This is a genomic window from Rhodothermales bacterium (assembly GCA_039944855.1).
GTDB lineage: Bacteria > Bacteroidota > Rhodothermia > Rhodothermales > JANQRZ01 > JBBSMX01.
On the sequence record JBDUXZ010000033.1, the window covers coordinates 54,896 to 109,990 of the forward strand.

Below are 55,095 nucleotides of genomic sequence, written 5' to 3' on the forward strand. Positions count from 1 at the left end.
CGCCGAAGACCGCATCGACTGCTCGATCGTGACGTGGGCGCCGCCGTCCTCGGGCGTGACGCTCACGCGGACCGGCATCCGGTTCTCCTCCGTCGTCGTCGCCCACTCGCGCACGCGCCCGACGCGGCCCGCAACGCCCGGCTGCTTGAACGTCTTCCGCAGGTCCGTCACCATCTGCTCCCACGCCTCATCGGTGACGGGCGCCGCCACCGCGCGCGCCCGTCGCACCTCGACCGGCATGCCCAGCATCTTCCCCGCCGGGCGCGTCGGCCCAGCGGCGGCGAGTTCCACCGCGGCCTCGGCGATGTGCTCCGGCGCGATCCCCGTCTCCCGGCCGATGCGCTGCAACTCGTCGAGCGTCAGCCCGCCTTCGCTCGCGGCCTCGGCGCGGCGGGCCTGCTCCTGTCGCTCGGCCGCGCGCTCGAAGAGGGCGTGGATCTCGTGCTCGGTGTAGCGACGGCCGGTGCTCATAGCGGGGATGACGGGAGGAGCGAGGAAGGTACGGCGGCGGACGGCCCGTGCCTCACGACCGCGTGCGGCTCCGCTCCGTCGCCCCGGCATCGCCCTCCTCTTCCGACAGCGCGTCCAGGTCGATGCGCGGCGTGGCGGCCGGCGCGGATTCGCTCGGCGCGGACGCTTCGGCCTGCGGCGTGGCCTCGGCGGCGCGCGGAGCGACGGCCTCGAACGTCTGCTCGATGTCGGCGGCGAGCTCCGTCAGGCCGCGCTGCTTCTTCTCGCGCCAGCGCCGGTCGAGCCGGGTGATGATGGGCCCGGCGACGAGCGTCGTCACGAGTGCGATCGCCACGAGTGCGACGAGATAGACCCAGAAGCTGTCGAATGCATCGGCGATGGGGATCGCCCCGATCACACCCGCGATGAGTCCGAGGAAGGCGCCGTACATCATCCCCTCGGCCTTCGGCGCGGCGTGGCCGACGCGCTGCGAGAGGATCACCCGCGTCCGCCCCTCCCGCTCGCTCGCCGAGATGCGCGTCTCGACGCCGAGTTGGCTCATGTGCACCCACTCGTGCGCCCGCCCGACGCGCTCGACGCGGCCCTCGCCGCCGCGCCCGTACCACATCCCCATGTCCACGCCGAACCGGCTGCGGAGCAGGGCCACCGTGTCCTCCCATGCCTCGTCCGAGAACGGCCGGTCGACCCAGTGCTCGACGATGACGTGCGTGGCCGTCTGGGTCTCGGCCTGCACCGCCGCCCGCCGTCCTGTCTGCACCTCGTCGGCGGCGGCGCGGAGGTGCTTCGGGTCGAGCCCGACTTCGGCGCCGAGGGCTTCGAGGTCGGCGAGCGTGAGGCCGTGGTCGCGCGCCTCCTGCCGCTCGGCCTCCTCCTCCTGCCGCGCCGAGGCCCGGCGGATGATGGCCTTGACTTCTTCCTCTGAAAAGACGCGGTCGAGCATAGGGCGAGCGGTTCGTTGCGCGGAGCGTTACGAGCGGGTGCGCGTGCGATCGGGCGCGGCCTGCTCTTCTTCGATGTCCGGCAGCGCGTCGAGATCGAGGCGCCGCTCCGTGTCGGGCTGCGCCGTCGCGGGAGCCTCCTTCTCGGCCGGACGGGCCGCGCGGGCAGGCTCCGGCGTCTGGTCCCGAGCGAGGAGTTCGAGCCGGTCGAGCACGGCGTCGAACTTCTCCTCCTGCTTCGGCCGCCAGTGCTTCAGCCAGCCCCACGTGCCGCCGGAGAAGCCGAGCGCCATCGTGCCCATCATCACGGCCGCGATCAGCACGTCGGGCTCGGCCTCGATGAGGGCGAGGGCGACGAACAAGACGGTCATCACCGCGCCGATCGCCGCCGCAATCGTGAACCCGCGTGTCGTCTCGCGGACGGACTGCCGGAGCGTCGCCCGCGTCCGCCCGTCGCCGAGCGGTTCGAGCGCGAGGCGCATCGCAGAGCCGCTGTTGTTCGTGACGCGCTTGACGGCGGTCCACTCGCGCATCTGCCCGATCTGCCCGACGCTTCCGTCCTCGTCGAACGTCCGGCGGACCTCGGCGACCATCCGCGCCCATACCTCGTCGGAGACCGCGCCGGGAAACACCCGCGTCCGCTCGACCTCGGTGGGCGCGCCGAGGAACGTGTGCGCCGGCTTGGCAGGCGCGGCGACGGCCAGCTCCGCCGCCGCGGCGGCGATGTGCGCCGGGTCGATACCCGACGCGCCGCCGATCTCCTGCAGCTCGCGGAGGGTGAGGTGCCCGTGGCTCGCAGCCTCGGCGCGGCTCGCCTCCTCCTGCCGCTTCGCGGCACGCTCGAAGATGGCGCGGAGTTCGGCTTCGGAGTAGCGGCGCTCGTCGTTCATGGGTCGTCGGAGATGGAGAGGAGAATATAGCCGCCGGACCGAACGGGGCGCCATCCCGTAGAGACGCAGCATGCTGCGTCTCTACCGTCGGATCGGGCGTCGCGCCTGCCCGAAGGAAACGCGGTGCGCCGTCCCGTCGGCACCCGAGCCGCCGCCGCCCGTATCACCCCACATCGCCCCCGACTTTCCCACCCCGCGCTCCATGCTCCCGCCCGACTCCGCCGACGACTTCGAAGGCCTGCTCCGCGTCCGCCCGCTCACCGAGGACGACTACGACGCCGTCGTCCGGCTCCAGCAAGCCGGCTTCCCCGGCATGCCGCCGTGGACGCCGCGCGAGTTCGCCAGCCACCTCGCCGTGTTTCCCGAGGGCCAGCTCGGCGTCGAGTACCAAGGCCAGATCGTCGGCTCGTCGAGCAGCCTCGTCGTGGACTTCGACGAGTACGGCGAGCGGCACGACTGGGACGCGATCACGGCGAACGGCCTCATCACGAACCACGACGGCGCGGGCGACACGCTCTACGGCATCGAGGTCGTCGTGGACCCCACCTACCGCGGGCTCCGCATCGGGCGGCGGCTCTACGAGGCGCGGAAGGCGCTCGCGCGGCAGATGAACCTCCGCCGGATCATCGTCGGCGGCCGGCTGCCGGGCTACGCCGCGCACGCCGGCGCGATGCGCGTGCCCGAGTACGTCGAGGCCGTGATCCGGGCCGACCTCCGCGACCCCGTCCTCACGTTCCAGCTCGCCAACGGCTTCGTCGTCAAACGGATCGTGCGGGACTACCTCCCGGAAGACGACGCCTCGTACGGTCACGCCGTGATCCTCGAGTGGGTGAACCTCCACTACTCCCCCCACCCGAAGCGGCGCAACCGCGCCACCTTCCCCGTCCGCGTCTGCACGGTCCAGTATCAGATGCGCGCCGTCGCCGACTTCGACGACTTCGCGCGGCAGGTCGAGTTCTTCGTCGACGTCGCGGCCGGGTACGAGGCCGACTTCGTGCTCTTCCCGGAGATGTTCACGCTCCAGCTCCTCTCGTTCCTCCCGCCGCAGTCGCCGGGCGCGGGCGTGCGGCAGCTCACGCAGTTCACGCCGGAGCTGGTCGAGATGGGGCAGCGCCTCGCGCTGAAGTACAACGTCAACATCGTCGCGGGCAGCCACTACACCGAGCGCGAGGACGGGCTCTACAACGTCGCCACCCTCTTCCACCGCGACGGGCGGACGGACGAGCAGGCGAAGCTCCACATCACCCCGAGCGAGCAGCGGTTCTGGGGCACGCGCGCGGGCCGCGCCATCCACGTCTTCGACACCGACCGGGGCAAAGTCGCCATCTCGATCTGCTACGATACCGAGTTCCCCGAGGTCGCCCGGATCGCGACGCAGAAGGGGGCGCAGATCCTGTTCGTCCCGTTCTGCACGGACAACCGGCAGGGCCACCTCCGCGTGATGCGCTGCGCCCAGGCCCGCGCGATCGAGAACCAGCTCTACGTCGTGACGAGCGGCTGCGTGGGCAACATCCCGTCGGTGGAGAACATGGACGTGCACTACGCGCAGTCCGGCATCTTCACCCCGAGCGACTTCCCGTTCCCGCCCGACGGCGTGGCCGGGCTCTGCGAGCCGAACGTCGAGACCGTCGTCGTGGCGGACCTCGACCTCGAAACGCTCCGCCGCAACCGCGTCGACGGAACGGTGCGCCCGTGGCGAGACCGCCGGCTCGACCTCTACGAAGTCGTCGAGAAAGAGCCGCCGCCCACGCCCGCCCCGCCGCGCGTCGTCGATGCGGTCTCCTTGGGCTTCGAGACCACGCCGCCGAGGGAACCCACGCACGGGTGAGCGGAGCGGACCCCCCGCCCGTTTCGCGGTCGCTCCGACTCTGCGAGTCTGCGCTCCCAGCTTTAACGGGCTGTCCCCCTTGAAGGGGGACAGCTTTTTCGTTCCTGAGCGGGAGCGGTGAACGGGAAAGCGGGGGGTCCGCTCACGCCTCCGCCGCCTCGCCCCGCTCCAGCGCCGCCTGCCGCTTGCCGAGCTGCGACGACGCGAACGTCAACATCTCCGTCGCCGTGAGCCCGAACGGGTTCTGCTCGCCGCCGTACGGCGCGAAGTAATCCTGCAGCGTGCCGACGACGAGCGGGAAGAGCGTCTCAGCCTCGTCCTCCATCACATCGCGAAGCCCAGCGTCGCGCTCGAACGCCTCGCGGAGTAGGTCGATGCCGAAGGCGACGTGGCGGGCCTCGTCGCGCTGCACGAGCCGGATGCCTTCGACGAGGCCGGGCATGATCCCGCGGCTCTCGAAAATCGAGTAGAACCCGTGGTAGCCCGTCTCGGCGAGCGTCCCCTCGATGAAGAGGTGGTACGTCGTCACGGCGCGGACGAGCGCCTCATCGGAATCGTCGGTGAGGAGGGTGTCGAGCGCGCGCGGGAGGTGGTCGTCGAAAAGAGCCGTGCTCGACGGGCCGTCGTAGGCCCCGGCATCCACATCGCCGGCGACGGTGCCGAGCCAGCGGCGGAAGAACTCGGCGTGCTTCGTCTCCTCCCAGATCTGCGAGGCGAGGAACGCGCACGCGGCCTCCTGCCCCGGCCGCTTCCGCAGCGCGATCAGCATGGGCGCGAGGTCGGAGGCGACGGCCTCTTCGCCGCCGAGGAACATGGCGCAGGCGCGGATCGTGGCGTCGCGGTGCTCGTCGTCGAGCGCGTCCCAGTCGCGGAGGTCTTGGTCGAGGTCGATGTTCTGCGGGTCCCACGCGAGCTTCTTCGCTTTGTGGTACCGCGTCCAGTGCGGGCTTCGGGCTTCCATCGGCAGAGCGGTTGGTGAGCGCCCAACATACTCACGCGGGCTCCTCCGTCAATGCACGTAGCTGCCCGCGTTGAGGTCGATAGTCGCGCCGGTCGCGTGGTCCATCTGCCCGCTCGCGAGGAAGACGATGGTCGGCGCGATGTCGGCCGGCTCGGTCATCCGGTCGAGGGCGAGATCGCTCGTGGCGTAGTCCACGCCGTAGGTGTCGATGAACGGCTGAGCCATGTCGGTCCGGGTGAAGCCGGGGGCGAGGGTAAACGCGACAATGCCCTGCTTGCCAAGCCCGCGGGCGAGCGACCGCGTGAGCGCCACGACGCCGCCTTTGCTCGCGGCGTAGGCCACGTACTCCGGCGTGTCGCCCCGGAAGGCGGCCCGGCTCGCAACGTTGATGATCCGCCCGCCGCCGTGCTCCGCGAAGTGCGTCGTCGCCGCCCGGCAGAGCACGCCGACGGCCGTGAGGTTGACGGCCATCGTCCGCTCCCACACCGCCAGCCAGTCGCCGTCCGGTGCGTCGAGCGCGACGCCCTCGGCCACGCCCGCGTTGTTGACGAGCACGTCCACCCGCCCGAACGCTTCGACCGCCTCGGCGAACAGTCCCGCCGCCGCGTCGGCGTCGGCGAGGTCGGCGCCGAACGCCTGCGCGCCGTTCCCGAGCGACTCAGCCAGTTCACGCGCGGCAGTTGCGTTCCGGTGGTAGTGCACGCCGACGGTCGCCCCGGCGGCGGCGAGGGCTTCGGCGGCGGCGCGGCCGATCCCCCGGCTCGCGCCCGTGACGAGGACGTGCAAACCCGAAAGGTCGAGGACGTGCGCCATCTACTTCCTCGTCGGCAAGCCCGCGGGCCGGATGCCGACCGGCTTCGCCACGCCGACGGGCTTCGCCGCACCGGCCGGCGCGCTCGCGGCCTTCGGCTTGCGCCAGAGCGGGACGGACGAGCACGGCTCGCCGTACATCAGCTTCCGCGCCACGCCCTGCAATCGCTGCGTCGCGATGAGGTACGCATTCGCCGGGACGACTTTGCTACCACAGCCCTTGATGACGACCGGCGTATCCGCAAAGCGGCTCCAGTCCTCGGCGTCGAGAGCGCGCGTGAAGTGGTCGCGGATGAGGTCAGCGGCGCGGCCCGAGGCGACGGACGCCGCCCGGCCGACGAGCTTCGACGCGACGAGCATCGCGGCCCACGTCGGGATGATGGCATCGGTCGAGCAGAACACCGCGACGTGCTGGCCGGCGTACTGATCCCAGTCATGCGTCTTCATTGCCTCGCGGAACGGCTTCTCGCGCAGGACCAGCCCTTCGACAAGGTGCGGCGCGAGGTCGAACTCGACGACGGGCTTGCCGTCCCAGAGGTCTTCGAGGTTGTAGACGACGATGTCGCTCTCGGCGACGCGGTTGACGATCGGTTCCATCGGCTTGGGGTTACGCGGGAATAGGTTCAGCACGGAGGCGGGCGACGGCGGTCACGATCTCGTCGGCGGCGCGGCCGATCTCGTCTTCCGTCGTGAAGCGGCCGAGCGAGAGGCGGAGCGTGTCGAAGGCGTCGTCGTCGCTCAGTCCGAGCGCGGTGAGGACGTGGCTCGGGCGGGCGGACTTCGTGCGGCACGAACTGCCGACGGACGCGGCGACGCCCCGGATCGCAGGCAGCAGCTTGCCGTGCGTGCCGGGGAAAACGAGGTTGGCCGTGTTCGGCAGCCGGTGCTCCGTCGATCCGTTGACGCGGACGCCGTCGATGCGGTCGAGGAGGGCGGCTTCGAGCCGGTCGCGGAGCGCGGCGAGGCGGGCCGCGTCTTCGTCGAGCCGTGCGCCCGCGACCTCCGCCGCTTTCCCGAGCCCGACGATGCCGGGCACGTTGAGCGTGCCGCTCCGCAACCCGTCCTCCTGCCCGCCACCCGTGATCTCGGGTTCGAGCCGGACGCGCGGTTGCCGCCGGCTCCGATACAGCGCGCCGACGCCTTTCGGCCCGTAGACCTTGTGCCCCGAGCAGATCAGCAGGTCCGCGTGCGCCACGTCGACGGGGATTTTGCCGACGGCCTGCGTCGCGTCGGTCATAAACAGCGCGCCCCGTTCGCGCACGATTTCGGCGATTTCCGGGACGGGCTGGATCACGCCCGTCTCGTTGTTCGCCCACATCACGGCGACGAGGAGCGTCGTGTCGGTGAGTGCGTCGCGGAGCACGTCGAGGTCGATCCGCCCGTCCGGCTGCACGCCGAGTACGGTGACGCGGTAGCCCTCGGCTTCGAGCGACCTCACGGGGTCGAGCACCGCTTTGTGCTCGGTGGCGACGGTGACGACATGGTCTTTCTTCCCGCGATACGCAGCGGCGGTCCCACGAATCGCGAGGTTCGCTGCCTCCGTCGCGCCGCTCGTGAACGTCAGCGCATCGGGCCGCGCGCCGAGGAGCGCGCCGAGTTGCTCGCGCGCCTGTTTCACCGCCTCGTCGGCCGCCCAGCCGTAGGCGTGCGCGCTCGACGGGTTGCCGAACTGCTCCGTGAAATACGGCAGCATCGCGTCCAGCACCGCCGGGTCGACGGGCGTGGTGGCATTGTAATCGAGGTAAATCGGTCGGCTCATAGCCCCTGTGCTACGCGGCGAGCGGGCGGTCGATCCGTACAAACCTATTCGACCACCGGGCGGACACGCGGGTCCGCCCCTACGACCGATTCGACCGTAGGGGCAGACCCCTTGTGTCTGCTCTCGCCGAGGCCGCTGCTGCCTCAGAACGAGGTCCGCACGCCGAGGAGGAACGTGCGCGGGAGGCCGGGGCGGAGGCCCGCCGGGCGCTGCGCGACCACGTACACCTCGTCGGCGAGGTTGCGGACGCTGCCGAACACGGCCGTCCGGCTGTCCACCTTCACCTCTCCAGCGAGGTCGAGCACGAAGCGCGCATCGGTGTGACCCACGGTCTCTACCGGCGCCGAGCCCGCTGCCGTCCGCATCGCGCCGACGTAGTTGCCGCGGAGGTCGAAGCTGTAGCGGTCCCACTCCGTGCCGAGGCTCACCGCGAGCTGGTGGTGCGCGACGTACGGCAGCTCGTCGCCCGCCTCCACGTCGCCCCACCCCTCGAACTCACTCGCGAACGACGTCTGGAAGGCGGCGTCGGTGTAGGTGTACGCGAGGCGCACCGGGAGCGCGAACGACGGCCCGAGAGCGCGCAGCCCGAGGCCGCGCGCTAGGTCGGCGCTCGCGGCGACTTCGAGCCCGCCGACGTGGACGCTGCCGCCGTTGAAGAGGTCGGTCGTGCCGCCGCCGCCGGCCGCGGCGAGGTCGGCGCCGAGGAGGTTGCTGTAGTCGTTGAAGAAGCCGGCGACCTGGGCGCTCATCACGTCGCTCTCGTAGCGCGCGCCGAGTTCGTAGTTCACGCTCGCCTCGGGCTCGACGCCCTCCGTCGAGTTCGGTGGTGCGAAGCCGCGGTGGACGCCAGCGAACACGTTCAGCGCGGGCGTGAACTGATAGCCCGCCGCGATGCCCGGAATCCACACGTCGACGGTGTTCGCGCGCGTCTCGGGCGCGGCCGTGCGCTCGGGGTCGCTCTTGCCCCAGTCCTCGCGGCTGAGCGTGACGTGCTCGTAGCGGAGGCCCGGCGTGAGCGTCAGCCGCCCGATCGCGACCTCGGCCTGCGCGAACGTCGCCACGGCCTCGCCCGTCTCGATCCGGTTCGAGTCCGTGCCCGGCATGCCCGCGACGGTCCGGTTCATCAGCCCGTTCTCCATCGCGTACTCGTCCACCCACTGGAAGCGGTCCATCTCGTCGCGGTGGATCCGCAGGCCGACTTCGAGCTCCGTCGCGGCCGGGCCGAGGTCGAACCGCAGGCCCGCGATCGACTGCACGCCGGTCGAGAGGTAGTCGCGGTTGTTGTTCTTGACGTAGAGCACGCCGTCGGCGAGCCGGCCTTCGTCGGCGAAGGCGCCGCGCACGAGGGCGAGCTCGTCGGCGAAGGCGTCGGGGCTGTCGAGGATCGAGGCGATGCCGACTTTGGCGTCGGTCATCTCTCCGTCGTTCTCGTCGTCGGCGAGGCCGTCGCGGACGGCGTCGAGTTTGTACCAGTTGCGGCTGAACGCGTTGCGGTACGCCGTCGTCGTCACGTCGAACCGCTCGGAGAACACGGCGACGTGGCGGAGCTGGGCCTGCCGGTGCTCGGCGTTCATCTGGTCCTCCTGGCTGCCGGCGTAGCGCAAGTACGGCGTCGCGGCGAAGTCGGCGGCGGTGAGGCCGAGGTAGGTCTCGTTCGACACCTCGTCGGTGCGCGAGAGCTTGAGCGTGAGCGCCTGGTAGACGGGGGCGTCGGGATTCGTGTTGAGCCGGAGCTTGGCGAGGTAGTCCTGCTTGTCGAAGCCGGTGTCGGCGTCCTCGAACGGGAAGAGGTTCTTGAACCCGTGCACGTTCGCGACGTGCGTCTCGACGACGAAGCCCGCGTTCCGGTACGAATTCCCGACCCACGCGTGGACGTTTCGTGCCCGGTTCTCGCCGACGAAGCCCTCGGCATACCCGCTGAACTCGGCGGGTATCGGCGTCGAGATCAGGTTGAGCGCGCCGCCCGTGGTGTAGGGGCCGTACTTGATCTGGCTCGCCCCCTTCCGCACCTCGACGCCGCTCATCCGGCCCGTCGTCGGGAAGTAGTACGCCGACGACGCGGCGTAGGGCGCGGGCGCGATCAGCACGCCGTCCTCCATCACCGTGATCTTCGACGACCGCTCCGAACCGGAGCCGCGAAGCCCGATGTTCGGGCGGAGGCCGTAGCCGTCCTCCTCCTGCAGGTTCACGCCGGGGATCTCGCGGAGGACGCGGTGGATGTCGGTGTCGGCGAACTGCTCGAGCCGCTCGGCGCCGATGTAGTGGGCCGAGCCGGGGATGTCGCGGATGCCGTCGGGCCCGCCGGTCAGCGTCTCCCGCGCCGTCACCACCACCTCGCCGATGTCGATGGGCTGCTCGGCGAGGGCGAAGTCGGCTGTGGTCACGGCGTCGGCGCGGACGAACACGACGACCTCCGCCGCCTGGAATCCGAGCGACGAGGCGACGAGCGTATAGCGGCCGGCGGGAATGGCATCGAGGTCATAAGTCCCGTTTTTCCCCGTCGCTGCGCCGAGTGCCGTACCTTCGACCGCGACGTTGACGCCGGGGAGCGGCACGCCGGTCTCGGCGTCGACGACGATGCCGCGGACGCCGCCGGTCTGGGCGACGGCGGCGAACGGGACGAGGAATGCGACGAGGAATGCGGCGATGCGGTGGAACGGCATAGCAGAAAGCGAATCGGGTGGAAACGGTAGAAGGCCCGTGGGTGGGCGTGACCGAATATAGGACGCTATCTGGATCAGGTCTAAATAAAGATTGCGTTCACCCATGCCTCCCCACACATCAGAGGCGGCGTGCTACCTTCTCTGCCCCACCGACTATGTTGAGCCGATGAACCGCATACACTGCCGACGCGTCCACACGGACGCCGACTGGCTGGCGGCGAGATACATCCGGCAACGGGTCTTCGTGGAGGAACAGGAGTGCCCGCCGGAGGAGGAGTGGGACGCCTACGACAAGCCGGAGGCACGCGGCGTAACGTGCTACCACTTGCTCGGCTTCATCGCGGGCGCGCCCGTCGCCGTCGCGCGGTGGCGACCGGTCGAGGTCCGCGACGAGACGATGGCCAAGCTGGAGCGCTTCGCCGTGCTGCCCGGAGCACGCGGACATGGGCTGGGCCGCGCGATGGTCGCGGCGGCGCTCAGGGACGCGCGGGCGGCGGGCTTCGGGGTGTTCGTCCTCCACGCGCAAGCACACCTCGAAGGGTTCTATGCGTCGTTCGGATTCCGGCCCGTCAGCGAGCCGTTCGACGAGGCGGGGATCCCGCACGTCAAGATGGTGCGGCGGGACGCGGAGGGATGAAAAACAGGTGGAGCGCCCCGTACGCGGCGAATCCTTCTGTATCTTCGATGCTCGCACGTCCCCAATGCCGCGTTCGTCTAGGGGTCTAGGACGCCGCCCTCTCACGGCGGTAACACGGGTTCAAATCCCGTACGCGGTACGACAGCCGAGCCGGTCCCGATGGGGTCGGCTCGGCTTTTTTATGCCGGGCCGAGTCGCTCGCGGAGGAACGCCGCCGCCCGGTCGAGCGACGCGTCGGCGGCGGGGAGCCACGGCGTCCAGAGCTGCCACATGTGGAACGCGCCCGGCTCGACGTGCAGCGCGACCTCGGCCCTAGCGTCGCGGCCGACCTCCGCGAGGAGCCGGGCGTCGCCGAGCAACACCTCCCGGTCGCCGACTTCGACCCATGTTGGCGGGAGCAGGCTCAGGTCGTCGAGGAGCGGCGAGACCTCGGGGTGGTCGTCGGGGCGGTCGCCGAAGGTCATGTCCGCGAGTTCGCGGTCGTCTTCGTCGGCGTTCATCGGGTCGCGCGGGGTGTTCGCTTGCCGCGTGTCGCTCCGCCCCGTGCGATCGGTGTTCGGGGAGAAGAGGGCGAGCGCGGCGGCGGCGCGTCCCTCCTCCGCGAGCGCGAGCGCCACGGTGAGCGCGAGGTGCCCGCCCGCGCTGTCGCCGACGAGCGTGAGCGACTGCCCCGCGTCGAGTACCGCGCGGGCGACGGCGAGCCCGTCGTCGAGCTGCGCCGGCCAGACGTGCTCCGGCGCGAGGCGGTAGCGGGGGAGAAAGACCGGCTCGCCGAGGCGGGATGCGAGCGCCGTCGCCGCCCGCGCGTGTGTCTCCGGCGAGCCGAACACGTAGCCGCCGCCGTGAAACCAGACGACACGCGGTGGCTGCCCGTCCGCCTCTGCATCCGGCGGCGACACCGTCAGCCCTTCGATGCCGCCGATTTCCCCGGCCGTCGCGAGCGGCGGCGGCGTACCGGCAACGTCGCCCCGAATCAGCCGGGCGAACGCCGCACGCATCGCCTCCGGCGTATCGCCCAAGTCGATGGATTCGATGCGGGCTTCGACGTCGTCGAACGAGATGCGGCCGGAGAACGGCGCGGCGTAGACCTCCCGGAGATCGGGCATCGCCGCTAGAGGTCGATGGCGAAGACGGAGCCGCCGTCGACGCGGTAGTTCGAGCCGACGACGAAGCTCGCGCGCTCCGAGCAGAGGAACGCGATCACGGCGGCGACCTCCTCCGGCTTCCCGCGCCGGTCGAGCACGAGGTGCGGCCGCTCCTCCTCGAGGAACGAATCGACGGCCTCGTCGAAGCTGACGCCCCGTTCGTCGGCGCGCTTCTCCATCATCCCGTCCGTCATGTCGGTGGCGATGAACGCCGGGGCGACGGCGTTGACGAGCACGCCCTTCGGCGCATAGAGCTGCCCCATCCCCTTCACAAGCGTGAGGACGGCGGCCTTTGCCGCGTTATACACCATCTCGTCGGGGTACGGCTGCGCCACGTTCTCCGACGTTACGAAGACGACGCGGCCCCAGCCCCGCTCCAGCATCGGCGGAATGAGCGCTTTCGACATGCGGACGCCCGACATGAAATCGGTCTGCCACGCGTGCTCCCAGTCCTCCTCGGTGATGTCGCGGAGCGGGTCGCCTTTGGCGCCGGTGACGCCGGCCGTGTGCACGAGGATGTCGATGTTCCAATCCGTCGCGTCGCGGACGGTGTCGGCGCCCGCCTGACTCGTGAGGTCGGCGACGACGGAGCGGACACGGTCGCCCCCATCGAGCTTCTCAACGGATTGCTTGAGCTGGTCCTCGTCGATGTCGGTGAGGAGGAGGTCGACGCCTTCGTCGAGGAGGAGGCGGGCCGTGGCGAGGCCCATGCCGCCGGCAGCACCGGTGATGACGGCCGCGCGGCCTTTGATCTGGAGGTCCATGATGCGAGAGGAGAAGAGCGAAGGGAACAGGAGAGGCAGCCTATAAACGGCAGCGCCGGCCCCGAAGGTCCGGCGGTGCCGAGCGGCGTGGAGCGGATTCGTCCCACCCCACGTCAGGAAGAATCAGATCTCGCCGTCGTCGAAGCCGCCGCCGTCGCCGCGCTCGCCGTCGGGCCGGCCGCGGCGCTGGCGGTCCTGCTGGCCGAAGGTGTACTGGAACGTCACGCCGATCTGCTGCGCGCCCCAGTTCCGCTCGAACTCCTGGTAGAGCGTCGGCCGGTCGATCGTGAAGTTGAACCCGGCGAGGTCGAAGGGGTCGCGGAGGCTGAGTGTGAGGCTGGCGCGGTCGCCGAGGAGCTCCTTCCGCGCGGCGAAGTTGATGAAGGTGAACGCGCCGCGCCGGCCCTGCGCCGTCTCGATCGGCGCGCGGTACGACACGTTCGCCTGGAGGTCGAGCCCACCGATGCCGAGGCGGTCGCCGAGGGCGTAGCTCGCGTTCGCCCGGCCGCCCCACCCGAAGGCGTCGTTCGAGAGGTCGCCCGCCGAGGACGAGCCATCGCTGACGAAGCGGTAGCCCTCAACACTGACGTAGCCGCGGAACCCGTCGAGCGCGCCGCGCCCGTTGACCGAGTTAATCATCTCGACGCCGTAGGACGTGTTCGTCGCCACGTTCTCGACCGTGCGGACGGTGACGACGCCGGGGCCGCACAGCTCGCCGACGACGCTCGCCGGGTCCGGGCCGTCGGCGCAGATCGCGCTGATCCGCTCGACGGCGTCGGTCGTGTAGCGGTAGTACGGCGTCAGCGTGAGCGAGCCCCACGGCGTGTACTGGACAACGCCGAGTTCGAACGCGCTGACGTACTCCGGCTGGAGTGTCGGATTCCCGACGCGCGGGTTGCTCGGGTCGTCGAGGCTGGGGAACGGGTTGAGGAACCACGTCCGTGGCCGGTTAACGCGGCGGCTGTAGCTCGCCTTCAGCACCGTCGCCTCACTGACTTCGTAGCTCAGGAACGCGCTCGGGAAGAGGCTGGCGTAGTCGTTGTCGTAGGCCTCGCCGGTGTTGAGGAGCGAGAACGTCGTCTGCGCCGTCTCCGCGCGGACGCCGAGCTGGACGCCGAGGGGCCCGAACTCGCGGGCGAGTTGGAGGTAGCCGGCGTGGATCTGCTGCTCGAAGTCGAACGTGTTGTTGAGGTTCGTGTCGGGCTCGAACGCGCCCGTCTCCTCGTTCCGCGTCTCGGCGAAGAGCGACTGGTTCTGCATCTCGAGCTCGCCCTTGTACCCTACTTCGAGCCGGACGCCGTCGAGCGCGCCACCGAGCGGGCGGACGTAGTCGACTTCGAGCGAGGCCTCGTCGCGGTCCCGCTCCTGCTGGGAGAGCTGGTACTCGCGGATGTCGCTCGTGGGCTCGAACGTGCCGACGACCTGCTGGTCGTAGGTCTCGTCGTCCTCGTTCGTCGAGAGGTTGTAGCGGCCCGAGACGTTGAGCGTGTGCGGCGTCTCGGCCGAGCCGTTGCCGTCGCCGAAGTCGTGGCGGAGGCCGAGCCGGAAGTCCGCGTTCCGCCGGTCGCCGATCTCCTCGACGATCCGCTCGTAGGCCAGCATCGGGTCCTCGGCGGCATCGAGTTCGAGGAAGGTGTTCAGCTCCACCTCCGTCTCGTCGCGCATCCCGAGCTGAGCCGACGTGGTGAGGCTCGTCCGCTTCGAGAGCGCGTACTCGACGTTGAGGTTGAGGTTGTGCGAGGTCTCGTCCTCGTCGTCGGTCTCGTTCTGGTCGAGGAACGTGATGGGCGTGTCGAAGCGGTTCTCGGCGAACGAACTGCCGCCGCCGACGCCGTTCTCCTGCCGGAAGCCGTAGGAGCCGGTGACGTTCCACGGCCCCTTGCCGTAGCTCAGCGTCGCGGTGCCGTTGTAGCCGCCGCGCGTGTCCACACCCGTGGCGACGGTGCCGCCGAGCCCGCGGTCGACGTTCTCTTTGAGCACGATGTTGATGATCCCGCTCATCCCCTCGGGCTCGTAGCGCGCCGACGGGTTCGGGATGACTTCGACGCGCTCGATGCTGCTCGCCGAGAGGCTCTGGAGGTAGGCCGCGACGAACTCCGACGAGACCGGCGCGGGCTTGCCGTTGACGAGGATCGCAACGTTCCCGCTCCCCCGCAGGCTGATGTTGCCGTCCACGTCGACGTCCACCGAGGGGATCGTTTCGAGCACGTTCGTCGCGTTCCCGCCGGCCGACACTGGGTCGTCGGCCGTGTTGTAGACGGTCCGGTCGATCTGGATCGAGACCTGCTCGCGCTCGGCCTCGACCTGCACGCTCTCGAGCTGCTCGATGTCGGGCACGAGCGCGACGACGCCGAGGTCGACGGTCCGCTCCTGCGGGGTGATCCGCGCATAGCGAATGTGCGCCGACGCGTACCCGATGAAGCTGACATCGACGCGGAACTGACCGGGCGGGACGCCTTCGATCTCAAACGCGCCGCGGTCGTCGGTGATGGTGCCGGTGACGAGCGTGGTGTCGCGGTCGGAGCCGGGCTGCGGCACGCGCCACACGGCGACGGAGGCCGTCGGGATCGGCGCCTCCGTCTCGGCGTCGACGACGGTCCCGGAGATCGTTCCGGTGGGGGCGCCGGGGCGCTGGCCGCGCTGTTGGGCGTCGGCCGGCGTCGGGACGAGGCAGGCGGCGGCGAGGGCGAGGGCGAGGAGGAAACGGGGCATCGGGGTAGTGCTTCGGAGGAGGGGGCGCTTCTTATTCGTGATAACAGCTAAAGTGCCCTCGCCATCAAAACTTGACGGCGAGGGCCCTTCAGGGGTGCTTAGATCCGGCTAGCGCCGGGGGCTGTGCATCCGGCCGTGCATCATCCGCGATGCAAGCGCCCGGTGGACTTTGGCGACGTCCTGCTGCTGCGGCGTCAGGATCGCAGCCATCTCAGCCGGAAGCTCGCCCGGCTCCGGGCGTTCGGCACGGCGCTGCTCGCGCTCGGCCTGGCTCAGCTCGCGCCGGGCTTGCCGCTCCGCTCGCTTCGCGGCGTGGAGCGCTCCGAGCTGCTGCACTTGCGCATCACTCAGACCGAGCGCGTTCTGCATCGCGTCGAGGGAGGCCTCGTGCCGCTCGACGCGGGCGTCGGCGTCGGGCCGCTCACGCTGCATCCTGTCGCCGCGCTGTTTCCGCTCGCCGCGCTGCTTCCGATCCCCGCGCTCGCCGCGCCGGTCGGCATCACCACGGGCTGGGCGTTCGGGCCGCGTGAAGAGCTTGGCCTTCTGCGCGTCGGTGAGCGTCGGGGTGAGCGCGGCGGCGACGGCCCAGAGGTCGCCGCGTTCGGCTTCATCGCCGACGGCTTTTTCGACGAGGACGACCTGCTCGTTCGTGAGGTCGAGCGCTTCCTTCAGTCGCTCGGCGCGGTCGGGCCGGTTCTGTGCCGAGGCCGCGAGGGGGAGGAATAGGACGGCGAGGGCGAGGAACAGCCCGCGCCGCGAGAGAGAAATCGAGAGGGTGTTCATCGGTTCGGGGGTTGGTAGAGAACTACGAAAGTCGAGAGCTTCAGAAGCGACGGCGGCCCGGGGCGGCGCCGACTTCGGGGGGATATTCGTCGTTTTCGGCAGGGCAGATCCGCCCTGTGGCACGAACCGCACCTCGGCGTCACGAACCGCACCGGAGGCGCGACGAAGCCGCGCGGCGAGTCGCAGAAACCCGGTACTTTGTGGGCGTCCATCCTCCGACCTATGCCCGCTGCCCCTTCCCCGCTCTCCCCGCCTCGCCCGTGGCCCCGCTCCGCCGAGTGGGCCGCGATACTCGGGTTCTGGGTGCTGCTCGGCACGCTCACCCTCGTCCGTCGCGCGCTCGACCCGCGCGGGCCGGCCGGGCTCTCCGCACCGGACCTGCTGCTGACGATCTCGGAGTACGTGTTCTGGGCCGCGCTCACGCCCGTCGTTTTCGCCTTCGTTCGGCGCTACCCGCTCGAACAGGCGGACTGGGCGCGGCGGCTCGTCGTCCACCTCCTGCTCGCCTTCGCCGTGGCGGCGGCGGTCGAGGTCGCGCTCCTCCTCATCGTCCGGCCGATGATCCTGGCGGAGTTCCCCCGGCTGGGCCGGATGGACCGGTTCGCCCGACGGATCGACCCCGGCCGCGCCCTCGCCCGGCTCCAGTTCCTCGACGAGCTCGTGATCTACCTCGCGATCCTCGCTACGGGCTTCGCGCGCGACTACTTCCTCCGCTTCCGCGAGCGGCAGGCCGAGGCCGCCCGCCTCCTCACCGAGACGACACGGCTCCAGGCCCAGCTCGCCGAAGCCCGGCTCTCGGCGCTGCGGATGCAGCTCAACCCGCACTTCCTCTTCAACACGCTCCACGCCGTCAGCGCCCTCGTCGAGCGCGACCCCGGCGGCGTCCGCCGCATCGTCGCCCGGCTGAGCACGCTCCTCCGCCGCGCCCTCGACGACGCGACCCCGCAGGAGGTCCCCCTCCGCGACGAGCTCGACTTCCTCCGCGGCTACTTCGACATCCAGCGCGTCCGCTTCCAGGACCGGCTGGAGATCGACGAGGCCGTGCCGCCGCCGCTCCTCGACGCGCTCGTCCCGAACCTCATCCTCCAGCCCCTCGCCGAGAACGCCGTCGAGCACGGCGTGAGCCGCCTCGAACACGGGACGGGGCAGGTCGAGATCGCGGCGCGGCGCGACGGGGCGATGCTCGTCGTCACGATCCGCGACAACGGCCCCGGCCTCGGCGACGATCACGATGGCGAGCGTAGCGAACGCGGCGGTGTCGGGCTGCGCAACGTCCGCGCCCGCCTCGGCGCGCTCTACGGCGACGCCGCCCATCTCACCCTCACGACCGCCGACGGCGGCGGCTCCGTCGCGACCGTCACGCTTCCCTACCACACCGCGTCCGACCTCCGCACGAGCGCCCGCCCCGATGCCTGAGTCGCCTCCCCTCCGCGTCCTCGTCGTGGACGACGAGCCGCTCGCCCGCCAGCGCCTCCTCGACCTCCTCGACCGAGAGGACGGCGTCGAGGTCGTCGGCACGACGGGGCGCGGGCGCGACGCCGTCGAGGTGATCCGCGCCGAGCAGACCGCGGGCCACCCCATCGACCTCGTCTTCCTCGACGTGCAGATGCCGGGGCTGAGTGGGCTCGACGTGGTGCGCGAGGTCGGCCCCGAGCAGATGCCGGTGACGGTCTTCGTGACGGCGTTCGACCAGCACGCGCTCGCGGCGTTCGAGCTCGCCGCGCTCGACTACCTCCTCAAGCCGTTCGAGGACGAGCGCTTCCGCGCCGCGCTCGCGCGGGCACGCGACACCGTCCGGCTGCGGCAGGTCGACGCGCTGCAGGGCCGGCTCCGCGCCCTCCTCGACCCGGCGACGGCCGCGCCGCCCGCGCCCGACCCACCGCCCGGCTATCTCGAACGGATCGCCGTCGAGATGCGCGGGCAGATCCGCGTCGTCCCCGTCGAGCACGTCGACTTCATCGCCGCCGATGGGCCCTACGCCGAGGTCCACGCCGGTGACGAGACGTTCGTGATCCGCTCGCCGATGCAAACGCTGGAGGACCGACTCGACCCGGCCGCGTTCTTCCGCATCCACCGCTCGACGATCGTCCGGCTCGACCGGATCGAGGCGCTCCTCGTCGCCGGCGGCGGCGACTACGCGGTGAAGCTCCGCGGCGGCGCGCGGCTCCGCGTCAGCCGCGCCCGCCGCGACGACCTCGCCGCCCGCCTCGGCCTCGACGCACCCGGCCGCTGAACCTCGACGCACCCGGCCGCTGAACAGCGTGCGCGGAAAGCGCGTAGGCGTAGGCCCTTGCCGCTCTCCCCTCTGCCATGCCCTTCTCCCCTTTCCTCGACGACGCCCGCGCCTTCGTCGCCGATGCGCCCCGCTATCTCCGCGACCTCGTCGCCTTCCTCCGCGCTCGCGCGGGCGACGTGCCGGGCTACCTCGTCGGTGCGCTCGTCGCGCTCATCGTAATCGGCCTCGCGCTGTGGGCCTTCGTCGCGATCGTCGACGGGTTCCTCAACGAAGAGACCCTCTTCCGCATCGACGGACTCGTGAAGGACTCCGTGGAGCGCATCGCCACGCCCGAAGCCGCGCTCGCGATGGCGCGCGTGACGAACCTCTCCGCGCCGATCCTCGTCGTCGTGGTCACGCTCGGGCTGGCGGCATACTTCGCGATCCGTCGGCTGTGGGACTACCTCTTCATGCTCGCGCTCGCGCTCGGACTGGGCGAGCTCATGCTCTACGCGCTCAAAGTCCTCTTCGACCGCGCCCGCCCGACGGCCGGGACCACGCACGACGCCTACGGCGCGAGCTTCCCGAGCGGGCACGCGTTCACGGCGCTCGTGCTCTACGGGCTGCTGGCCTACCTCGTCTGGCAGATCACCGAGCGCGGGTGGGCGCGCGCCCTCGCCGTCGCGTTCGCCGTCGGGGCGACGCTCGCCGTCGGGTTCAGCCGGCTCTACCTCGGCGTGCACTGGCTGACGGACGTGCTCGGCGGCTACGCGGCGGGCGTGGCGTGGCTCGTGTTCTCGATCGCCCTCGTCCGCTTCCTCGAAGCCCGCCGCGAGCACCGCGCCGCCGTCGCCCCGCCGCTCCACCCCGAGACGCCCGTACAACCGGAGACGCCCGTGCGGAGCGACCCGTAACGGGACCGCCGGCCGCAGGAATGCAAAAGTGCCCGAAGCGAACGGTTCGCTTCGGGCACCCTTACGTTTCACGCGATACGTTTTACTCCCCTACTTCTCCGCGTCCTGCTGGTCGGCCGGCTTTTTCGGCTCACCGTGGCCCGCTTCGAGCACGTTGTCGATGATGCCGTACGCCTTCGCCTCCTGCGGCGACATGAAGTAGTCCCGCTCGGCGTCCCGCTCGATCTGCTCGATGTCCTTGCCGGTGTGCTTGGCGAGGAGTTCGAAGAGGCGGTGGCGGATCCAGAGGATCTCCTTCGCCTGGATCTCGATGTCCGTCGCCTGCCCCTGCGCGCCGCCGAGCGGCTGGTGGATCATGATGCGCGAGTTCGGGAGCGAGGCGCGCTTGCCCTCGGCCCCGCCCGCGAGGAGGAACGAGCCCATCGACGCCGCGAGGCCGACGCAGATCGTCGACACCTTCGGCTTGATGTACTGCATCGTGTCGTAGATCGCCATGCCGCTGTAGACCTGGCCGCCGGGCGAGTTGATGTAGCAGTTGATATCCTTGTCCGGGTCGTCCGACGCGAGGAACAGCATCTGCGCGACGGCGAGGTTCGCGATCTGGTCGTTGATCGCGGTCCCGAGCACGACGATGCGGTCCTTGAGGAGGCGGCTGAAGATGTCGTACGCCCGCTCGCCGCGCGTGGTCTGCTCGACGACCATCGGGACGAGGGCGTGGATGGGCGCGGCGTCGAACCCGCCGCTGTAAATCCCCTCCGGCATGGAGGTGAGGCTCTTGCTGAACTTGACGAAGTCGCTGACCATGCTGGGTCTCTCGGTGCTGGTGGGTGACGTACAAAAAGACGTGCGGGGATACCGGACGATCCCGCGCCGTGTTCCTACCCCCTGCCGCGCGGACCCCCCGCTTTTCTCGCGCCCGATGGGCCTGCTCGAAAAGCTGTCCCCCTCGGCGAGGGGGACAGCCCGGTGAAGCTGGGAGCGCAGACTCGCAGAGTCGGAGCGACCGCAAGCCGGGCGGGGGGTCGCCGGCTACGCCTCCTCTCCCTCGGCGGCGGCCTCTTCGGCGGCGCGCGCGGCCTCCATCTCCTCCTGCGTCGTCTCGACCACGTCGAAGCGCGACGTGAGCGCGGCGAACAGCTTGTCGTTGAGGATGCGCTGCTGGATGCCTTCGAGGAGCTGCGGCTGCTGGGCGACGAACTGCTTCACCGTCGCCGCGTCGAACGGGCCGTTCTCGGCCATCCGCTCGAACTCGGCCTCGAAGTCCTCCTCCGTCAGGTCAAGGTCTTCCTGCTCCATCACGACGTCCTTGAGCAGCATCCAGCGGACCTGCGTCTCGGCGTTCTCGCGGTTGGCGCCGCGGAAGCCGCCGCGGTCGAACCCGGCCGGCAGCTTGCCCTCGTTCTGCTTGGCGACCTCTTCCTCCATCCCGTCGAGTACAGTCTCGATGAGGGTCTCGGGCACGGCGAAGTCGTGCTTCTCGAGGAGCTCGCGGACGATCTCCTCGCGCATCATCTCGCCGGACATCCGCTCCCACGCCTGCTTCATCTCGCCACGAATCATGTCGCGGAAGGCGTCGACGGTCTCGACCTGCCCCGCGCTCTGCTCCTTGACGAACTCCTCGTCGAACGCCGGCAGCTCGCGCTGCTTCACGTCCTGCACCGTCACGAGGAAGCGGTCCACGTGGTCGTCGTGGTCGTGCCCTTCGTCCGGACCGTGCTGGTGCGGGAGGTCGACGGTGAACGTGTCGCCGGCCTTTTTGCCGAGGAGCGCATCCTTGAGCTCGGAGCGGAGGCGCTCGTCGTCGAGCTCGACCTCCTGCCCTTCCTGCCGCTCGCCGACGATCGGCGTGTTGCTCTCTTTGTCGACGCGCTGGAGGTCGATAATCACGACGTCGTCCTCGGTCGCGGCGGTTTCGGTCGGGGTGAGCGTCGCTTGACGGCGGAGGCGGCGCTGCACTTCCTCTTCGATGTCCTCGTCGGCGATGTCGCGGACGAGCTTGCGGACCTGCACGTCGGAGAGGTCGGCGAGCTCGACGGTCGGGCGGATGCCGAAGCGGACGACGGCGTGGAGGTCGCTGCCCATCTCGTAGTCGAGCGTGACGAGGCGGGGCTGCCCGAGGACGTCGCGGCTCTCGTCGCCGGCCACCTCGTCGCGGTACGCCTCGCCGATGACCTCCTCGGCGACCTGCGCGGCGATCGCCTCGCCGTACATCTTCTTCGCGATCGAGACGGGGACCTTGCCCGGGCGGAAGCCCTTGAGGTTCATCTTCTTCCGCTGCGCGTTGAGCGCCTCGTTCAGGCGCGGCTCCAGTTCTTCGTTCGTGGCTCGGATGTCGAGCTCGAAGTCGACGGGGGAGCGCTCGTTGATCGTGACGTCCATGACGGGGAGGGCAATCTAGGGAGAGGGGTAAAAAGCGACGCGGCCCCACAGCGGCGGGACCGCGCATCGGTCGAACGGAGCTTCAACTTACCGGGTTCTCCGGCCACAGACCGTGAAGGATCACGGCATTCCACACGCTCAGCCCCCGATGCTGCCCCATCCTTTCGGCGCGAGGTGGAGGTTGGCGCGCACGATGAGCCAGAGGAACGGCCCCGCCGGCCAGAGCACGGAGACGAGCGCGACGGCGAGCCACCCGTCGAAGCCGCGCCGCCGGGCGTCGCGGTAGACCCACCGCGCCGTGAGCCCGTAGCTCGCTAGCCAAACGACGAGTGCGACGATCCCGGAGACGAAAGCGATGTCCATGACAGTGCGGGCAGGCGGTGCAGAAGGGGCCGCGAACAAACCTCTCGTCATTGCGAGGAGCGTTAGCGACGCGGCAACCCCGAAGGGCTCAGCGCAGCTAATCTCCAACAGATCAGCAAACCGAGGGAGATTGCCGCGTCGCTACGGGACAAGTCCCTGCGCTTCTCGCAATGACAAGCTGTGGTTTGCTCTGGGTTTACTACGACGCCCACGTCCGTCCGTTCTCCGCCGACTCAGACGGGCTGCGCGGTGAGTGCGTCCACCGTTGCGAGGTCGTCCTCGCTCAACCGCCATCCGGCCGCCGCGACGTTCGCGCGGACCTGCGACGGCTTCGTCGCCCCGGCGATCACGGAGGCGACGGTCGGCTGCGCGAGCAGCCACGAGAAGGCGAGGTCGAGGATCGTGTGATCCCGCGCGGCGGCGAAGTCGATGAGCGCTTCGACGCGGCCGAGGTTGGACTCGGTGAGCAGCGTGTCGCCCATCGACTCGAAGTAGCTCCCCTCCTTCCCGCCGAGGCGGCTGCCCGCCGGCACGGCATCGCCCTTCCGGTACTTCCCCGTGAGGAGCCCGCTCTTGAGCGGGAAGTACGGCACGAACGCGAGGCCGAGCGCTTCGCACGCGTCGAGCGTGCCCTCTTCCGGCGCGCGGTGGAGCAGGCTGTACTCGTTCTGCAGCGCGACGAACCGCGCCCCGCCGGCAGCGGCTTCGTCTGCCTCGCGGAGTTGCTCGGGCGAGAGGTTCGAGCACGCGATCTCACGGACCTTCCCGGCCTGCACGAGGTCATCGAGCGCGCCGAGCGTGTCCGCGATCGGCGTCTCGTCGTTGGGCTTGTGGAGGTAGTAGAGGTCGATGCGGTCCGTGCCGAGGCGGCGGAGGCTGTCCTCGCACTGCTGCTTCACCGCGTCCGGCGCCGTGCTCACGCGGTTGCCGAACTTCGTCGCGATCACAACCTCATCGCGGCGGTCGCCGAGGGCGCGGCCGAGGATCCGCTCGCTCTCGCCGTCGCCGTAGGCCGCCGCCGTGTCGAAGTGCGTGATGCCGGCGTCGAGCGCGGCGTGGATGACCTCGCGCGACGCCGCCTCGTCGATGTGCCAGCCGAAGTTGTTGCAGCCGAGGCCGACGGTGGAGACGGAGAGGGAGCCGATGCGTCGCGTGTCCATGAGAGGTGGGGCGAAGAGAGAGGAGAAGGGTCGCCCCCTTGTTCCGACGACCAACCGCCCCTGTTCCGCTCGTCCCCGGACCCCTCACGCCGTCGAGCACGGACCTACCACAGGGTCTGCACCGGGTAGGCTGTCAGCGCCGAGTCGCGCGTGACGAGTACCGCCCCCTCTACTTGGGCCTGTGCGGCGAGGAGACGGTCGAACGGATCGCGGTGGTGGAGCGGCAGGGCTCCGAGCGCCAACACATGCCGCAGGGTTACAGGCAGAATCTGTACTCCATTCGCCTCCTGGTCTTCGACGAGCCTCGTCAGTGGAGCCCGGAGTTCCAGCTTTCCAATCGCGTGCTTTATCTGCATCTCCCACGGCACGACTACGCTCAGCAACACGACGTTGGCCGGATCGCGTAACGCCAAACGTGCCCTTTCCGACAGGCGGTCGGGGGCGCTATCCCACCAGATGAAGCTGTGCGTATCGAGGAGCAGTCTCACACGTCGTCCTCGTCCGCTCCCTCATCGAGCGGATCGGTCTCACTGAACCAGAAGCTCTCCGGCAGCGGCTCGTCGAAGTCGTCGCTCATCACGATGGCTCCGGGGTGCAACCCTGCGACGCGGTGCTTTAAGACCGGTACGAGCCGGAAGACCGCTCCGTCACCGCGTTCGATAACGACCTCGGTTCCGTCGGCGGCCTCGTCCATCAGTTCATCCAACCGCTCCTTCGCTTCCCTCACTTCGACTTTACGCATGAGACTCCCGATCAGGTAAGGTCTAAAACTACGCTGCTCACTCCGAAACGTTCGACGGCCGCTTGTCACAGACTATCCGTAGAACTGTCCCTTCCCCGCTTGAGCCAGCACCTTCTGTTTGAACTGCTGATAGCGCTCCAGCTTATCGCCGTCGATGAGCTTACCATCTACGGGTAGGGGCTCCCGATGCTTACGCTGAGAACGTGCTTCCCAATATGCTTCGGCCTCTGCGATGTCTGTCGCGCTCTCAGCGTCGATCCTACGTACTATTTCGATGGCTTTGAGCGCCACTTCTTTCACCGAATCGCGCATCGCCGTTTTGAGAGTCCGAATTGCTTCGTCGCCACTGAGTCTCCCGAGCGCGTCAACGGCTGCGAGTCGGACGCGGAAACGCTCAGCGCTCACTGCGTGAATCAGCATCGATACGTCCCCACGGTCACGAAACGCATCGACGTGGTGCACCCGCATTCGGAGGACACCGTACCGCAGCCCGAGTCTGATCGCTGGATTCATAGTCAGAGAGCTTCTCAGAAATCCAGCCCGATGGAGAAGTAGACCTGCGCGTCGCCGAAGCCGCGGCCGTCGTAAGGCCACGCCCAGTCCAGCCGGATCGGGTAGCCCAGCAGGATCGTCCGCAGCCCGACGCCGGTGCCGATGAGGAGGTCGTCGAACACCTCCTTCCCCTCCTCGTTGAGCCGCCGCAGGTCGAAGCCGCCGTTCGAGATCGTGCCGGCGTCAAGGAAGGCGGTGCCTTGCAGGTTGTAGAGCGGGAGGACGGGGATCGGGCCGGGCAGGATCGCGGCGAAGAGCGGGAACCGGAACTCGGCGTTGAGGAGGCCGAAGGCCGAGCCGCTCCGCTCGTCGATCCCGAAGCCGCGCAGCGGGAGCACGGGCGTCCCGAATACGAAGTCGTTCTCGTCCTCGATGGGGATGCTGCGGAAGTTGGGGTTGATCCAGTTCTGCACGCCGGCGGCGTAGAACCGCTGCGGGTTCGGCCCGAACGACACGCCGCCCGAGGCGCGGAACGCGAGCGAGTAGTACCGCCCGAGCCCTACGTACTGCCGCGCATCCGCGAGGAGCGTGGCGAATGTGACGGAGACGCCAGGGCTGCCGGCGAGGCGGAGGGCGTAGCGCCGCCCGCCGGAGGGGAACAGAAAGCCCGGCTCCGTGCCGTCGGTCGTGAACGTCAGCGCGGGATAGAGGAAGACGCGGCTCCGCGCCCGCAGCGCCGGGTCCACGAGGTCCGTCAGCGAGGTCCCGAGGACGGACATCTCGGCGTCGACGCGGCGGAACTTGTCGAGGGGGTACGAGGCCGAGAACGTGAGGCCGTAGTTCCGGTAGCGGTAGATCGTCTCGCGCGTGAAGTCGGTGAGCTGGCGGGCGAGGTGGAAACCGGTGAGCGCGAAGTCGGTCCGGCGCGGGAGGTACTGGTAGGCGAGGAGGTAGTCGGAGTTGCGGAGGTCGATGATCAGGTTCGTCGCGGCGAAGATCTGGTGGTTGCCGAGCATGTCGGAGAACACCATCTGCGTCACGCTCTGCACGCCGAAAATCGCGTCGTAGCCGACGTTGCCGTAGACGATGTCGGGCGAGAACTTCAGCTTGTAGCGCTTCTCTTTGAACGAGCCGTCCTCGTTCACGTGGTCGACGGGCTCGAAGCGCGGGCGGATCTGCTCCTCGCGGCGGCGCTGCGCCTCGTCGAAGGCGTCGGAGAAGTCGTAGTTGCGGAAGTCGACGCGGATCGTGCCGTAGGCCGTCGAGTCCGGCGCGCTCTCGGCGTTGACGCCGTCGGTGGACGCATCGCCCGAGGCGAGGAGGTCGGGCGGATCGCCGAGCGCGGGGCTGCCGTGCCCGTTCGTGCCGCCGGTCTCTGCCGTCGTGCCCGCCACCGCGACGAGCGGTTCCAGTAGCCGCCGCGCGCGCATCGGATCGGCGAGGAACGGGTGGTCATTCGCCGCGTCGCGGAGGATCGGGTTGCCGGCGAGCGTCGTCGCCCCCGCGAGCGCGAGCGCGGGGGCGGGCTCGCCGACGGCTCCCTCGACGCGCTGCGCCCACACCGTCGGCCGCAGCGGGGCCGTCTCGGCGTCGCGGCCGAACGGGTCGCGCAGGAGGTAGATCGACGGGACGCCCTCTTTGAGCGCGACGAGCGCGGCCCGCGTGCCGTCCGCGCTGAGGCTGACCTGCGTCACGCCGGTGAGCAGATTCGTGAGCGGGCGCTCCTCCCCCGTCGCGAGATTCTTCTCCCACAGGTTGTAAATCCCGTTCCGGTCGGAGACGAAGAGGAGCCGGTCGGGATCACTGCCGAACGCGGCGCTCTGCTCGTCCCAATCGGCGTCGAACGTCAGCCGGTCGAGCCGTCCCGGCGCGCTCAGATCGATCCGATAGAGGTCGAACTGCGCGTAGTCGTGGTCGAGCATCGAGAAATTGCGCTCGGTCCAGCGGCCGGTCTCGACGTAGTCGCCGCGGTCGGAGTGGAAGACGAGAGCGCGGCCGTCGGGGCTCCACGCGGGCTCGTGGTCGGAGAAGAGGTCGGCCGTGTAGTTGACCGTCTCGCCCGTCGCGAGGTCGAGCACATAGAGGTCGGACTGCGGACCGTGCGTCCCCTCGAACGCGATCCGGCCGCCGTCCGGGCTCCACTTCACGCTGATGATGGCGTCGATTTCCGGCACACGGTAGTGAACGGCGTCGCCGCTGCGCACGTCCACAATCGCAATCGCGTCGCTCTGCCCGCTCTTCACGGCGACGGCGAGGCGCTCGCCCTCCGGCCCCCACGAGAGGCCGGGCGTGAGGATGCGCAGGCTCTCGAACGAGACGTTATTCTGCCCGTCGATGATTTTGCGCGGCGGCGCCTCGCCCGTCGTCTCGACGACGTAGACATCGAAGAGCGGCCCCGTCGCGGTGAGGAACGCCACCTTGTCGCCCTGCGGCGAGATCGTGGCGCCGGTGTTGTAGTAGCCGCCGTTCTCGTCGGTGACGAGCGCCTTCGCGATCTGGTCGAGGTTCTCGCGCGCGGCGACCTCGGGGAAGTAGACGGCCTTGAGCGCGTCGTGCCACCGCTCCGAGAGGTCGTCGAGGTCGAGCCCCGTGGCGCGCTTGAACGAGCCGTTGACGGAGCGACTGACGCGGAGGCGCTGGAGGATCTCGGTGATCTTCTCACGGCCGTACTGCGCGGCGACGTAGTCCCACACGGCCTGCCCGCCCCGGTACGCGAAGTAGCCGCCGAGCCGTTCGATGGGCGCGAGGTAGTCGTTCACGACGGCGTCGCGGACGTACATGTCGGAGTTCGTGTCCCACCCGAGCGCGGCGTACTCGGCGAGGCCTTCGTTGAACCACAGCGGGATCTGGAGCCGGATGCCGTTCTGGATGATCGACTGGATCGACCCGCCGTAGAACATGTCGTTGATGACGGCGTGGACGAGCTCGTGGTGGATCACGCGCCGGAAGTCGCGATAGTCGCCGGTGAAGGGGATGGCGACGCGGTTCTTGAACAGCTCCGTCACCCCGCCGATGCCCTCGGAGTAGACGGGCAGGTCGACGGCGTTCGTGACGGTGAAGTCGTTGTGGCTCTGGTAGACGAGGAGCGGGATCCGGTCGGTGATCCGGTAGCCGAAGAGATCCTCGATCTGGGTGTAGGCGTCCTCGGCGGCCTTCGCGGTGAAGTCAGCGAGGGCTCGGCCGCCGGGCTCGTAGTAGTAGACGTCGAAGTGGGTGGACTGGAGGTACTGCCAGTCGAGCGCCTCGTACTGCACCTTGTTCTTCCCGAAGCGGAAGTACTGCGCCTCCGCCTCGCGCGGCACGCCGAGCCCTGCGACGAGCACGGCGACGAGCAGCAGGACGAGGCGACGAACGGTGCGCATGGCGGGAGCGGAAGGCGTCTCAGACGATAGCGTAATCCCCCACCCGGCGCAACCCATTCCGGCGAGGCGGATCGAGCGGCGCTGGTATTTCGTGACCGTCTGCGTGCGCCACCGCCTGTGCCTGCTCGGCGACGTAGAGGGCGACGTCGTCCGCCTCACCCCCGCCGGCCGGATGGTGGAGGCGTGGTGGCACCACCTGCCTCACAAATTCTCCCACCTCTGCCTCGACGCCTTCGTCGTGATGCCCCACCACATCCATGGGATCGTCGGAATCATGGATACCCGACCCACAACCGTTTCACCACCCACGACCATTCCCCCGACCGTAGGGGCGGACCCACGTGTCCGCCCTCCGTCCGAGCCCGGTGCCATCCCCCACCAGGGCGCACACGTGGGTGCGCCCCTACCGACGGTCGTTCAATGGTGGAAGACGATGACGACGAATGCGTACATCCGGGGCGTCAGGGCCGCGGGGTGGCCGCCGTTCGACGGGCAGCTGTGGCAACGGAATTATTGGGAACGGATCATCCGCACCCCACGCGAACTCGATCTGACGCGCCGATATATCGCCGGCAATCCTCTGCGGTGGCATCTCGACCCGATGAACCCCGGCCGGCCTCAAAATCAACCGGAGTGACGAGCGTGACGCTCAGCGCCCGAAGTTGTAGGCGAAGCCGACGTACGGGACGAACGGGAAGCCGTCGAAGTCGTCGCCGGTGCCGAAGGGGCGGAAGAGGGCGAGGTCGACGGCGATCTGATCGCCGAAGAAGCGGACGCCGCCGGAGCCGATGCCGCCCGTCGAGCCGTCGCCGAAGCCGACGTAGTTCTCGGTGATGAGCTTGATCGAGTTCGAGAGTTGGAGCTCGCCGCCGAGCATGACGACCACGCCGTCGGAGAGCGAGAACGCGAAGTCGTCTTCGGTCTCGCAGACGTCGCCGGAGCAGGTCGTCGTCGTGCCGTCGTAGCCGGCGTAAGCGACGTACGTGCCGAGCGTGACCGAGCGCCGCGCCGAGCCGAAGGTGGCGAGGCCGTAGACCGTCCCGCCGAACCCCTCGCCCCCACCTTCGCCCACCGGCGTCAGAAACAGCCCGCCGACGGCGATGTCCACGTTCTCCGCGCTAAACGCCCGCGCCTTCGTGTTGACCGTGAGGATCTGCGTCGACGAGCCGGGGAGGATCGAGACGCCGGCCGAGGCGTCGAGCCACTCGGTGAAGCCGTAGGCGACGGACGGGAAGAACACCATGTAGTCCGAGAAGCGGCCCTGGCCTTGCGGCATCGTCCGCGCCGTGGGCGAGAGGAAGAGCCGGGTCCCGTTCGGGTCGAGCCGCTCGGGTGCCTGCGCGAGCGCGGCGGGGGCGACGAGGAGGAGGCAGAGGGCGAGGCAGACGGAGCGGAGCATCGGGGTGGCGCGGAGCGCGAAAGAGGGAATGGGGTGATGCGCGCTATAGCCGCTGGCTCCGCCTCACGCGTAACGCACCCACCGCGCCAAATCTCGGAACGTCGCTTTCTTGCCGTACATCAGAATCCCGACGCGGTAGATCCGGCTCGCCACCCAGATCGTCCCGACGAAGGCGAGCGCGAGGAGCACGAGCGCGAGGCCCATCTGCCAGAACGGAACGTCGGTCGCTGCCGCGCGGACGACCATCAGGATCGGCGAGAAGAACGGGACGAGCGAGAGCGCGACCGACATCGGCGCGTCCGGGTTGTCGGCGATGAAGGGGAGGAAGATGGCGGGCAGGATCACCGGGATCATGATCGGAAGCTGGAGGCTCTGCGCGTCGCTCTCCTGCTCCACGGCCGAGCCGACGGCGGCGAACAGGCTGCCGTAGAGCAGATAACCGCCGAGGAAGAAGAGGAGGAAGTAGACGATGAGGTCGAACGGCACGTTCGAGAGCGACAGCAGCGCCGGGTCGAACGGGAGGCCCTCGGCCTGCGCGACGGCGTCGGCCCCGGCGAGGGCCGCGGGGTCGACGAAGCCGGCGAGCACGGTGCCGAGCGCGACGACACCGGCGAGCGCGAGCACGACCCACAGCGCGAACTGCGTCAGCCCGACGGCCCCGATCCCGAGCACCTTCCCCATCATGAGTTGGAACGGCCGCGCCGACGAGGCCACGACCTCGATGATCCGGTTCGTCTTCTCCTCGATCACGCCGCGCATCACCATCGCGCCGTAGACGAACATCGCGATGTAGATGATGAAGCCCATCGCGTAGCCGAGCCCGGCGTAGAGCCAGCCCGCGTCCGTCGCGTCGCCCTCGTCGGTGATCGCCACCATCCGCACGCCGACGCGCTCCTCGACGGCATCGAGCACGAGCTGGGGCGCGCCGGCGGCCTCCAGCCGCGCCCGCCGCACCACGTCGCCGACGGCGTCTTCGAGCCGGAACTGCGCCGAGAAGCCTCCGCTGCCTTCGGAGTAATACGTCGCCTCGCCCTCGCCTTCGAGCAGGCCGTCGGGCAGGACGAAGTAGCCGTCGAGTTCGCCGCGTTGGACGCGGGCGCGGAGGCTGTCCTCCGGCACGTCGGCCACGGATACGGCGTAACCGTCTGACAGCCGCTCGCCGAGCGCCGGGCCGAGCCGCTCCGTCCGGTCGAGGATGGCGACCGACTTCGTCCCGCCGTCCTGCGTCAGCACGCCGACCGTGACGGAGACGGCGACGAGCAGCAACAGCATCACCGGCGCGAGCACCGTCGCGACGACGAAGCTCTTCGACTTAACCCGCCGGAGGTACTCACTCCGGGCGATGATGGCGATTTTATTCATGGGCGGTCGAGGGGTTCGGGAGCGGATTCCGCGATGGTGGCGGGGGTCTGCCCGTTGACGACCATCACGAAGATCTCGGAGAGCGGCGGCTCGTTGAGCTCGAAGCGGTAGACCTCGTCCACGCCCGGCAGCGCGGCGGCGAGGACGCGGCGGGCCGTCGTGGTGCCGCGCAGGCGGAACTCGGCGTGACCGCTGGAGCGCGAGCGGAGCCGGATCGCGCCCTCGACCTCGAGCTGGTCGAGGAAGCCGTCGTCGCCGCTGAACTCCATCGTGACGGTGTTCTTGCCGAAGGAGCGCTTGACGTCGCGGAGCGCGCCGTGGAGCACCTCCCGACCGTTCGCGATGAGGAAGATGTCGTCGCAGAGCTGCTCGACCTGCTCCATCCGGTGGCTGGCGAAGAGGATCGTCCGGCCCTCGGCGCGGAGTTCGAGGATGATGTCTTTGAGGAGCGCCGCGTTGATCGGGTCGAGGCCGGAGAACGGCTCGTCGAAGATGAGGAGTTGGGGCTCGTGGAGGATCGTGGCGATGAACTGCACCTTCTGCTGCATCCCCTTCGAGAGCTCCTCGACGCGCTTGCCGTACCAACTTGTGGCGTCGAAGCGGTCGAGCCAGCGGCGGACAGCCGCCGAGGCCTCGGCCGTCGAGAGCCCCTTGAGCTGGCCGAGGTAACCGAGCTGCTCGCCGACTTTCATCTTCCGGTAGAGCCCGCGTTCCTCGGGGAGGTAGCCCATCACACGCTGCGTCTCCGGTCCCACCGGCTCGCCGCCGAACGTGACGCGGCCCTCGTCCGGCGTCGTGATGTACGCGATCATCCGGATCGTCGACGTCTTCCCCGCGCCGTTGGGGCCGAGCACACCGAAGATGCGGCCGGGCTGCACTTCGAACGACACGCCGTCCACGGCGAGGTGCGCGCCGTAGCGCTTGGTGACGTGGTCGACGACGAGCGAGGACATGGCGAGGGGCAGGAAGACGGGGCGCGAATCGGTACCCTATTCGCGTGGGGATCCCCGCAAGTTACACGCTCTACCCCCTGTCCAGTTAGCGGTCGCTCCGCTCCCGGCGGCACCGGACTGTCCCCCTCAACGAGGGGAAACAGCCCCGACTCGTCGGGGCGGGGGGTCAGAGCAGCGCTACCCGGTCGGCCGGGATCGGGAGGAGGTACTGCGGCTCCATCGCCTCCTCGTGCACGCCGAACAGGCCCGTGCCCCGGAAGTCCACGACGACGTACTTCTCCGAGATCTGCACGACCTCGCCGATGCCGTAATACGTCGGCATCGGCCCGTAATACACGAGGTCGCCCACGGCGACTTCGCCCGTGCGGGCGCGGCGGAAGTACGGCAGCACCGTCGGGAGGAGCTCCAGCCGGTAGGCGGGGCGGTCTTTTCTATAGTAGGCAGCAGGTTCCATAAGGCGGCGCGCACTACGCCGCGGCGGGCGGCGGGTTCGCAAGCTACGGCCCGTCGGGGCTTTTCTCCGAACCATTCGCGGTGCGCCCCGGTATATTCGGACACCCTGCGGGACCATTCCTCTCTTTCGTCGCACCTCACGCCGGACTCACCGCGCGCTCGCGTGGCCCCCATGCATTACGAAGATAAAATCATCGATCGGCAGATCGGGCGCAACGCCCAGCTCTTCGCCCAGTCCATCGCGGAGTTGGACACGCCGGAGCGGCGCTACCCCTACCTCCGCATCCTCATCTCCGTCATCGAACAGGCCCACCCCGAGTGGGGGCAGGCGCCGGAGAAGGACGTGCAGATCGGGACCCTCGTCCACGACCTCAGCGGCGGCATCATCGCCGTCGACGAGACGGCCGAGGTCGTCCGCGCCCGCGACGAGGAGCGTGGCTATCGGTGAGTGACGAAGTACGAACGACGAGTGATGAATGGGTGGCTTTCCGAAACTCGTCGTTCGTCACCCGTCGTTCGACACTCGACCTGGGTTCGCGGCGACGAAGCTCTTCCAGTCCTTGAACTTCCCCGACGGCCCCGCCTCGACGCGGTGGGCGTGGCAGAACGCGACGGCGAGGGCGTCGGACGCGTCGAGTCCGCGGTCCTCGGTCAGCCCGAGTTGGGAGCGGAGCATGAACCACACCTGCTCCTTCGCCGCGTTCCCGTTGCCGACGACGGCCTTTTTGATCTCGCGCGGGGCGTACTGCGTGACGGGGATCTCGCGGTCGAGCGCCGCCTTCATCACGAAGCCCTGCACCTGCCCGAGCTTGAGCATGGCCTGCGCGTTCTTCCCCATGAACGGCATCTCGATGGCGAGCTCGTCCGGCTTGTGCTGCTCGATGAGCTTGTCCACGGCCTCGCCGATGCGCTGGAGCCGGACCATCAGGTCGAGCTTCGCCGACGGGTCGACCGTGCCGTAGTCCACGACCGTCTCGCGCCGGCCCACGACTTCGAGCACGCCGTAGCCGGTGTGCCGTGTGCCGGGGTCGATGCCGAGGATGATCATAGCGCGAGGCTTGGGGAGAGGCGGCTCATCCTTCGAGGAGCGCGAGCGTCCCCTCGTTCATTTCGAGGCTGGTGTAGACGTCCTGCACGTCCTGCAGCTCTTCAAGCGCTTCGACGAGGCGGAGGACTTTGGCGGCTTCGTCCGGGCCGAGGCTCGTCGTCAGCGTCGGGATGCGGACGAGTTGGGCCTCCTTCGGCTCGATCCCCGCCTCTTCGAGCGCGTCCTGCACGGCGGCGAACTCCTCCATCGGCGTCGTGACGACGAACACGCCGTCCTCGCGCTTGAGGTCTTCGGCGCCGGCCTCGGCCACGAGCAGGAACAGCTCGTCCTCGTCCTGCCCGGCGGCGTCGATCTCGAAGTGGCCTTTCCGGTCGAAGAGGTACGCAACGGAGCCGCTCGTGCCGAAGCTGCCGCCGTACTTCGTGAACGCGTGGCGGACGTCGGCGACGGTGCGGTTCGTGTTGTCGGTGAGGCACTCGATGAAGAGGGCGATGCCGCCGGGGGCGTAGCCCTCGTACGTCATCTCCTCGTAGTCCGCGCCCGCGATCTCGCCCGTGCCGCGCTTGATGGCGCGCTCGATGTTGTCCTTCGGCATGTTCTCCGCCTTCGCCTTGTCGACGGCGAGGGCGAGGCGGGGGTTCATGTCGATGTCACCGCCGCCTTCGCGCGCGGCGATCATCATGTCACGCGTGATGCGCGCCCAGAGCTTGGAGCGCCGCGCGTCGGCGACGCCCTTCTTCCGCTTGATCTTCGACCACTTATTATGTCCTGCCATAGCTGTGCATTCGTCGGGTGGAGACAGTAAATATACACGTAGGGCCAGCGCTCCGAGCCGGGCTGCGGCTCAGTGGACGGCCCCGCGCGCGTCCACGGTCCACGTATCTACGACCTCTTCGCCGTCGATTACGAAAAATTGGTCCTGCGTGTTGACGACGACGCAGGCGTGATTGGGCACGACGCGAACGCGGTCGCCGACGTCGAGCGTGGCGGCGCCGGGGACGCGGACCCAGCCGTGCTCCTCGGAGAGCGAGAAGAGGTCGGCGTGGGGCAGCGAGATCATCCGCTCGGGGTTGTAGAGGAGCAGGCCGTAGCCCTTCGTCCCGTAGCCGGTGTCGGAAGTGAACACCTTTTTCCCCGCGTCGAGGAAGAGGCGGGAGCCGCCCTGCTCGTCGGGCTGTTTCGAGACAACGGTGGCGTAGACCGTGAGGGCGCAGTCGTCGAGCGTCGCCGCGCCGAGGGCGACCTGCTCAGCGTCGTGGAAGACGTAGTTGCCGGGGCGGATCTCGGTGATGCGGAACGGCCTGCGCTCGGCGTTCTCGAACACGCTCGCCGTCGGCGTCGAGCCGACCGATAGCTCGGCGTCGGCCGCGAGCGCGCCGGCGTCGTGGAGCGTGACGGCGAGGGCGAGGAGGCGGTCGCGCTCCTCCTCCATCGTGCGGACGAGCGCCTCCGCCGCCGTCTCCCCCGGCTCGGGACCGAAATAGCTCTGCCCGCCGTGCGTGAGCAGGCCAGCGAGCCGCAGCCCCGGCAACGCCTCGACGGCGCGGGCGAGGGCCTCGGCGTGCGGGCTGTCCCACACGATCCCGCACCGCCCGTGCCCCGTGTCGACCTCGATCAGCACGTCGGCCACGGCGTCGCGCTCGGCATAAAACGCCGACGCGGCCTCCGCCCCCGCGACGGTGTCGACGCAGAACGAGACGTGCGCGCCGCGCTCCATCAGGGCATGCAACCGCTCGTGCTTGTCATCACCGACGACGCAGTATGCGAGGCGGATGTCGCTGAAGCCGGCCTCGGCGAAGACCTCGGCCTCCTCCGGCTTCGCGACCGTAACGCCATGCGCGCCGAGCGAGACCTGCCACTCGGCGAGGGCCGTCGACTTGTGGGTTTTGAGGTGGGGCCGGAGCGCAACGCCGTGGCGCTCGGCCGTCTCCTGCATGCGGTGGAGGTTGGCGTCGAGCCGCCGCCGCTCCACGAGCAGGCAGGGCGTGTCGAGGTCGGTGATAATCATGATGCGGAGCGGGGCGAGAGGGAGTCGGGAAGCTACGTCGGGAGCGCGAAACGTACGGATCCGCCGCCCGGTTGCAGCCGCATCGAACGCCTCCGCCACGCAGCCTGGGGGTTTTCCCGTTTCGGATAGTCGTCGAAACAAAGATGTGCCGCTGCTCTTTTACCCTCTCCCCTCTCCTTTCCCAGCTCGCCGCACCGAAGCACCCGCGCTCGTCCCGCCCCAAAACATCGGCGGCGGCACCGATGCGAAGCACGCCGCGGCGCGTCCCCTCTCTCCTCACACAGACCCGAATGACCATGCGTATCACGACCCGACTCCTCGCTGCCGCCCTCGTCGCGGCGCTTACCGTGGCGCCAGCCGCGGCGCAATCGTTCAGCGGGCCGCAGGTGGAGTCCGTCATGACGGCGTCCGGTCCGATCGGCGTCCAGGATCTCGCCGGCGGGCTCAACCATCCGTGGGGGATGGCGTTCCTCCCCGACGGCCGCCTCCTCGTCACCGAGCGCAACAGCGGCGAACTCCACGTCCTCAGCCCCGACGGCACGCTCTCCGACCCCGTCGAAGGCACGCCCGGCGTCTTCGCGCAGGGGCAGGGCGGGCTCCTCGACGTCGCGCTCGACCCCGACTTCGGGACGAACGGCTTCATTTACCTCTCGTACGCCGAGCCGGGGCCAGAGGGCAGCGCCGCCGCCGCGCTCGGCCGCGGGCGCTGGACCGGCGACCGGATCGAGGGCTTCGAGCGGATCTTCCTGCAAACGCCGTGGATCACCGGCCCGAACCACTTCGGCAACCGGATCGTCTTCGACGGCGAGGGGCACCTCTTCCTCACGCTCGGCGAGCGGTTCCAGTTCGACCCCGCGCAGGATCTCTCGAATCACCTCGGCAAAGTCATCCGCATCAACCACGACGGCTCGATCCCAGACGACAACCCCTTCGTCGGCCGCGATGACGCCGAGCCCGAGATCTGGTCTTACGGCCACCGCAACGTCCAAGCCGCCGCGCTCCACCCCGAGACCGGGCAGCTCTGGCTCGCCGAAATGGGCCCGCTCGGCGGCGACGAGCTGAACCAGCCCGAGGCCGGACGGAACTACGGCTGGCCCGTCGTGAGCTGGGGCATCAACTACGACGGCTCCGAGATCCCCGACCCGCCGACGCGCCCCGAGTTCGCCGACGCGGTGAAGCACTGGTCGCCCGTGATCTCGCCCTCCGGCATGGTCATCTACACCGGCGACGTGTTCCCGGCGTGGACGGGGAACGTGTTCATCGGCGGCCTCTCGGCGCACCAGCTCGTGCGGCTGGAGATGACGGACGGCGCCGTGACGGGCGAGGAGCGCATCCCCCTCGGCACGCGCATCCGTGACGTCGAGCAGGGGCCGGACGGCCACCTCTACGTCCTCACCGACGCCGACGACGGCCACGTGTGGCGGCTCGCCCCGATGAAATGATGCGACTCGCGTTCGCGCTCGGTCTCCTCGGTGCCCTCACCCTGTCGAGGCCGAGCGCCGCTCAACCGGTGCCAGACACGACCGTTGCGCTCGACGGCGTGGAGGTGACGGCGACGCCCTTCGGGCTCGGAAGCGCACGCGCCCCGCTCGCCCTCGCTGTCCGCACCCGCGCGCCGGTCGATCTCGCGACGGACCCGGCGCTGTCGCTCGACGCGCTCGCGCGGGGCGTCCCCGGCCTGTGGGTCTCGAACCGTGAGAACTACGCCCTCGGCGAGCGCGTGATCGTGCGAGGGCTCGGCTGGCGCGCGGCGTTCGGCGTGCGCGGGACCCACGTCCTCCTCGACGGCGTGCCGCTCACGCTCCCCGACGGGCAGGCGATGCTCAATGTCGTCGACGCTTCGGCCGTCCGCCGCGTCGAGGTCGTGCGAGGGCCGGCGTCGGTGTTCTGGGGGAGCGGGTCGGGCGGCGTCCTCGCGCTCTCGACGGCGGGCGACGATGGGCCCCGTGCTCGCGCTCGCGCGCTCGGGGGCGGCTATGGGTTGGCGAAGGCCGACGCCTTCGTCCGGCCCGATATCGGGCGACATCGCCTCAGCGCGTGGGGGTCGTACCTGGCCGACGACGGCTTCCGCGATCACAGCGCGGCCCGGATCGCAAGGGCCGGCGTCTCGTCGCAGTTCGATCTCGGAGGCGGGCGCGCGGTCTCGGTCGTGGCGCTCGGCGCGCACATGCCCGAGGCGCTGTCGCCGGGCGGGCTCTCGGCCGAGGCCGCCGTCGAGGACCCGCAGCAGACGCGCGAGATTGCCATCACACAGAACGCGAGCAAAACGCTCACGCAGGGGCACCTCGCGCTCGGCTACGCGCAGCCCGTACATGCTCTCCCGAACGGCCGCTTCCGCGCCGATCTCTCGGGCGGCCTCCGCGACCTCGACAACCCCATCATCCCCCGTTACATCCGGCTCGACCGCCGCGCCGCCGGCCTCCGCCTCGCGCTCGAAGCGGGGCGCTCGGATTCGTGGAACGCAGGCATCGGAGCCGAAGGCGAGGTGCAGCGCGACGACCGGCTCGAAACCCCGAACGAGGACGGCCGCCCGGGCGCCGAGCGGCTCACCGATCAGGTCGAGACCGTCCGCTCGGGCGCGCTCTTCGCCCGGCTCTCCGTTCCGCTCGACCGACTCGGGCTCCCCGCGCTCACACTCACCGCCGCCGCCCGCCTCGACGCGCTGGAATACGACGCCGACGACCGGACGGGCCGCGGCGGCACCGGCTCCCGCACCGCGACCGCCCTCAGCCCCGCGCTCGGCCTCGGCTGGCAGTGGCAATCCGGCCGCGCCGCCGGACTCATCTACGCGAACGCCGCCGGTGCCCTCGACGCGCCGACGACGACCGAACTCGGCAACCGGCCCGACGGCTCGGCCGGGTTCAATCCCGACCTCGAACCGGAACGGACGTGGGGCCTCGAAGCGGGCACGCGCGGCGCGGCAACCTTCGGCGCGGCGACGGTCGGGTTTGACCTCGCCCTCTTCGCCGCGTCCGTGGACCGGCTCCTCCTCCCCTTCGAGATCGACGACGTGACGTTCTACCGCAACGCCGGGCAGACGCGCCACGCCGGAATCGAGACGGCACTCGACGGCAGCATGCCTCTCGCAGACGGGCGCCTCGCCTTCGCCGCGGCCTACACGTGGACGCGGGCCCGCTTCACCGAGGGCACCGACGCCGTGCCCGCCGACGCCGAGGTCCCCGGCTTCCCCGAGCACCTCGCGAGTTGGACGGCGACGTGGCAGCGCGAACGCGGGCTCCCCCTCATGTGGACCATTGAGGGCGAGGCCGCGAGCGGCTACTTCGCCGACGACGCGAACACGGCGAAGACGGACGCCTACGCCGTCGTTCACGTCCGCCTCGCGCTCGCCGACCTCGCACTCGGCCGGGACCTCGCGGCGTCGCCGTTCGTCGCGCTCCGCAACGCGCTCGACGCGCGCTACAGCGGGTCTGTCGTCGTCAACGCCTTCGGCGGGCGGTTCTTCGAGCCCGCCGCCGGGCGGCACCTCCTCGTCGGCCTCGCGCTCGATCTCCGGTGAAAGGCACGTCGCTGCGCGCTCAGCGGTACTCGTGGAGGAGATCGAGACCGTCCAGCAGAAATTTGCTGTCTGGGTCGTAGCGCAGCCCTTCTTTAATCAGCGCCTCGGCCGCGTCGTAGTCGTCGGCGCGGACCTCGGCCATCGCCTTCTCGTGGTAGATCGCGCCCATGGCATGCCTCAGCCCTACCATGTCCGGGGCCACCTCCAGCGCGCGCGCGACGAGTTCCTCGGCCGCCGCCGTGTCTTCGTAGTACAACGGTGGACGACCCGACGAGACCCGGTAGACGACGAGCCGCCCGTAGGTGTCGGCTACGACGGGGAACTCGGCGGCGAGGTCGAGCAGGGCTTCGACCTCGTCCAGCGCCTCCTCCATCTCGCCCGACTCGGCGCGGCGAATCGCGTGCATGCAGGACGTAGAGACGTACCCTTCGCGGATGCTGTCATCGTCCGGCGCGAGCGCGAACGCCCGGCTGCTCTTCTGCAACGCCGTGTCATAATCCCCGCGCCTAAATTGCGCCGTCGCCCAATCGTGGTTCGCGGCTGCTTCGAGGTAGGTCAGCGCCTCCTGCGTCTCCGCGTCCGGCGGCAGGTGCTCGGCCGCGAGCGCTACCGTTTCGAGGGCGGACTCGAACGCGCGTTCCACCATCAGCCTCGCCGCGACGTGCTGCACGAGCAAGAGCGCCACCTCGGCGAACGACGCATCGCCGTGGCGGAGGGCGAGAGCGTGGTGGAGGTAGGGGCGGACGGCCTCCGGCTCGTCGTTGTGCACGTAGTTCAGCAGCGCTAGGGTCGCGGCGTGGGCCTCCCCGTACTCCTCGCGCTCGGGCTCGACGATGCGCGCTTTCTCGTAGGCCCGCAGCGCCTCGGCGTACTCCTCGGCTTCGAGGTGGAACGCGCCCTCGTTGTAATAGACGATCCCCACGAGCGCCTCCGGCTCGATGGTCCACTCGTCCTCGACGAACGAGCGGTAGATGGCGTCCTCGCCTTCGAGCGCCAGTTCTTCCGCCGTGATCAGCTTGTACGTCAGCATGTGCTCGATCACGTCCTCCCGCTCGTCGTCGAAGTCGAAGCCCCTCTTCGGATCGGTGATCTCGATGCGGAGCGCCTCGCCCGCCGGGTCGACCACGGCGTAGACGTGGACGGGCGTGACGTGGATCGCGACGGGGATGCCGTGGCGCTGCGCGGCGAGGTAGAAGAGCGCCGTCCCGGTGACGCAGTTGAACCGGCCGCCGTTGGGGAGGGCGGTGAGTTGCGCCTGCTCGTCGTAGCGCTTCAGCACGTCGCGATGCAGCCGTTTGAAGATGGTCTTCGCCTTCTTCGCCGCCGAGTGCCGGTCCCGAACGTGCTCATCGATCCCGGCGAGCACGCGCCCCACGTAGGCTTCGTGGGCGGCGAGCGCGGCCGGGTCGGACACGCCCTCGGCGAGCAGCATCGCGCGGACGAGCGGGACGGCCAGCACGCGCTCCTCTTCCCACTGCCCGAGCATGGCCTCCTCTTCGGGCGAGGCGTAGCCTCCGGGCTGCGCGAGCGCCGTCGCAGCGGCGAGCACCAACAGGGTCAGCAGAGCGAGAAGTCGGGACGCGCGCCGTCGCATGAGGCCGAGGGGGTTCGTGGGAGGCCCCCAATATAACGGCCGATCTCTCCACACGCGCCGCGCCGATCTCCGTGCGCGGCGTGTGCCATTCGCGCCCGCGCGCGCCGCCTATCGCCCTCTCTTACGCCGCATCCTCTCCGACGTGCTCGGGCGCGAGGTCCGCGTGCAGCAGGTCCCGACCGAAGGCGGCGTCGAGCGATCGCGCTACCTCGATGCCCTCGCGATCATCTGGATCACGCACGCGATGCGGAGCGGCGGCGGCGGCCACGCCTTCAAGCTGTTGCAGAAATCGACCTAAAAGGAATAGATCCGAAGCGGGGCCCAACAGAAACGCCCGGCAGCTTACGGGCTGTCGGGCGCTTGGGGTGATGGGGTCCTGTGGTGCTGCTAGCGGCTGCCGACGCGGCCGAGCGCGAGGCGGGCGCGGTTGCGCGAGCGTTCGAGGTCGGCTTCGGCGGCGGCGCGTTCCTCGGGGGTCTGGCTCTCGCGGAGCCGTTCGCGGGCGCGCTCCTCGGCGGCTTTCGCCCGTTCGAGGTCGATCTCGCCGACAGGCTCGGCCGTCTCCGTCACCATGATCACGCGGTTGTCGAGGACCTCGACGAACCCGCCGGACGTGGCGAACTGGACGGACTCGCCGCTGGGCGTCGTGATCGTGACGGGGCCGACGCCCGTCGCCGCGATCATCGGGGCGTGGTTGTAGAGGACTTCGAACGAGCCCTCGACGCCGGGGGCGCGGAAGCTCGTCGCCTCGCCCCGGAAGGCGCTCCGGTCGGGCGCGACGATCTCGACGTTCAGGGTGCCTGCGGCCATTTCAAGTGGGGAGTTACGAGTGGCGAATGACGAGTGGTGCGCTTGCGGCACCCGCTCGTCACTCGTCGCGCGTCATTCGGAATTCGGTTTACGCTTCGGTGACGGCGGCCATCTTCTTGCCGGCCTCGATGACTTCCTCGATGCCGCCCTTGTAGAGGAACGCCTGCTCGGGGACGTCGTCGAGCCCACCGTCGAGAATCATGCGGAAGCCGCGAATCGTGTCGTCGATCTTGACGTACTTGCCGGGCGTGCCGGTGAACTGCTCGGCTACGAAGAACGGCTGGCTCATGAAGCGCTCGGCCTTGCGGGCGCGGCTCACGACGAGCTTGTCCTCGTCCGAGAGCTCGTCCATGCCGAGGATGGCGATGATGTCCTGCAGCTCGCGGTAGCGCTGGAGCAGCTCCTTCACGTCCTGCGCCGTGTTGTAGTGCTCGTCGCCGAGGATGCGCGGGTCGAGGATCCGGCTGTTCGAGTCGAGCGGGTCAATCGCGGGGTAGATCCCGAGCGACGAGATCCGGCGCGAGAGCACCGTCGTGGCGTCGAGGTGGGCGAAGGTCGTCGCCGGAGCGGGGTCGGTGAGGTCGTCGGCCGGGACGTAGACGGCCTGGACCGACGTGATCGAGCCCTTCTTCGTGGACGTGATGCGCTCCTGCATCTCGCCCATCTCCGTCGCGAGCGTCGGCTGGTAGCCCACGGCGGACGGCATGCGGCCGAGGAGGGCCGACACTTCGGAGCCCGCCTGCGTAAAGCGGAACACGTTGTCGACGAAGAACAGCACGTCGCGGCCACCGAGGTCGCGGAAGTACTCGGCGATCGTGAGGCCGGAGAGGGCGACGCGGGCACGGGCGCCGGGCGGCTCGTTCATCTGCCCGAACACGAGCGAGATGTTCGACTCCTTCACCTCGTCGAGGTTGACTTTGCTGAGGTCCCACCCGCCTTCTTCCATCGAGTGGAGGAACTCCTTACCGTACTGGATCACGCCGGACTCGAGCATCTCGCGCATGAGGTCGTTCCCCTCGCGCGTCCGCTCACCGACGCCGGCGAAGACGGAGAGGCCCTCGTGCGCCTTCGCGATGTTGTTGATGAGCTCCATGATGAGCACGGTCTTGCCCACCCCGGCCCCGCCGAAGAGGCCGATCTTGCCGCCGCGCGCGTAGGGCTGGATGAGGTCGACGACCTTGATCCCGGTCTCGAGCATCTCGACGCTCGTGGCGAGGTCCTCAAACTTGGGCGGCTCGGCGTGGATCGGGCGGTACTCCTCGGCCGTCGGCTGCGGGAGCCCGTCGATGGCCTTGCCGACGACGTTGAAGAGGCGGCCGCGGATCTCCGGGCCGACCGGCATCGCGATCGGGCGGCCGGTGCTGACCACCTTCGTGCCGCGCGTGAGGCCGTCGGTCGAGTCCATCGCGATCGCGCGGACGCGGCCCTCGCCGAGGTGCTGCTGCACTTCGAGGACGAGCACGCCTTCAGCGCCGCGGTCGATCTCGAGGGCGTCGAGGATCTCGGGGACCGTGCTGCCGGAGAAGTCGGCGTCGACGACGGGGCCGATGACCTGGACGATTTCGCCGGCGGCGCTCGTCGCGGGGGCCGTGCTTGCTACGGGTTTGGGAGAGGGTTCCATGCGTCTCGGGAGTGGGGACGATCGGGGGCAAACGGGAGCGGCCAAGATACCGCGCTGCCCCGCCGCGGATGCCGCCGCCGGCCGCCGAGCGGTCGAAGAAACGGGGAAAAGGAGCGGAAGCGGGGAAGAGCGGAAGAAGGGCGCGGCGTGGAGTCCCGGACCTCCTCCCTTCTTCCGATCCTCCGCTCTTCCGATCCTAAAAGTGCTGGAAGCCCGTCGCCGTGAGCGGGCGCACCTCGCCGTCGGGCAGCCCGAGCACGACCTCGCCCCGCTCGTCGGTCACCGCGCCGACGACGGCGAACGACTCGCCCGGCAGCTTCTTCGCCTGCGCCTCGGGGATCGCGAAGAGGAGTTCGTAGTCCTCGCCTCCGTAGAGCGCGTACGTCGCGGGGTCGTCGCCGAAGCGGTCGGCCGCCTTGAAGGTCTGGACGTGGATGGGGAAGAGCGCGGCTTCGAGCCGGGCGCCGACGCCGCTCGCGCGGCAGAGGTGATGGACTTCGGAGGCGAGGCCGTCGGAGATGTCGATAAGGGCGTGGGGCCGGACGCCGGCCTCGGCCCACTGCTGGATCCGCTTCAGCCGGGCCACGGGGGCGAGCTGGCGCTGGACGGCGTAGCTCCACGCGCCGAGATCGGGCTGCGCGTCGGAGTCGGCGAAGGTGTCCTTCTCCGCGAGGAGCACCTTCAGCCCGGCCGCCGCGCTGCCGAGGTCGCCGGTCACGCAGAGGAGGTCACCGGGCTGCGCGCCACGGCGGTACACGACCTCGTCCTCGGCCGCCTCGCCGACGACCGTCACGGAGAGGAACAGCCGCTCCGCCGCCGTCACATCGCCGCCGACGACGGCGAGGCCGTACTGCCGGCACGCCTCAGCCATCCCTTCGTAGAGCGCCTCGGCACCCTCAACGGACACGTTGTTCGGCAGCCCGAGCGCGACGGTCGCGTAGCGCGGCGTCGCGTTCATCGCCACCACATCGCTGACGTTGACGGCGATGGCTTTGTACCCGAGCGTCCCGAGCGGCGCGAACGTCCGGTCGAAGTGGACGCCCTCGACGAGCGCATCGGTCGTGATGACGTGGACGCGGGCCCTCCCGTCAGGGCCGTCGCCGATGCGGTAGACCGCCGCGTCGTCGCCGATGCCTTCGAGGAGGGCGTCGGGGGCGGCGTCGCCGAGCGTGTCGCGGAGCCGGTCGATGAGCCCGAACTCACCGACATGGGAAATGGGGGTAAACACCCCCTGTCCGTTCGAATCATCCCCGGGCATCGAGCACCTCCACTTCGCGTTCGAGCCGGTCACCGAGTTCGTCTTCGGCCACATCGAGGTCGTAGCGCGCTTGCAGGTTCATCCAGAACTGCGCGCTCATCCCGAAGAACCGGCCGAGCCGGAGCGCGGTGTCGGCCGTCACCCGACGCTTGCCGTGGACGATCTCGTTGATCCGTCGCGCTGGGACGCGGATGGAGAGCGCGAGCCGGTTCTGACTCAACTCCATCGGGTCCAGGAACTCCTCTTGCAAGATTTCGCCCGGATGAACGGGCGTCAGCTTATCCATAGCGTGCCTCAGTGGTAGTCTTCGATTTCGACCTCGTAAGCGTCCCCGCTGCGCCAGACGAAGCAGAGGCGCCATTGTCGGTTGATGCGGATGCTGTGTTGGCCGGATCGGTCTCCCTTCAGCGCTTCAAGCCGGTTGCCGGGGGGCACTCGAAGGTCATCGAGCGAGATCGCAGCGTCGAGCATCCTCAGCTTCTTGAGAGCTCTACGTTGAGTGTCTTCGGGTATTTTCTTCGAGCGCCGACGGTTAAATAATGCGTCGGCTTCTTTGTCCTTGAAGGATTTGATTGCCATAATTTTGATTGTTGAAGGTCGTAATCATTGCTCTTTTTCTCTATTTATGAGATCTGATTCTCTATTCGCAAAAGGCTGAATAGGGAAATAATGACACCCTTAACGCCGCGCGTTAAACGCGGTTCCGTATCTCAGGGCAGGGCGAGGGTGCCGAGGAGCGCCGGGCGGGACGCGCCGGTGACGCTCGGAAGGTTCGTCGGGACGCCGTTCATAAACTCGTGCGCGAGGACGGCGAAGCAGAGCGCCTCTTTGGCGTCGGGGGCCACGCCGTAGTCGGCCGTGGTGCGGACGGGGACGGGGGCGAAGGCGACGGCGAGCTGGCGCATCAGTTCCCGGTTGTGGACGCCGCCGCCGGAGACGACGAGGGCGTCGAGCGGGGCGTCCCCGGCGAAGCGCTGGACGGCCTCGGCGACGGAGCGGGCGGTGAGCGCCGTCGCCGTGGCGAGGAGGTCCTCCGGCTTCGCGGCACCGCGCGCGACGAGCGCCTCGACGTAGTCGGTCCCGAACGCCTCGCGGCCCGTCGACTTCGGCGGCGGGCGGTGGAAGTAGTCGTCGGCGAGGAGGTCGGCGAGGAGGGCTTCGTCGGGCGTGCCGGCGGCAGCATGCGTGCCGTCGCGGTCGTAGGGCTCGCCGAAGAGGCGGCGGGCGAGCGCGTCGAGGACCATGTTGGCTGGGCCGGTGTCGAAGGCGGAGACGGCCTCCGGCCCCGCTCCACGCGGGAGGACGGTCACGTTCGCGATCCCGCCGAGGTTGAGGAGCGCCCGCTGCTCGTCGGCGTCGGCGAACATCACCCAGTCGAAGTACGGGACGAGCGGGGCGCCCTGCCCGCCGAGCGCGACGTCGGCCGTGCGGAAGTCGCCGACGACGGGGACGCCGAGCCGGGCGGCGACGACGGCCGACGCGCCGAGTTGGAGCGTCGAGGCCACGCCCTCGGCCCCGGCGAAGCACTCGGCGTCGGGGACGTGGTGGGCGGTGTGGCCGTGGGAGCCGATGAGGTCGATCGCGGACATGTCGAGCCCGGCCGTCTCCGCCGTGTGCTCGATGGCGTCGGCGAAGAGCCGGCCGAGGAGCGCGTGGAGCTGGGAGAGATCGCGGACGTTCGACGTCGCGACCTCGACGTTGCGGTGGAGTGTCTCGCGGACCTCGGCGGGGTAGTCCGTGTGCCGGAACGCGAGGGGCTCCAACGCGAGGGATCGCCCGCTGCCGCGCAGCCGCGCGATCGCCACATCGATGCCGTCGAGCGAGGTCCCGCTCATCAGCCCGGCGACGACCCGCTCCGGGGCGTCCAGCAATCGGCGCAACGCCTCCATCGGCTGGCTCACGTCAGTTCCCGCTGCCGGCAGCGAGGCGGCGTAGCTCGGCCGCCTTGCTCAGCAGTTCCGTAGCGCGCTCGGGGCGCTGGTCGGCGAGTTGCTCGTAGGCGTGGGCCGCGGCGTCGTACTGCTTCTGCGCCTCGTAAATCCGCGCGAGGGTTTCCGACACCATCTCGTCGTCATCGTCCTCTTCCTCCTCGACGGCGTCGTCTTTAAAGTGCGCGTCGGGGCGGATGCGGGGCGCGTTCTCGATCTGCCGGATGAGCGTGTCGAGGTCGTCGGGCTCGTCGTCGGGCTCGGGCTCGGCGTGGCTTTCGGCTTCGGCGATGGCGTCTGCCGCCTCGACCATGTCCGCGCCTTCCTCTTCGCTCCACGACGCATTGTCCGCCGGCGCTTCGTCCATCGGCGCTTCGTCGAAGTCAGCGGCGGGGGCGGGCGCAACCGGCGTGGCGGGCTCGTCTTCGACCGGCACGCTCCGCAGGAGCCGGGTGCGCTCGCGGATAATGAGCGGGCTGCCGGGCATGAGGAAATAGGCCCGGTGCCACGCCTCCAGCGCGCCGTTCGCCCGGCCGCTCGCCTCGTACGCTTTGGCGAGCAGGACGTGCGCGGTGACGTAGGCGGGGAAGTCCGCGATGAGGCGTTCGAGCACGGCGACGGCCTCGTCGGTGCGGGCCTCGGCGAGGTGGCGGGCAGCGTCTTGGATCCCAGCGGCGGGCGGCGGAGTCGGGCGGGTCATGCGCGCGGTGGCGGTACCTGTCGAGCAGAGGAGGCGAGCGGATCGTCGCTCGGCTGCAAGGTACGACCGTTCGCAAACGCCCGGCGTTTCTGCACCGCGTCGTGCACGCAGACGAACCCGAAGCCCACAGTGAACATGAGTTGGAACGGCGCCGCCACCCACTCCCCGCTCACGACGAGCGCGACGAGCCCCGCCGCGCAGTACAGCGCGAGCCCGGCCTCCAGCCACGACAGGAGGGACCGCTCCGGCGAGCCGTAGTCCTTCGCTAATGGCAGCCCGGACTCCCCCGGCACCGCCGCGTCCGGCGCCACGGTGCTCAGCTTCGGCGTGCGGACGAACGGGGAGCGGCGGCGGAGCAGGGCTTCGGCGGCGCCCTTCGTGTTCGAGAGCGCGAGGCCCATCGACGCGGTGAGGAACCACGGGAAGAGCAGCATCCGGCGCGGCCAGTCGGCGTAGAGGGCGCGCTGCGCGAAGAGGTGCGCCAGCGTCATCCCGGCGAAGGCGAAGAGCCCGAAGCCCATCACGCCGAGGTAGGCGTCGGAGATGCCGGCGCCGAGGGCGTGCGCGGTGAGGAGCGGGGCGTGGAGGACGGCCGCGAGGAGGATCGCCGGGAAGACGACGAAGCCGGTGAGGTGGAGCGTGCCTTCGAGCTTGACCCGCATCGGGAGCGGGCGCTGGCCCGGCGCCGTCCGCCACAGCCGGCCGAGCATCTTCCGCGCCGTCTCGGCCGTGCCCTTCGTCCAGCGGAACTGCTGCTGCCGCCACGCCGCCACGCTCGCGGGCAGCTCGGCCGGCACGCCGAGGTCGCCGACGAAGCGGAAGCGCCAGCCCGCGAGCTGGGCCCGGTACGAGAGGTCGAGGTCTTCGGTGAGCGTGTCGGCCTGCCAGCCGCCGGCGGCGTCGATGCACGCCCGCCGCCACACGCCGGCCGTGCCGTTGAAGTTCATGAAGCACTCGGTCTCGTTGCGGACGCCCTGCTCGATCACGAAGTGCGCGTCGAGCAGGGCCGACTGCGCGACGGTGAGGACGGACCCCGCGTTGAGGTGGCTCCACCGCGCCTGCACGAGCCCGATGCCGGGGTCGGCGAAGTGCGGGACGGTCTGGAGCAGGAAATCCTCCGGCGGCACGAAATCCGCGTCGAAGACGGCCACGAGGTCGCCGCGCGCGAAGCCGAGCCCGTTCGCGAGCGCGCCCGCTTTGTAGCCCGCCCGGTCGTCCCGGCAGACGTGGACGATGTCGACGCCGCGCTGCCGCCAGTGCGCCACGCGCTCGGCGACGACGGCCCGCGTCTCGTCCGTCGAGTCGTCGAGCACCTGGAGTTCGAGACGGCCCGCCGGATACTCCAGCCGCACGCACGCGTCGATCAGCCGGGCGGCGACGTAGCGCTCGTTGTAGAGCGGGAGCTGGACGGTGAGCACCGGCCACCCCATCGGCCCGACCCCGGGGAGGTCGCCGGGCTCGGGCACCGGCCCCGGCCGCAGCCGGTCGGCCCGCGCGTACCGGTACGCCAGCCAGAGCTGGTTCAGCCCGAAGACGAGCAGCACCAGCATCGAGGCGGCGTAGAGGACGGCGAGCGTGGTCATGCCAATGATGAGTTACGGACGTCGAGCGACGAATGGGTGCCGCATGATAACTCGTCGCTCGTCACGCAGCATTCGTCGCTCGCCTCACCAATCGGACGTGGCGGCGGTGAAGATGTCGTCGGCGATCTGCCGGAGCACGGCGACGGCCGTTTCCTGCTCGTTCTCGATCTGCGTCGCGTCGTACTCCGCAGACGCCGTGAAACTACGCGCGAGGAGTTCCTCGTCCTCCACCCGGTCGAAGTAGCGGACGGTGACGGTGATCGTGACGCGGTTGAGCGCGGCGACCTCGTTCCCCGTCACGGCGACGGGCTCGTTCTGATAGCGGTCGATGGCGGCGGTGACGACGGCGTCGGCGGCGTTCTCGTCCGGTTCGAGGGCGAGCCGGGTCTGCCGGGCGAAGCGCTGGATGAGGAAATCGGTCAGCGCCTCGTTCATGCCGGGCACGCCGCCGAGGCTTCGGTCCTCGGCGAGCGGCACGGCGACCGTGTCGAGCCGCTCGGGGATCGAGGCCCCGCTGAAGCTATAGAAGCCGCAGGCGGGGAGGGAAAGGAGGGAAAGGAGGGAAAGGAGAGAGGGTCGGGTCTGCCCCCCTCCATTCCCTCTCCCCTTTTCTCTTCTCCCTTCCGCCCTTCCGCCCTTCCTCATACCTCCACCCCCTGCTCTTCGAGGTCTTTGATCTTGCGGTAGAGCGTGCGCTCCGAGATGCCGAGCGCCTTCGCCGTCTGCCGGCGGTTGCCGTCGAAGCGGCGGAGGGCCTCGGCGATGAGCGTCTGCTCGACCTCTTCCATCGTCGGGAGCGGGCCGTCGCCGAGGCGGAGCGCCGTCCCGTCGGCGGGGAGGGCGAGGGGCGGGTCCTCGGGCTCGTCGTCGGGGTCCTCTTCGATCTCGTACGGCACGTCCTCGAACGGCCCGTCATACCCCGCTTCGTTGGCGTCCGGGACGAAGGCGAAGGCGGGCTCGTCCGAGCGCCGGGTCAGACTGTCGAAGGCGCCCTCCTCGAACGCGACGGCCGGGAAGCCGGGCAGCGAGGCGAAGGGCGAGGCGTGGAGCGAGGCGCCGCCGGCGATCCGGCCCAGCAACTCCTTCACCTCACGCATCTCGGCCCGCAGTTCGACGAGCGCACGGTAGACCAGTTCGCGCTCCTGGCTGTCAACCCCGTCGGGCAATGCCTTCGCGGCGAGCGTCAGCCCCTGCGCCGCGCTCACGCCGCGGAGGAACGGGCGGATGTCGTCGACGCTCGCCGTGTCGGAGCGGAGGAGCACGGCGGCCTGCTCGGCGACGTTCCGCATCTCGCGGACATTCCCCGGCCAGTTGTAGCGGCTCAGGAGGTCGCGCGCCGCCGCGTCGAGCCTGCGCAGCGGGGCGTCGTACTTCTGCGCCGCGCGGTAGAGGAAGTGCTCGAAAAGCGGGAGGATGTCCTCGGGCCGGTTCCGCACCGGCGGCACGCGGATGACGACGGTCGAAAGCCGGTAGTAGAGATCCTCGCGGAAGCGGCCGTCGCGCACCTCGCGGCCGAGATCTTTGTTCGTCGCCGCGATCACGCGGACGTCGACCTGCTGCTGCTGGCTGCTGCCGACGCGGCTGAACGTCCCGTTCTCTAGCACACGCAGGAGGCGGACCTGTGCCTGCACCGGCAGCTCGCCGATCTCGTCGAGGAAGACCGTCCCGCCGTCGGCCTCTTCGAAATAACCCGTCCGCCGCTCGACGCTGCCCGTGTACGCCCCCTTCTCCGCGCCGAACAGTTCGGCCTCGATCAGCCCCTCAGGAATGGCCCCGCAGTTGACGACGACGAGGGGCTTGTGGCGGCGGCGGCTGAGCCCGTGGATGGCATTCGCGAACAGCTCCTTCCCGACGCCGCTCTCGCCTTCGAGCAGGACCGTGATGTCGGTCTGCGCCACCTGCCGCACGCGGTCGATCACGCGCTTGAGCGGGTCCGAGGACCCGATGATGCCGAAACGTTCCTGAACAGCTTGCCGGTCCATGCTTCGTTCAAACGAGGGGCGCGGGGAGATCGCGCGGGGAGAGGCTGGGCGCGATGGGATAGCAAGGTACGCGACACCGCCGCCCCGGCTCCCGTCGCCCTCCCCAATTCCCGAGCGCTACGGCTCGCGCCGTGGTACGCGCTCGAATGCCTCGCGCACGCGGAGAATCCGCCGCGTCGCCTCGAAGTTGCGGCCGAAGCGGTCGATCCCCTCGGCACGCATCCGCTCGGCGTCGTTCTCGGCGTAGCGGATGAAGTCGTCGTGGCTGCCCAGCCGGTAGAGGATGGTCCAGCGCGGGTCGGCGCCGCTCTCCTCGTGGAAGTCCTCGTCGCTCAGCCACTCGGCCGACTCAAAGCCGGGGAGCTGGAGCATCTCGCGGATGTGGCCGGGCAACCACGCGGCGTAGTCGTCCGCGATCTTGTGCTTGACGGTGAGGTTGACTTCGTAGATAATCATGGCTTGGAGGAATCAGAGTCGCTAGGAGGAGTCGTACGCCGGCGGACCTCATACCAGAATGTAGTGATGCTCTTACCGTCCACTTTGAGTCCGTCGGTAAGGGCAGCTACAAAGTCGATCGCCTCTGTTCGCTTGGCAGTCTCGTACAAATTGATCCGCGAGACGAGCGATCTCACCATACGCCCTTCCGCATGGTGATGCAGGCTCGGATTGGGTCTAACGATATCGAGCGTGTAGCTAATGAATGCGGCAGGCTCGCCGCCCCACGTATCGACACTGTCGATCTGCATGGTCATGGCTTTCTGCGTGGCAGGATACCGCGACTCGTGAATCTGATCGAGCACGGCGATCGGCACAGTCCACTTTTGACCTACCTCAACTGAAGCTGAAGGGAAATAAGCATCTTCGAGTTCGAAGGGGCGACCTTCAATCATCGATTCCATCTCTTCAGTAGCGTTGGGACCGAGCAAGCGAACTGCCCAACCTTCCGGCTCTCTCTCAAAGAGGATAGGCGCGTTCAAAAGTGCCCACGAACTGGGTCCGCTCCCGACTAATTTTTCTCCTTCCCAATGGGTTCGGTATCCATTGAATTTGGTCATAGTCTCGGACACCTGCAAAAGCCGTTCGTCACTCACGGACAACGCCTCAAAGCATCCTGTCCCCTCGCCCTCGTGGGACATCACTACCGGATCCTCCCAATCCTCTCGCATCGCTTTCATCTTTGTGATGAAAGTCCCCGCTCCACACACCTCGCTTCCCTCGGGCAGGACCCAACCAGACAACTGTACCGGTTGCGCCGCGAGAGGGGGTACCAGCAGTGCCAGCACGACGGAGAGGTGTGCTACGCCCCTCATGCTGCAACCGACTCCGCCAGCGTCGTGCGGCGGAGGGCATGGCCGAGGAGCGTGGCCGACGTGCAGCCCGTGACCTCGACCTCGACGTACTCGCCCGCCCGGTAGTCCTCGCGGTCGAAGACGACCATGTGGTTCGTGTCGGTCCGACCGCAGAGCTGGGCGTCGCTCTTCCGGCTCGGGCCTTCGACGAGGACGGGGTAGCACTGCCCGACGCGCCGCTGATTCAGCTCCAACGAGGTCTGGTTCTGGAGCGTGATGATCTCGGCGAGGCGGCGCTTCTTCACGGCGTCCGGCACGTCATCCTCGAACTTCCGCGCGGCGAAGGTGTGGGGCCGCTCGGAATAAGCGAACATGAACGCGTGATCGTAACGGACGGCCTCCATCAGCGAGAGCGTCTCGGCGTGCTCGGCCTCGGTCTCGCCGCAGAACCCGGCAATGATGTCCGTCGAGAACGCGAGGCCGGGGACGATGCTGCGCGCCCGCTCGATGAGGTCGAGGTACTGCTCGCGCGTGTACGTCCGGCGCATCCGGGCGAGCACGTCGGTGCTGCCGTGCTGGACGGGGAGGTGGATGAAGTCGCAGACCGTCGGTCGCTCGCGGTGGACGTGGAGGAGCGCGTCGGAGCAGTCCTTCGGGTGGCTCGTCGAGTAGCGGATGCGGAGCTCGGGCGAGAGCAGGCTGATCCGGTAGAGCAGCTCGGCGAAGTCGACCGCGTGGCCGTCAGTGTCGACGCGGTACGAGTTGACGTTCTGGCCGAGGACCGTCACCTCTTTATAGCCCGCGTCGACGAGCTGCGCGCACTCGCTGAGGATGCTCGTGACGGGGCGGCTCCGCTCGCGGCCCCGCGTGAACGGGACGACGCAGAACGCGCACATGTTGTCGCACCCGCGCATGATCGAGACGAAGGCGCTGATCCCGTTCGTGTCGTAGCGGACGGGCGCGAGGTCGGCGTACGTCTCCTCGCGCGAGAGGTGGACGTTGACGGCGGCCTGCCCGGTCTCGGCCGTCTCGGCGAGCAGGCGCGGGAGGTCGCGGTAGGCGTCGGGCCCGACGACGACGTCGACGAGCTTCTCCTCGTCGAGCAGCTTTGTCCGCAGCCGCTCGGCCATGCAGCCGAGCACGCCGATCGTGAGGTCGGGCTGCGTCTGGATCTTGCGGGCGCGGAACTTGGCGAGCCGGCCGCGCACGCGGTCCTCCGCCTTCTCGCGGATCGCACACGTGTTGATGAGGACGACGTCGGCCTCGTCCTCGCGCTGCGTCAGCCCGTAGCCCTCGCCGCCGAGGATCGACGCGACGAGCTCGGAGTCGGCGACGTTCATCTGGCAGCCGTACGTCTCGATGTAGACGCGGCGCTGCCCGTCGCGGGCGGCGGTCTCCTGCGCGAGCGTGCGCGGCGCGTCCGTCCCCTCGGCCACGTCAGGCGCGGAGGACACAGGCTCGATGATGTCGAGGTCGAGGATCGGCTGCATGGCGAATCGGGTTCAGGCAAGAGGCGCAATCTACATCCCCACACTGCCGAACGCGCTCGTTTATGCGTTTTTCGCGTCCGATGCAGGACGGCACGGACTCCACCTTGTCATCCTGAACGCAGTGAAGGATCTCTACTCCCAGAGCGCCTGCTCCGAGGAGATCCTTCGACTCCGCTGCGCTCCGCTCAGGATGACAGGGGCAAAGGCGGTCTCAGCCCGAAAGGAAGCGCCGCGTTGCCTCGGCGTTGCCGACGCCGTGCTGCATCGCGCGGACGACGTACTTCCCGATCAGGTCGAACTCGAGGTTCACGGCGCGGCCCGGCTGCCAGTCGCCGATCGTCGTGTGCTCCCACGTGTGCGGGATGATGGCGACGGTCAGCGCCTCGTCGTCGAGGCGAGCGACGGTGAGCGAGATGCCGTCGAGCGTGATCGAGCCAACGGGGATCAGATAGGGCGCGAACCGCTCGGGGTAGCGCACGCGCACGAGCCACGAATCGGCGAGTGTCTCCACGCTCGCCAGTTCGCCCGTCGCGTCGACGTGGCCCTGGACGAAGTGGCCGTCGAGCCGACCGTCGGGGCGCATCGCCCGTTCGAGGTTCACGCGGTCGCCGGGCTTCAGCGCGCCGAAATTCGTCTTCGCGAGCGTCTCCTCTACGGCGACGACGCTGAACGTCTCCGCGTCGTGGGCGACGACCGTCTGGCACGCGCCGTTGACGGCCACGCTCTGATCGACCCGCAGCTCCGTCGCGAACGACGCCGCGATTGTGAGCCGACGCCCGCCGTCGAGTTCTTCCACCGCCGCGACGCGGCCGACCTCTTCGATTATGCCTGTGAACATGGTGGACAGCGTGTGGATACTAATCGTGAGGTAACGTCGTCAGAACGCGCGGCGGTAGCCGAAGAACAGCATATCCGGCCCTACGGCTTCCCAGCGATGGGTTTCGAAGGTACGGGCATCTGCCATCCGCCCGATGCCGAGGTTATCCACAGCCCGCTGCCCGCCGACGAGCTTGGGCGCGATGAAGAGCGCGAGCCGGTCCGCGAGAGCCTGCCCTGAGCTTGCCGAAGGGTCGGCCCGCAGGAGGGCCGTCGCCAGCCCCGGCCCGGCCTCGACGAGGAGCGACTGCATCGGCCGATGCGCGCCGACGCCCGCGCCGAGCCGGTCGAGCAATGCGCCGAAATCGAGATGCCCGTCGCGCTCGGGGACGGTGAGGACGAGCCCGCCGAGATCCTCCAGCGCCGCCGCGTAGTCCGGCGTCGCACCCTCGCCGACGACGGCGACGGTCTGCGCCGCATGGGCATCGGTGAACAGCTTCAAGTTGGGCCGCAGCATGCCCGGCCGGTCGAGCACCACGCGGACCGGCTGGCGGCCTTCGACGTGGCGGACGGTGAGGGCGGGGTCGTCCGCCGCCGCCGTGCCGCTGCCGACGAGGACGCCGTCGAGTTCGGCCCGCCAGCGGTGGACGAGCGTGCGCGCCGCCTCGCCCGTGACCCACCGGCTGTCGCCCGACGCCGTCGCCACCGACCCGTCGAGCGTCTGCGCGATCTTCAGCGTGACGAGCGGCCGGCCCGTCGCGACATGGTGCACGAACGCCTCGTTGAGCCGCTTGCACCCCGATTCCAACACGCCCACCGTCACGTCGACGCCGTGCGCGCGGAGCCGTTCGATCCCGCGTCCTGCGACGGCTGGAAACGGATCGGTCATCCCGACGACGACGCGCGGGATGCTTTTCTCGACGATCAGATCGGCGCACGGCGGCGTCTTCCCGTGGTGGCTGCACGGTTCGAGCGTGACGTACAGCGTGCTCTCGCGCAACGCCTCCGCCCCGTGCCGTCGCTCCACGTCGCGCACGGCCCACACCTCGGCGTGCGGCCCGCCATATTCGCCGTGCCACCCCTCGCCCAGCATCGTCCCGCCCGGCCCGACGACGACGGCCCCGACGAGCGGGTTCGGGCTGACGGCCCCCGCGCCGCGCTCGGCGAGATCGAGCGCGCGCTGCATCCATCGCTCCTGCTCGGAGGTATTCGGTTCGGTCGGCACGCTAAAGCTCTTCGATGTGGGCGGGGAGCGTGTCGAGCTGCCAGCGCTCGAAGTAGAACTTGTGCTCGGAT

The 55,095-nt window shown here is 69.4% G+C and carries 54 protein-coding genes and 1 tRNA gene (2 of these 55 only partly in view); 11 read left to right on the forward strand and 44 right to left on the reverse strand.

Annotated features, from left to right (window positions below; all coding sequences use genetic code 11):
- The 3 genes in view from ABJF88_16770 to ABJF88_16780 are tightly spaced (at most 52 nt apart) and all read right to left on the reverse strand, a layout consistent with a single transcriptional unit that may run on beyond the window.
- On the reverse strand, positions 1–471 hold the 5' portion of the coding sequence (locus tag ABJF88_16770; protein ID MEP0548591.1) for a hypothetical protein. It extends 363 nt beyond the left edge of the window; 471 of the gene's 834 nt are visible here — the first part of the coding sequence; it begins with the start codon at positions 469–471; its stop codon lies off the left edge, out of view.
- 52 nt (positions 472–523) lie between these two features.
- Positions 524–1,411 (reverse strand): hypothetical protein, encoded by an 888-nt coding sequence (locus tag ABJF88_16775; protein ID MEP0548592.1) that lies wholly within the window; start codon positions 1,409–1,411, stop codon positions 524–526.
- 27 nt (positions 1,412–1,438) lie between these two features.
- Positions 1,439–2,299 (reverse strand): hypothetical protein, encoded by an 861-nt coding sequence (locus ABJF88_16780; GenBank protein MEP0548593.1) that lies wholly within the window; start codon positions 2,297–2,299, stop codon positions 1,439–1,441.
- Positions 2,300–2,501: 202 nt separating this feature from the next.
- Here ABJF88_16780 and ABJF88_16785 point away from each other — a divergent pair, with 202 nt between their 5' ends.
- The gene (locus ABJF88_16785; protein MEP0548594.1) at positions 2,502–4,127 is read left to right on the forward strand and encodes a GNAT family N-acetyltransferase; all 1,626 of its coding nucleotides are present in this window, start codon (positions 2,502–2,504) and stop codon (positions 4,125–4,127) included.
- Between the two features lie 142 nt (positions 4,128–4,269).
- Here the strand turns inward: ABJF88_16785 and ABJF88_16790 are convergent, their stop codons facing one another.
- From ABJF88_16790 to ABJF88_16810, 5 genes are all read right to left on the reverse strand, one after another.
- Positions 4,270–5,088, reverse strand: coding sequence for a ribonucleotide-diphosphate reductase subunit beta (locus ABJF88_16790; GenBank protein ID MEP0548595.1), 819 nt, complete (start codon positions 5,086–5,088; stop codon positions 4,270–4,272).
- Between the two features lie 48 nt (positions 5,089–5,136).
- Positions 5,137–5,901 (reverse strand): SDR family oxidoreductase, encoded by a 765-nt coding sequence (locus ABJF88_16795; protein MEP0548596.1) that lies wholly within the window; start codon positions 5,899–5,901, stop codon positions 5,137–5,139.
- On the reverse strand, positions 5,902–6,495 hold the full coding sequence (locus ABJF88_16800; protein MEP0548597.1) for a DUF2480 family protein: 594 nt from the start codon (positions 6,493–6,495) through the stop codon (positions 5,902–5,904).
- A 10-nt stretch (positions 6,496–6,505) separates the two neighbouring features.
- Positions 6,506–7,657 (reverse strand): cysteine desulfurase family protein, encoded by a 1,152-nt coding sequence (locus ABJF88_16805; protein MEP0548598.1) that lies wholly within the window; start codon positions 7,655–7,657, stop codon positions 6,506–6,508.
- Between the two features lie 143 nt (positions 7,658–7,800).
- Positions 7,801–10,320: a TonB-dependent receptor gene (locus ABJF88_16810; GenBank protein ID MEP0548599.1), complete on the reverse strand. Its 2,520-nt coding sequence runs from the start codon at positions 10,318–10,320 to the stop codon at positions 7,801–7,803.
- Positions 10,321–10,486: 166 nt separating this feature from the next.
- Here ABJF88_16810 and ABJF88_16815 point away from each other — a divergent pair, with 166 nt between their 5' ends.
- Both ABJF88_16815 and ABJF88_16820 read left to right on the forward strand, forming a co-directional pair.
- Positions 10,487–10,957, forward strand: coding sequence for a GNAT family N-acetyltransferase (locus ABJF88_16815; GenBank protein MEP0548600.1), 471 nt, complete (start codon positions 10,487–10,489; stop codon positions 10,955–10,957).
- Positions 10,958–11,023: 66 nt separating this feature from the next.
- Positions 11,024–11,096: transfer RNA gene (locus ABJF88_16820), tRNA-Glu, on the forward strand.
- A gap of 40 nt (positions 11,097–11,136) precedes the next feature.
- On the opposite strand, the gene ABJF88_16825 is transcribed toward ABJF88_16820, so the two are convergent.
- The 4 genes from ABJF88_16825 to ABJF88_16840 form a co-directional block, all read right to left on the reverse strand.
- A complete protein-coding gene (locus ABJF88_16825) occupies positions 11,137–12,063 on the reverse strand; it encodes an alpha/beta hydrolase fold domain-containing protein (GenBank protein ID MEP0548601.1) in 927 nt (308 codons plus the stop codon).
- Positions 12,064–12,068: 5 nt separating this feature from the next.
- Positions 12,069–12,866: an SDR family oxidoreductase gene (locus ABJF88_16830; protein ID MEP0548602.1), complete on the reverse strand. Its 798-nt coding sequence runs from the start codon at positions 12,864–12,866 to the stop codon at positions 12,069–12,071.
- A 123-nt stretch (positions 12,867–12,989) separates the two neighbouring features.
- Positions 12,990–15,578: a TonB-dependent receptor gene (locus ABJF88_16835; protein MEP0548603.1), complete on the reverse strand. Its 2,589-nt coding sequence runs from the start codon at positions 15,576–15,578 to the stop codon at positions 12,990–12,992.
- A 108-nt stretch (positions 15,579–15,686) separates the two neighbouring features.
- Positions 15,687–16,361 carry a hypothetical protein gene (locus ABJF88_16840; protein MEP0548604.1) on the reverse strand — a complete coding sequence of 225 codons (675 nt, stop codon included), beginning with the start codon at positions 16,359–16,361 and terminating at the stop codon, positions 15,687–15,689.
- Between the two features lie 222 nt (positions 16,362–16,583).
- On the opposite strand from ABJF88_16840, the gene ABJF88_16845 reads away from it, so the two are divergent.
- The 3 genes from ABJF88_16845 to ABJF88_16855 all read left to right on the forward strand — a co-directional run bounded on the left by ABJF88_16845 (position 16,584) and on the right by ABJF88_16855 (position 19,490).
- The gene (locus tag ABJF88_16845; protein MEP0548605.1) at positions 16,584–17,777 is read left to right on the forward strand and encodes a sensor histidine kinase; all 1,194 of its coding nucleotides are present in this window, start codon (positions 16,584–16,586) and stop codon (positions 17,775–17,777) included.
- Positions 17,770–18,594, forward strand: a complete 825-nt coding sequence (locus tag ABJF88_16850) for a LytTR family DNA-binding domain-containing protein (GenBank protein ID MEP0548606.1) — start codon at positions 17,770–17,772, stop codon at positions 18,592–18,594. Before ABJF88_16845 ends, ABJF88_16850 begins: the two co-directional genes overlap by 8 nt.
- A gap of 77 nt (positions 18,595–18,671) precedes the next feature.
- Entirely contained in the window at positions 18,672–19,490 is an 819-nt protein-coding gene (locus ABJF88_16855; GenBank protein MEP0548607.1) for a phosphatase PAP2 family protein, read from the forward strand.
- Between the two features lie 90 nt (positions 19,491–19,580).
- Here the strand turns inward: ABJF88_16855 and clpP are convergent, their stop codons facing one another.
- The 8 genes from clpP to ABJF88_16895 all read right to left on the reverse strand — a co-directional run bounded on the left by clpP (position 19,581) and on the right by ABJF88_16895 (position 27,988).
- Positions 19,581–20,252 (reverse strand): ATP-dependent Clp endopeptidase proteolytic subunit ClpP, encoded by a 672-nt coding sequence (gene clpP, locus ABJF88_16860; GenBank protein ID MEP0548608.1) that lies wholly within the window; start codon positions 20,250–20,252, stop codon positions 19,581–19,583.
- Positions 20,253–20,519: 267 nt separating this feature from the next.
- Positions 20,520–21,869, reverse strand: a complete 1,350-nt coding sequence (tig, locus tag ABJF88_16865; GenBank protein MEP0548609.1) for a trigger factor — start codon at positions 21,867–21,869, stop codon at positions 20,520–20,522.
- A gap of 138 nt (positions 21,870–22,007) precedes the next feature.
- Positions 22,008–22,232, reverse strand: a complete 225-nt coding sequence (locus ABJF88_16870) for a hypothetical protein (protein MEP0548610.1) — start codon at positions 22,230–22,232, stop codon at positions 22,008–22,010.
- Between the two features lie 233 nt (positions 22,233–22,465).
- The gene (locus ABJF88_16875) at positions 22,466–23,392 is read right to left on the reverse strand and encodes an aldo/keto reductase (protein ID MEP0548611.1); all 927 of its coding nucleotides are present in this window, start codon (positions 23,390–23,392) and stop codon (positions 22,466–22,468) included.
- 104 nt (positions 23,393–23,496) lie between these two features.
- Positions 23,497–23,880: a type II toxin-antitoxin system VapC family toxin gene (locus ABJF88_16880; GenBank protein ID MEP0548612.1), complete on the reverse strand. Its 384-nt coding sequence runs from the start codon at positions 23,878–23,880 to the stop codon at positions 23,497–23,499.
- The gene (locus ABJF88_16885) at positions 23,877–24,134 is read right to left on the reverse strand and encodes a toxin-antitoxin (TA) system antitoxin (GenBank protein MEP0548613.1); all 258 of its coding nucleotides are present in this window, start codon (positions 24,132–24,134) and stop codon (positions 23,877–23,879) included. Before ABJF88_16885 ends, ABJF88_16880 begins: the two co-directional genes overlap by 4 nt.
- A gap of 72 nt (positions 24,135–24,206) precedes the next feature.
- The gene (locus tag ABJF88_16890) at positions 24,207–24,647 is read right to left on the reverse strand and encodes a HEAT repeat domain-containing protein (protein MEP0548614.1); all 441 of its coding nucleotides are present in this window, start codon (positions 24,645–24,647) and stop codon (positions 24,207–24,209) included.
- Positions 24,648–24,661: 14 nt separating this feature from the next.
- The gene (locus ABJF88_16895) at positions 24,662–27,988 is read right to left on the reverse strand and encodes a BamA/TamA family outer membrane protein (protein ID MEP0548615.1); all 3,327 of its coding nucleotides are present in this window, start codon (positions 27,986–27,988) and stop codon (positions 24,662–24,664) included.
- A gap of 103 nt (positions 27,989–28,091) precedes the next feature.
- Between ABJF88_16895 and ABJF88_16900 the strand changes: the two genes are divergently transcribed.
- Positions 28,092–28,625, forward strand: coding sequence for a hypothetical protein (locus ABJF88_16900; GenBank protein MEP0548616.1), 534 nt, complete (start codon positions 28,092–28,094; stop codon positions 28,623–28,625).
- Positions 28,626–28,637: 12 nt separating this feature from the next.
- Here the strand turns inward: ABJF88_16900 and ABJF88_16905 are convergent, their stop codons facing one another.
- From ABJF88_16905 to ABJF88_16920, 4 genes are all read right to left on the reverse strand, one after another.
- Positions 28,638–29,387, reverse strand: a complete 750-nt coding sequence (locus ABJF88_16905) for a hypothetical protein (protein MEP0548617.1) — start codon at positions 29,385–29,387, stop codon at positions 28,638–28,640.
- Between the two features lie 63 nt (positions 29,388–29,450).
- Positions 29,451–30,749: an ABC transporter permease gene (locus ABJF88_16910; GenBank protein MEP0548618.1), complete on the reverse strand. Its 1,299-nt coding sequence runs from the start codon at positions 30,747–30,749 to the stop codon at positions 29,451–29,453.
- Positions 30,746–31,702: an ATP-binding cassette domain-containing protein gene (locus ABJF88_16915; GenBank protein MEP0548619.1), complete on the reverse strand. Its 957-nt coding sequence runs from the start codon at positions 31,700–31,702 to the stop codon at positions 30,746–30,748. Before ABJF88_16915 ends, ABJF88_16910 begins: the two co-directional genes overlap by 4 nt.
- Before the next feature lie 166 nt (positions 31,703–31,868).
- Positions 31,869–32,156, reverse strand: coding sequence for a hypothetical protein (locus ABJF88_16920; GenBank protein MEP0548620.1), 288 nt, complete (start codon positions 32,154–32,156; stop codon positions 31,869–31,871).
- A 171-nt stretch (positions 32,157–32,327) separates the two neighbouring features.
- On the opposite strand from ABJF88_16920, the gene ABJF88_16925 reads away from it, so the two are divergent.
- Positions 32,328–32,603 carry a DUF4290 domain-containing protein gene (locus ABJF88_16925; protein MEP0548621.1) on the forward strand — a complete coding sequence of 92 codons (276 nt, stop codon included), beginning with the start codon at positions 32,328–32,330 and terminating at the stop codon, positions 32,601–32,603.
- A gap of 57 nt (positions 32,604–32,660) precedes the next feature.
- Here ABJF88_16925 and ruvC read toward each other — a convergent pair whose 3' ends face one another.
- The 3 genes from ruvC to ABJF88_16940 form a co-directional block, all read right to left on the reverse strand.
- Positions 32,661–33,203: a crossover junction endodeoxyribonuclease RuvC gene (gene ruvC, locus ABJF88_16930; GenBank protein MEP0548622.1), complete on the reverse strand. Its 543-nt coding sequence runs from the start codon at positions 33,201–33,203 to the stop codon at positions 32,661–32,663.
- Positions 33,204–33,228: 25 nt separating this feature from the next.
- Entirely contained in the window at positions 33,229–33,978 is a 750-nt protein-coding gene (locus ABJF88_16935) for a YebC/PmpR family DNA-binding transcriptional regulator (protein MEP0548623.1), read from the reverse strand.
- A 69-nt stretch (positions 33,979–34,047) separates the two neighbouring features.
- A complete protein-coding gene (locus ABJF88_16940; GenBank protein MEP0548624.1) occupies positions 34,048–35,211 on the reverse strand; it encodes an alanine racemase in 1,164 nt (387 codons plus the stop codon).
- Between the two features lie 296 nt (positions 35,212–35,507).
- Between ABJF88_16940 and ABJF88_16945 the strand changes: the two genes are divergently transcribed.
- Positions 35,508–36,653 carry a PQQ-dependent sugar dehydrogenase gene (locus ABJF88_16945; GenBank protein ID MEP0548625.1) on the forward strand — a complete coding sequence of 382 codons (1,146 nt, stop codon included), beginning with the start codon at positions 35,508–35,510 and terminating at the stop codon, positions 36,651–36,653.
- Positions 36,650–38,728, forward strand: coding sequence for a TonB-dependent receptor (locus tag ABJF88_16950; protein MEP0548626.1), 2,079 nt, complete (start codon positions 36,650–36,652; stop codon positions 38,726–38,728). The genes ABJF88_16945 and ABJF88_16950 overlap by 4 nt, the downstream gene beginning before the upstream one ends.
- A 19-nt stretch (positions 38,729–38,747) precedes the next feature.
- On the opposite strand, the gene ABJF88_16955 is transcribed toward ABJF88_16950, so the two are convergent.
- The gene (locus ABJF88_16955; GenBank protein MEP0548627.1) at positions 38,748–40,322 is read right to left on the reverse strand and encodes a hypothetical protein; all 1,575 of its coding nucleotides are present in this window, start codon (positions 40,320–40,322) and stop codon (positions 38,748–38,750) included.
- Positions 40,323–40,404: 82 nt separating this feature from the next.
- Here ABJF88_16955 and ABJF88_16960 point away from each other — a divergent pair, with 82 nt between their 5' ends.
- The gene (locus ABJF88_16960; GenBank protein MEP0548628.1) at positions 40,405–40,620 is read left to right on the forward strand and encodes a hypothetical protein; all 216 of its coding nucleotides are present in this window, start codon (positions 40,405–40,407) and stop codon (positions 40,618–40,620) included.
- Between the two features lie 89 nt (positions 40,621–40,709).
- Here the strand turns inward: ABJF88_16960 and atpC are convergent, their stop codons facing one another.
- From atpC to ABJF88_17040, 16 genes are all read right to left on the reverse strand, one after another.
- Positions 40,710–41,132 carry an ATP synthase F1 subunit epsilon gene (atpC, locus tag ABJF88_16965; protein MEP0548629.1) on the reverse strand — a complete coding sequence of 141 codons (423 nt, stop codon included), beginning with the start codon at positions 41,130–41,132 and terminating at the stop codon, positions 40,710–40,712.
- 88 nt (positions 41,133–41,220) lie between these two features.
- On the reverse strand, positions 41,221–42,753 hold the full coding sequence (atpD, locus tag ABJF88_16970; protein ID MEP0548630.1) for a F0F1 ATP synthase subunit beta: 1,533 nt from the start codon (positions 42,751–42,753) through the stop codon (positions 41,221–41,223).
- A 196-nt stretch (positions 42,754–42,949) separates the two neighbouring features.
- Positions 42,950–43,981 (reverse strand): thiamine-phosphate kinase, encoded by a 1,032-nt coding sequence (thiL, locus tag ABJF88_16975; GenBank protein ID MEP0548631.1) that lies wholly within the window; start codon positions 43,979–43,981, stop codon positions 42,950–42,952.
- Between the two features lie 16 nt (positions 43,982–43,997).
- A complete protein-coding gene (locus ABJF88_16980; protein MEP0548632.1) occupies positions 43,998–44,297 on the reverse strand; it encodes a HigA family addiction module antitoxin in 300 nt (99 codons plus the stop codon).
- A gap of 8 nt (positions 44,298–44,305) precedes the next feature.
- Complete coding sequence (locus tag ABJF88_16985) at positions 44,306–44,590, reverse strand: type II toxin-antitoxin system RelE/ParE family toxin (protein ID MEP0548633.1); 285 nt, start codon at positions 44,588–44,590, stop codon at positions 44,306–44,308.
- Between the two features lie 131 nt (positions 44,591–44,721).
- Complete coding sequence (locus ABJF88_16990; protein ID MEP0548634.1) at positions 44,722–45,900, reverse strand: anhydro-N-acetylmuramic acid kinase; 1,179 nt, start codon at positions 45,898–45,900, stop codon at positions 44,722–44,724.
- A 13-nt stretch (positions 45,901–45,913) separates the two neighbouring features.
- Positions 45,914–46,639, reverse strand: a complete 726-nt coding sequence (locus ABJF88_16995; protein ID MEP0548635.1) for a tetratricopeptide repeat protein — start codon at positions 46,637–46,639, stop codon at positions 45,914–45,916.
- Entirely contained in the window at positions 46,636–48,222 is a 1,587-nt protein-coding gene (locus ABJF88_17000) for a glycosyltransferase (protein MEP0548636.1), read from the reverse strand. Before ABJF88_17000 ends, ABJF88_16995 begins: the two co-directional genes overlap by 4 nt.
- An 84-nt stretch (positions 48,223–48,306) precedes the next feature.
- The gene (lptE, locus tag ABJF88_17005) at positions 48,307–48,867 is read right to left on the reverse strand and encodes an LPS assembly lipoprotein LptE (protein MEP0548637.1); all 561 of its coding nucleotides are present in this window, start codon (positions 48,865–48,867) and stop codon (positions 48,307–48,309) included.
- Positions 48,864–50,204, reverse strand: coding sequence for a sigma 54-interacting transcriptional regulator (locus tag ABJF88_17010; GenBank protein MEP0548638.1), 1,341 nt, complete (start codon positions 50,202–50,204; stop codon positions 48,864–48,866). The genes lptE and ABJF88_17010 overlap by 4 nt, the downstream gene beginning before the upstream one ends.
- 117 nt (positions 50,205–50,321) lie before the next feature.
- Positions 50,322–50,660, reverse strand: coding sequence for a DUF4286 family protein (locus ABJF88_17015; protein ID MEP0548639.1), 339 nt, complete (start codon positions 50,658–50,660; stop codon positions 50,322–50,324).
- A complete protein-coding gene (locus ABJF88_17020) occupies positions 50,657–51,379 on the reverse strand; it encodes a hypothetical protein (GenBank protein ID MEP0548640.1) in 723 nt (240 codons plus the stop codon). Before ABJF88_17020 ends, ABJF88_17015 begins: the two co-directional genes overlap by 4 nt.
- 131 nt (positions 51,380–51,510) lie before the next feature.
- On the reverse strand, positions 51,511–52,983 hold the full coding sequence (miaB, locus tag ABJF88_17025) for a tRNA (N6-isopentenyl adenosine(37)-C2)-methylthiotransferase MiaB (protein MEP0548641.1): 1,473 nt from the start codon (positions 52,981–52,983) through the stop codon (positions 51,511–51,513).
- A 211-nt stretch (positions 52,984–53,194) separates the two neighbouring features.
- Positions 53,195–53,821, reverse strand: a complete 627-nt coding sequence (locus ABJF88_17030) for a riboflavin synthase (protein ID MEP0548642.1) — start codon at positions 53,819–53,821, stop codon at positions 53,195–53,197.
- A 39-nt stretch (positions 53,822–53,860) separates the two neighbouring features.
- Positions 53,861–55,024, reverse strand: a complete 1,164-nt coding sequence (ribD, locus tag ABJF88_17035; GenBank protein ID MEP0548643.1) for a bifunctional diaminohydroxyphosphoribosylaminopyrimidine deaminase/5-amino-6-(5-phosphoribosylamino)uracil reductase RibD — start codon at positions 55,022–55,024, stop codon at positions 53,861–53,863.
- Between the two features lies 1 nt (position 55,025).
- Positions 55,026–55,095 carry the 3' end of a hypothetical protein gene (locus tag ABJF88_17040; protein ID MEP0548644.1) on the reverse strand. Its footprint extends 584 nt past the window's final position, so the window shows 70 of its 654 coding nt (coding positions 585–654); the start codon falls outside the window, past its right edge; the stop codon is at positions 55,026–55,028.

What these genes read in the sequence shown, in the direction of transcription:
- ABJF88_16895 (MEP0548615.1), bottom strand. Translation starts at nt 27,988, where the DNA reads ATGCGCACCGTTCGTCGCCTCGTCCTGCTGCTCGTCGCCGTGCTCGTC.
- ABJF88_16885 (MEP0548613.1), bottom strand. Translation starts at nt 24,134, where the DNA reads ATGCGTAAAGTCGAAGTGAGGGAAGCGAAGGAGCGGTTGGATGAACTG.
- ABJF88_16905 (MEP0548617.1), bottom strand. Translation starts at nt 29,387, where the DNA reads ATGCTCCGCTCCGTCTGCCTCGCCCTCTGCCTCCTCCTCGTCGCCCCC.
- ABJF88_16910 (MEP0548618.1), bottom strand. Translation starts at nt 30,749, where the DNA reads ATGAATAAAATCGCCATCATCGCCCGGAGTGAGTACCTCCGGCGGGTT.
- tig (MEP0548609.1), bottom strand. Translation starts at nt 21,869, where the DNA reads ATGGACGTCACGATCAACGAGCGCTCCCCCGTCGACTTCGAGCTCGAC.
- ABJF88_16800 (MEP0548597.1), bottom strand. Translation starts at nt 6,495, where the DNA reads ATGGAACCGATCGTCAACCGCGTCGCCGAGAGCGACATCGTCGTCTAC.
- ABJF88_16875 (MEP0548611.1), bottom strand. Translation starts at nt 23,392, where the DNA reads ATGGACACGCGACGCATCGGCTCCCTCTCCGTCTCCACCGTCGGCCTC.
- ABJF88_16785 (MEP0548594.1), top strand. Translation starts at nt 2,502, where the DNA reads ATGCTCCCGCCCGACTCCGCCGACGACTTCGAAGGCCTGCTCCGCGTC.
- ABJF88_16795 (MEP0548596.1), bottom strand. Translation starts at nt 5,901, where the DNA reads ATGGCGCACGTCCTCGACCTTTCGGGTTTGCACGTCCTCGTCACGGGC.
- ABJF88_16945 (MEP0548625.1), top strand. Translation starts at nt 35,508, where the DNA reads ATGCGTATCACGACCCGACTCCTCGCTGCCGCCCTCGTCGCGGCGCTT.
- ABJF88_16985 (MEP0548633.1), bottom strand. Translation starts at nt 44,590, where the DNA reads ATGGCAATCAAATCCTTCAAGGACAAAGAAGCCGACGCATTATTTAAC.
- ABJF88_16940 (MEP0548624.1), bottom strand. Translation starts at nt 35,211, where the DNA reads ATGATTATCACCGACCTCGACACGCCCTGCCTGCTCGTGGAGCGGCGG.
- ABJF88_16955 (MEP0548627.1), bottom strand. Translation starts at nt 40,322, where the DNA reads ATGCGACGGCGCGCGTCCCGACTTCTCGCTCTGCTGACCCTGTTGGTG.
- atpC (MEP0548629.1), bottom strand. Translation starts at nt 41,132, where the DNA reads ATGGCCGCAGGCACCCTGAACGTCGAGATCGTCGCGCCCGACCGGAGC.
- lptE (MEP0548637.1), bottom strand. Translation starts at nt 48,867, where the DNA reads ATGAGGAAGGGCGGAAGGGCGGAAGGGAGAAGAGAAAAGGGGAGAGGG.
- ABJF88_16835 (MEP0548603.1), bottom strand. Translation starts at nt 15,578, where the DNA reads ATGCCCCGTTTCCTCCTCGCCCTCGCCCTCGCCGCCGCCTGCCTCGTC.
- ABJF88_17020 (MEP0548640.1), bottom strand. Translation starts at nt 51,379, where the DNA reads ATGAAAGCGATGCGAGAGGATTGGGAGGATCCGGTAGTGATGTCCCAC.
- ABJF88_16830 (MEP0548602.1), bottom strand. Translation starts at nt 12,866, where the DNA reads ATGGACCTCCAGATCAAAGGCCGCGCGGCCGTCATCACCGGTGCTGCC.
- ABJF88_16790 (MEP0548595.1), bottom strand. Translation starts at nt 5,088, where the DNA reads ATGGAAGCCCGAAGCCCGCACTGGACGCGGTACCACAAAGCGAAGAAG.
- ABJF88_17010 (MEP0548638.1), bottom strand. Translation starts at nt 50,204, where the DNA reads ATGGACCGGCAAGCTGTTCAGGAACGTTTCGGCATCATCGGGTCCTCG.
- ruvC (MEP0548622.1), bottom strand. Translation starts at nt 33,203, where the DNA reads ATGATCATCCTCGGCATCGACCCCGGCACACGGCACACCGGCTACGGC.
- miaB (MEP0548641.1), bottom strand. Translation starts at nt 52,983, where the DNA reads ATGCAGCCGATCCTCGACCTCGACATCATCGAGCCTGTGTCCTCCGCG.
- ABJF88_16925 (MEP0548621.1), top strand. Translation starts at nt 32,328, where the DNA reads ATGCATTACGAAGATAAAATCATCGATCGGCAGATCGGGCGCAACGCC.
- ABJF88_16915 (MEP0548619.1), bottom strand. Translation starts at nt 31,702, where the DNA reads ATGTCCTCGCTCGTCGTCGACCACGTCACCAAGCGCTACGGCGCGCAC.
- ABJF88_16890 (MEP0548614.1), bottom strand. Translation starts at nt 24,647, where the DNA reads ATGAATCCAGCGATCAGACTCGGGCTGCGGTACGGTGTCCTCCGAATG.
- ABJF88_16920 (MEP0548620.1), bottom strand. Translation starts at nt 32,156, where the DNA reads ATGGAACCTGCTGCCTACTATAGAAAAGACCGCCCCGCCTACCGGCTG.
- ABJF88_16815 (MEP0548600.1), top strand. Translation starts at nt 10,487, where the DNA reads ATGAACCGCATACACTGCCGACGCGTCCACACGGACGCCGACTGGCTG.
- ABJF88_16810 (MEP0548599.1), bottom strand. Translation starts at nt 10,320, where the DNA reads ATGCCGTTCCACCGCATCGCCGCATTCCTCGTCGCATTCCTCGTCCCG.
- atpD (MEP0548630.1), bottom strand. Translation starts at nt 42,753, where the DNA reads ATGGAACCCTCTCCCAAACCCGTAGCAAGCACGGCCCCCGCGACGAGC.
- ABJF88_17015 (MEP0548639.1), bottom strand. Translation starts at nt 50,660, where the DNA reads ATGATTATCTACGAAGTCAACCTCACCGTCAAGCACAAGATCGCGGAC.
- ABJF88_16950 (MEP0548626.1), top strand. Translation starts at nt 36,650, where the DNA reads ATGATGCGACTCGCGTTCGCGCTCGGTCTCCTCGGTGCCCTCACCCTG.
- ABJF88_16995 (MEP0548635.1), bottom strand. Translation starts at nt 46,639, where the DNA reads ATGACCCGCCCGACTCCGCCGCCCGCCGCTGGGATCCAAGACGCTGCC.
- ABJF88_16780 (MEP0548593.1), bottom strand. Translation starts at nt 2,299, where the DNA reads ATGAACGACGAGCGCCGCTACTCCGAAGCCGAACTCCGCGCCATCTTC.
- ABJF88_16840 (MEP0548604.1), bottom strand. Translation starts at nt 16,361, where the DNA reads ATGAACACCCTCTCGATTTCTCTCTCGCGGCGCGGGCTGTTCCTCGCC.
- ABJF88_16775 (MEP0548592.1), bottom strand. Translation starts at nt 1,411, where the DNA reads ATGCTCGACCGCGTCTTTTCAGAGGAAGAAGTCAAGGCCATCATCCGC.
- ABJF88_16935 (MEP0548623.1), bottom strand. Translation starts at nt 33,978, where the DNA reads ATGGCAGGACATAATAAGTGGTCGAAGATCAAGCGGAAGAAGGGCGTC.
- ABJF88_16805 (MEP0548598.1), bottom strand. Translation starts at nt 7,657, where the DNA reads ATGAGCCGACCGATTTACCTCGATTACAATGCCACCACGCCCGTCGAC.
- ABJF88_16990 (MEP0548634.1), bottom strand. Translation starts at nt 45,900, where the DNA reads ATGGAGGCGTTGCGCCGATTGCTGGACGCCCCGGAGCGGGTCGTCGCC.
- ABJF88_16980 (MEP0548632.1), bottom strand. Translation starts at nt 44,297, where the DNA reads ATGGATAAGCTGACGCCCGTTCATCCGGGCGAAATCTTGCAAGAGGAG.
- ABJF88_16870 (MEP0548610.1), bottom strand. Translation starts at nt 22,232, where the DNA reads ATGGACATCGCTTTCGTCTCCGGGATCGTCGCACTCGTCGTTTGGCTA.
- ABJF88_16855 (MEP0548607.1), top strand. Translation starts at nt 18,672, where the DNA reads ATGCCCTTCTCCCCTTTCCTCGACGACGCCCGCGCCTTCGTCGCCGAT.
- ABJF88_16850 (MEP0548606.1), top strand. Translation starts at nt 17,770, where the DNA reads ATGCCTGAGTCGCCTCCCCTCCGCGTCCTCGTCGTGGACGACGAGCCG.
- ABJF88_16845 (MEP0548605.1), top strand. Translation starts at nt 16,584, where the DNA reads ATGCCCGCTGCCCCTTCCCCGCTCTCCCCGCCTCGCCCGTGGCCCCGC.
- clpP (MEP0548608.1), bottom strand. Translation starts at nt 20,252, where the DNA reads ATGCCGGAGGGGATTTACAGCGGCGGGTTCGACGCCGCGCCCATCCAC.
- ABJF88_17000 (MEP0548636.1), bottom strand. Translation starts at nt 48,222, where the DNA reads ATGACCACGCTCGCCGTCCTCTACGCCGCCTCGATGCTGGTGCTGCTC.
- ABJF88_16825 (MEP0548601.1), bottom strand. Translation starts at nt 12,063, where the DNA reads ATGCCCGATCTCCGGGAGGTCTACGCCGCGCCGTTCTCCGGCCGCATC.
- ABJF88_17030 (MEP0548642.1), bottom strand. Translation starts at nt 53,821, where the DNA reads ATGTTCACAGGCATAATCGAAGAGGTCGGCCGCGTCGCGGCGGTGGAA.